28 protein-coding genes and 4 pseudogenes are annotated in these 44707 nt (G+C 58.5%); 19 read left to right on the top strand and 13 right to left on the bottom strand.

From position 1 onward, the window contains the following. Window positions 1-533 (top strand): right-handed parallel beta-helix repeat-containing protein (locus J6524_RS35295; RefSeq protein WP_225678499.1); only part of this gene is annotated, 533 nt, incomplete at its 5' end. Window positions 534-1902: 1369 nt separating this feature from the next. On the opposite strand, the gene J6524_RS35290 is transcribed toward J6524_RS35295, so the two are convergent. Both J6524_RS35290 and asnB read right to left on the bottom strand, forming a co-directional pair. Then, complete coding sequence (locus J6524_RS35290) at window positions 1903-2802, bottom strand: glycosyltransferase family 2 protein (protein ID WP_225678498.1); 900 nt, start codon at window positions 2800-2802, stop codon at window positions 1903-1905. An 11-nt stretch (window positions 2803-2813) separates the two neighbouring features. Beyond that, entirely contained in the window at window positions 2814-4685 is a 1872-nt protein-coding gene (gene asnB, locus J6524_RS35285; RefSeq protein ID WP_225678497.1) for an asparagine synthase (glutamine-hydrolyzing), read from the bottom strand. Window positions 4686-4755: 70 nt separating this feature from the next. Here asnB and J6524_RS35280 point away from each other — a divergent pair, with 70 nt between their 5' ends. Beyond that, complete coding sequence (locus tag J6524_RS35280; protein WP_225678496.1) at window positions 4756-5829, top strand: glycosyltransferase family 2 protein; 1074 nt, start codon at window positions 4756-4758, stop codon at window positions 5827-5829. A 379-nt stretch (window positions 5830-6208) separates the two neighbouring features. On the opposite strand, the gene J6524_RS35275 is transcribed toward J6524_RS35280, so the two are convergent. Next, window positions 6209-6382, bottom strand: coding sequence for a hypothetical protein (locus J6524_RS35275; protein ID WP_225678495.1), 174 nt, complete (start codon window positions 6380-6382; stop codon window positions 6209-6211). Window positions 6383-6927: 545 nt separating this feature from the next. Between J6524_RS35275 and J6524_RS35270 the strand changes: the two genes are divergently transcribed. The 8 genes and pseudogenes from J6524_RS35270 (at window position 6928) to J6524_RS35235 (ending at window position 14749) form a co-directional block, all read left to right on the top strand. Next, a complete protein-coding gene (locus tag J6524_RS35270) occupies window positions 6928-7434 on the top strand; it encodes a glycosyltransferase family protein (protein WP_225678494.1) in 507 nt (168 codons plus the stop codon). Further along, window positions 7431-8069: a glycosyltransferase gene (locus J6524_RS35265; protein ID WP_225678493.1), complete on the top strand. Its 639-nt coding sequence runs from the start codon at window positions 7431-7433 to the stop codon at window positions 8067-8069. Before J6524_RS35270 ends, J6524_RS35265 begins: the two co-directional genes overlap by 4 nt. Before the next feature lie 77 nt (window positions 8070-8146). Further along, on the top strand, window positions 8147-9196 hold the full coding sequence (locus J6524_RS35260; RefSeq protein WP_225678492.1) for a Gfo/Idh/MocA family protein: 1050 nt from the start codon (window positions 8147-8149) through the stop codon (window positions 9194-9196). Between the two features lie 53 nt (window positions 9197-9249). Beyond that, complete coding sequence (locus J6524_RS35255) at window positions 9250-10752, top strand: oligosaccharide flippase family protein (RefSeq protein ID WP_225678491.1); 1503 nt, start codon at window positions 9250-9252, stop codon at window positions 10750-10752. 28 nt (window positions 10753-10780) lie between these two features. Continuing rightward, window positions 10781-11233: pseudogene (locus tag J6524_RS35250) on the top strand (acyltransferase); the annotation flags it as partial. 205 nt (window positions 11234-11438) lie between these two features. Beyond that, a complete protein-coding gene (locus J6524_RS35245) occupies window positions 11439-12548 on the top strand; it encodes a DegT/DnrJ/EryC1/StrS family aminotransferase (RefSeq protein ID WP_225678489.1) in 1110 nt (369 codons plus the stop codon). Between the two features lie 60 nt (window positions 12549-12608). Continuing rightward, window positions 12609-13613, top strand: coding sequence for an NAD-dependent epimerase/dehydratase family protein (locus tag J6524_RS35240; protein ID WP_225678488.1), 1005 nt, complete (start codon window positions 12609-12611; stop codon window positions 13611-13613). Beyond that, the gene (locus J6524_RS35235; RefSeq protein WP_225678487.1) at window positions 13610-14749 is read left to right on the top strand and encodes a DegT/DnrJ/EryC1/StrS family aminotransferase; all 1140 of its coding nucleotides are present in this window, start codon (window positions 13610-13612) and stop codon (window positions 14747-14749) included. Before J6524_RS35240 ends, J6524_RS35235 begins: the two co-directional genes overlap by 4 nt. On the opposite strand, the gene J6524_RS35230 is transcribed toward J6524_RS35235, so the two are convergent. After that, window positions 14746-16116 (bottom strand): glycosyltransferase family 4 protein, encoded by a 1371-nt coding sequence (locus J6524_RS35230; RefSeq protein WP_225678486.1) that lies wholly within the window; start codon window positions 16114-16116, stop codon window positions 14746-14748. The genes J6524_RS35235 and J6524_RS35230 overlap by 4 nt on opposite strands. Window positions 16117-16344: 228 nt before the next feature. Between J6524_RS35230 and J6524_RS35225 the strand changes: the two genes are divergently transcribed. From J6524_RS35225 to J6524_RS35210, 4 genes and pseudogenes are all read left to right on the top strand, one after another. Beyond that, window positions 16345-17913 carry a class I SAM-dependent methyltransferase gene (locus J6524_RS35225; protein ID WP_225678485.1) on the top strand — a complete coding sequence of 523 codons (1569 nt, stop codon included), beginning with the start codon at window positions 16345-16347 and terminating at the stop codon, window positions 17911-17913. A 518-nt stretch (window positions 17914-18431) separates the two neighbouring features. Further along, window positions 18432-18699: pseudogene (locus tag J6524_RS35220) on the top strand (IS66 family transposase); the annotation flags it as partial. Window positions 18700-19213: 514 nt separating this feature from the next. After that, entirely contained in the window at window positions 19214-20953 is a 1740-nt protein-coding gene (locus tag J6524_RS35215) for a sugar nucleotide-binding protein (protein WP_225678484.1), read from the top strand. Then, window positions 20937-22775, top strand: coding sequence for a glycosyltransferase family 2 protein (locus J6524_RS35210; protein WP_225678483.1), 1839 nt, complete (start codon window positions 20937-20939; stop codon window positions 22773-22775). The genes J6524_RS35215 and J6524_RS35210 overlap by 17 nt, the downstream gene beginning before the upstream one ends. Before the next feature lie 299 nt (window positions 22776-23074). On the opposite strand, the pseudogene J6524_RS35205 reads toward J6524_RS35210, so the two are convergent. The 5 genes and pseudogenes from J6524_RS35205 to J6524_RS35185 all read right to left on the bottom strand — a co-directional run. Next, window positions 23075-23548 (bottom strand): annotated as a pseudogene (locus J6524_RS35205) (IS66 family transposase); the annotation flags it as partial. A gap of 14 nt (window positions 23549-23562) precedes the next feature. After that, window positions 23563-23763 (bottom strand): annotated as a pseudogene (locus J6524_RS35200) (IS630 family transposase); the annotation flags it as partial. A gap of 136 nt (window positions 23764-23899) precedes the next feature. Next, window positions 23900-25324 (bottom strand): HlyD family type I secretion periplasmic adaptor subunit, encoded by a 1425-nt coding sequence (locus J6524_RS35195; protein WP_225678482.1) that lies wholly within the window; start codon window positions 25322-25324, stop codon window positions 23900-23902. Then, window positions 25321-27537, bottom strand: coding sequence for a peptidase domain-containing ABC transporter (locus J6524_RS35190; RefSeq protein WP_225678481.1), 2217 nt, complete (start codon window positions 27535-27537; stop codon window positions 25321-25323). The genes J6524_RS35195 and J6524_RS35190 overlap by 4 nt, the downstream gene beginning before the upstream one ends. Further along, window positions 27515-27826, bottom strand: a complete 312-nt coding sequence (locus J6524_RS35185) for a hypothetical protein (protein WP_225678480.1) — start codon at window positions 27824-27826, stop codon at window positions 27515-27517. Before J6524_RS35185 ends, J6524_RS35190 begins: the two co-directional genes overlap by 23 nt. A gap of 1044 nt (window positions 27827-28870) precedes the next feature. Between J6524_RS35185 and J6524_RS35180 the strand changes: the two genes are divergently transcribed. The 3 genes from J6524_RS35180 to J6524_RS35165 all read left to right on the top strand — a co-directional run bounded on the left by J6524_RS35180 (window position 28871) and on the right by J6524_RS35165 (window position 35681). Continuing rightward, window positions 28871-31207 (top strand): AAA family ATPase, encoded by a 2337-nt coding sequence (locus tag J6524_RS35180; protein ID WP_225678479.1) that lies wholly within the window; start codon window positions 28871-28873, stop codon window positions 31205-31207. Window positions 31208-31430: 223 nt separating this feature from the next. Then, window positions 31431-32627, top strand: coding sequence for a polysaccharide biosynthesis/export family protein (locus tag J6524_RS35175; protein ID WP_225678478.1), 1197 nt, complete (start codon window positions 31431-31433; stop codon window positions 32625-32627). A gap of 2700 nt (window positions 32628-35327) precedes the next feature. After that, complete coding sequence (locus tag J6524_RS35165; RefSeq protein WP_225678477.1) at window positions 35328-35681, top strand: hypothetical protein; 354 nt, start codon at window positions 35328-35330, stop codon at window positions 35679-35681. 672 nt (window positions 35682-36353) lie between these two features. Here the strand turns inward: J6524_RS35165 and J6524_RS35160 are convergent. Further along, entirely contained in the window at window positions 36354-37193 is an 840-nt protein-coding gene (locus tag J6524_RS35160) for a 2OG-Fe(II) oxygenase (protein ID WP_225678476.1), read from the bottom strand. 905 nt (window positions 37194-38098) lie between these two features. Between J6524_RS35160 and J6524_RS35155 the strand changes: the two genes are divergently transcribed. Beyond that, window positions 38099-39577 carry an exopolysaccharide biosynthesis polyprenyl glycosylphosphotransferase gene (locus tag J6524_RS35155; RefSeq protein WP_225678475.1) on the top strand — a complete coding sequence of 493 codons (1479 nt, stop codon included), beginning with the start codon at window positions 38099-38101 and terminating at the stop codon, window positions 39575-39577. 381 nt (window positions 39578-39958) lie between these two features. Here the strand turns inward: J6524_RS35155 and J6524_RS35150 are convergent, their stop codons facing one another. After that, window positions 39959-40321: an H-NS histone family protein gene (locus J6524_RS35150; RefSeq protein ID WP_225678474.1), complete on the bottom strand. Its 363-nt coding sequence runs from the start codon at window positions 40319-40321 to the stop codon at window positions 39959-39961. A gap of 770 nt (window positions 40322-41091) precedes the next feature. On the opposite strand from J6524_RS35150, the gene J6524_RS35145 reads away from it, so the two are divergent. Then, the gene (locus J6524_RS35145) at window positions 41092-41439 is read left to right on the top strand and encodes an H-NS histone family protein (protein WP_376712118.1); all 348 of its coding nucleotides are present in this window, start codon (window positions 41092-41094) and stop codon (window positions 41437-41439) included. Here J6524_RS35145 and J6524_RS35140 read toward each other — a convergent pair. Both J6524_RS35140 and J6524_RS35135 read right to left on the bottom strand, forming a co-directional pair. Further along, on the bottom strand, window positions 41418-41699 hold the full coding sequence (locus J6524_RS35140; protein WP_225678473.1) for a hypothetical protein: 282 nt from the start codon (window positions 41697-41699) through the stop codon (window positions 41418-41420). The two genes, J6524_RS35145 and J6524_RS35140, sit on opposite strands and share 22 nt — an antisense overlap. A gap of 897 nt (window positions 41700-42596) precedes the next feature. Beyond that, window positions 42597-44707 (bottom strand): Ig-like domain-containing protein (locus tag J6524_RS35135; protein WP_312002532.1); only part of this gene is annotated, 2111 nt, incomplete at its 5' end.

Genomic DNA, 44707 nt, shown 5'->3' with positions numbered 1-44707 from the left:
ACTGCGACATCGATGGCAGCGGCTCAACCCGCACATCTGGTCTCGGTATCGGGGGCGGCACCAACTCTGCGATCATCGGCTGCGATATCAAAGGCATGGTGATCGGCATCCAGCTGTTCGGCCGCGCCGAGGTCAAGGACAACTATATCCACGACTTGGCTGACACGTCGAGCAACCCGGATGCCCGTCACTTCGATGGCATCACCTTGTTTGGTGGCCAAAACGGTTCGGTGATCGAGCACAACACGATCTCCATGCCCACCGGCGCCGGCGGCACTGCCGCCGTCTTCATCAAGACTGAGTTCGGTGCTATTGATGATATTCTGGTTAAAGATAACCTGATGTACGGCGACCCGTCGTTCACGATCTATGTGGAATCCACGACGCGCCCCATCACCAACGTCACGGTCGAAAACAACTACGTTGAGCGCGGGATTTACGGCTACTTCAATGTCGTGAATTCGACCCCGATTATCAGAAACAACGTCCAATGGGATAACCAAAAAAACCCCATCCCGTACCCAAAAAGATGATGGCCCTTTGGGCCTGGCGCGTCTGCGGATACGGATTCCGGGCCCCCTTTTCGCGCGGTGATCGGCAAATCGCTTAACCTGGTCAAATGCCTACCAGAACATTCAGCGAGCCTTTGAGCCGGCTGTTCGCGTCCATCCTCGACCGCTCTCAACTACAGCACTGCTTGCATGAGCATGCCCGCGATCAGGATCTCGACAGGAGTGGTACCACCGCGCACCAGAGAGCCGTAGCCGAGACAGTCAAGCTGCGGCTGAGGATGCCGAAGCTTCCTGGCCGACCCTGAGATGACATTGTTGAGCGCTATCTGCAACGCCAGCTCGGTCGAGGAGGCCTACCGAGATCTGTCGGCGAACTGTCGGTGCAAGCGGCCGACCGAAGTCGAGCATTCCTACGTTTGTTTCCGTGGCAGTCCGACTGTCTATGCTGGCTGCACATAACTCAAAAAAACAACTGCGACGCTCGGCGGTGGTCGCACGCCCTCGATCGCCTTGTCTTCGCACCGCGGGGACGAAGCGTATTCTCGCAAGATCGCACCGGGCCTGAGATCGGATATTACAGAAGGAAGGAGCGGTGGAGATGCCGCACGCACCAACTGACCCTAAACTTTTCGGTCAGTCTCCTGCGATGCTCAGCTTAGGCGTGCCCGTATGGAGATTGTTGGTCGCCACGTCCGCCGGATTCGGCGCTCAACGATTTCTGGACCGGTTGCAGCGCTCCTGACGAACCGCCTGCCACCAGTGACGCCTCTTGCCGTGCGGCCGTCCAACGTACTCACTTGTGGCCTAACCGTGCGAGACGCGGTGCCGCTCTGCTTGGGGAGAGATGAGTGCCTCATTGTCAACCGGGTCACCCCTGCGGCGGGTTCTGATGGCCGCACAACAATGTTACGCCTTATAGAGTACTTGGAGCGGTCGGGACATCTTTCTCACGTTTATCGCTACGACGTTTAGGGCGGTGACGCCCGCCTATTATGTTATGCCTCCAGATCGGGTGATCTTACTTGTGCACGTTGGCGGCATGACTGCGATATAGCTAGCCTACCCCAGCCAAATAAGAACTCGACAACATGATCAGGGACGGCCGCTCGCTTCCGGCCCCACGCCGTGCCGGCAAGGTGACGCAGCTTGCGCGGCGCCGCACCGACCAGCAGCGGCACTGGCTCGATGCAGTCGCCGGTCCCCGGACCGACGCTGCCAATCGCAGTGGCCATCATAGCTCAATTGAAACCAGCAATCGTTCAATTATGACACACTCGCAGTGGCTGCCTGATTGGCGATGGACCCGCGGGTGGCGTTCCTCCGTCACGAACCCAATCAAGACCTGATGGCAGGTGGCAATTGTCCGATCTTGCAGCAGTGCGTCCGTCTTCTATTTCCGATTCCATGCTGCCGAGATTTTTAGGCCGTCGTCCCGGAGTAGCACTCCGATCATGCGGCCACTGCGATAGAGCCTGATCGCGGTCAGACAGAGAAATGCCAAGATGCGCTCCCGCGAACCTGAGACACGGGGCGAGAAGAGTAGTGTCCGAAATTCCACGACTGGAGATCCGGCAACTGCGATCGCCCTGCCCAACCAACGCAGCGCACCAAGGCGTCGGGGCCGGATGCGCTCGTAGTCATGAGCAATGTGCCTGTCCCATTTCCCTGTCAGCTCGGCGAAGCTTTTCCGAGCGGGATGAAACACGATCATTTCCGGTACATACCGTATCGCATAGCCTTTTGCGCAGGCGCGCAGCCCCCAATCGCGGTCCTCGGCAACCTCGATCCCCGCAAACGGTCCGACCTCGGCGACGACCGACGGCAACGTTGCAAGGTTGCCAGTTCCCGAAAACCCTTCCGCGATGTGTTCGCTGTTGCGGTAGGAATAGATGCTTTCATATGGTTCGAGAAATGTAGGCCGCGAGGGATTTTCATAACTGACCTGAACATCGCCACCGATGATCCGAGTACTTCGGTCGGCAAAGGCGGCCTCAATCGCAGCGAGCCAACCGGGATCGGCCCGGCAATCGGCATCGATGAATGCTAGGATGTCACCGCGCGCCTCGCGGATTCCGCGGTTGCGAGCCGGCCCCGGGCCGGGAATGGATTCTGAGACGAGTCGGACATCAGGCCAAGCAGAACAGACCGTGCTGGGCAACCTCGCCGACCCGTTGTCGACGACGATGATCTCGATCTTGCTAGTGATGGCACGCTGGGCGTGCAGGGCTTCCAAACCAAGCTTGAGGTAGGCTTCCTGGTTGAGGTGCGGAATAATGACTGAGATCAGCATTGCCGGTCCGATCAGAAGAACTCGCGCAGGAATGTCTCCAGCGCGAACAGAGCCCAGAGCGTCTTGTCGTGATTCTGCTGTCCTTTTGCATGCTCGTCCAGGTAGAGTCTAACCGTCGCGCGATCGAGGTAGGGACCGCTAATGCTATCGGACCCGAGCAGGAGTTCCCGCGCCGGATCGCGCAGCGGGCCGCGAAACCATTCCGTCACCGGCATTCTGAAACCGTTCTTCCGCCGGGTTAAAACCGATTCCGACAGGCGCGGGCCCAAAGCCTCCCGTACGATCCGTTTTGTAACACCCCACTTGATGCGTTGGCTGTCCGGCAAGGTGCTGGCGAACTCCGCGAGCCGAACGTCCATGAACGGTGCGCGCGCCTCGATCGAGGCAGCCATTGTCATCATGTCCATCCGCTCGAGCAGGTTGTCAGGCAGCCAAGACGTCTGATCGAAATGCAGTACACGGCGCAACGGGGTACTTCCCGCCGCCGCATTGAAGGGGCGCGCATCGGGCTGACGGCAGACCGCGGGGCCGGTCCACAATGTCTTGCGTTCTGCCGGGGTAAGGGCGCCGAACCAGGAGACCATTCGCTCATCGAACCGGCGCGTGCTCATTGCTCTTGCGGCAATTCTCAATCTCCGGCCCACCGCAGGAGCCGGAGATGTCGCCGCGAGTAGAGCATGTCCCGCGACCGAGAGCAGTCCCGGTCCGGCAAGGCGGCCAAGATGCCTCTCCACAAGATGCTTCGGATAGCCACCGAACATCTCGTCAGAACCCTCACCCGACAGGATGACCTTCACGTGTTTCGCAGCCTCCACCGACATCATGTAGATCGGCAGATCGGCGGTCTCCGCAATTGGCGCGGCACGATGACGGCTGAGCATTGGTAGCAGCGCGGTCAGGTCATCCGGCACGAGCTCCAGCGACGTATGGATCGTGCCGATCTGGCGCGCGGTTTCGGCGGCGAAGCCCAGTTCCGAAGCTGGATCATCCCGGAAACCGACCGAAAAGGTTCTTATTTCGGGGGCGCCGAGATGGGCCAGCGTCGCCACGATCGACGTGGAGTCGAGCCCGCCCGACAGAAACGCCCCGAGCGGCACATCGGCTCTCAGGCGCAGCTTCACCGCCTCATCGAAGACAGCAAGAAACCCGGCGACAGGGTCAGCGGGTGGCGTACGGTGTAGCGCTGTCTCTTCCGGAGCGGTCCAGTAGCGCCGCGTCGTCATCTCTCCGTTCCGCCATATCAGACAGCTTCCCGGTGGCAGCTTGCGGATATTGCGGAAAAAGGTGAAGGGGCCGGGGGCGTAGCGCCAGCAGAGGTATTGGTAAAGCGTGTCGACGTCGAGTTCGGCACGCACTTCCGGATGAGTCAGCAAGGCAGCTATTTCGGAGCCGAACACCAGCACCGGTCCGGAAACCGTCTGCCGCTCGGCGAGGAACAGCGGCTTCTTGCCGAACTGATCCCGGGCCAGCACAACGGTCCGCGTCACGTCGTCATGCAGCGCAAAGGCGAACATGCCCCTGAAGCGGGGCAGACACTCGGCCCCCCAGGTGCGCCACGCTTCGAGGATAACCTCGGTATCCGAGCAGGTCGTGAATCGCGCGCCACGCGCCAGGAGCTCGTTCCGGATCTCGATGTAGTTGTATATTTCGCCGTTGAACACGACGGTGAAGCGTCCGTCGTGGCTGGCCATTGGCTGGCTGCCGCCCGCGAGATCGATGATCGAAAGGCGCCGGTGCCCCAGTGCGGCCACGGCGCCTCCGGAAAGGGGCAGAATCGTCTGTCCTTCGCCATCCGGTCCCCGATGCCTAAGCGCGTCCGTCATGTTTCGAAGGCGTCCGGCATCCGCCGGCGGCGGTCCTATCCATCCCGCAATGCCACACAAGGTCTATGTCCTTCCGTCAGAAAATATCTGTAGTGAATAGAGCTTCATCACAATTGGTGTCCGGTCGTGGTTGAAGAACCTCGCCGCAAGATTGCACGGAGATGGCTTCCATAATACAGAATTTCGAAGTTTTTGGCATTGTCTGCAACCGGCAAAACAGGGATCACCGCGCATGACGAAAATAACTGGGCAGTCTGCGCCCCTCGTTTCCATTATCGTCGTCAGCTACAACACGCGCGAGATGACGCTCGAATGCCTGCGGTCGGTCTTTGCGCAGACACGCCAGTCCTTCGAACTGATTGTGGTGGACAATGCCTCGTCCGACGGATCCGCCGCTGCGATTGCGGCAGAGTTTCCGGACGTCCGCCTGATGGCGGAAATCGAGAACCACGGCTTCGCCAAGGCCAACAACATAGCTGCGTCCCATGCCCGCGGGGAGTATCTTCTGTTGCTCAACCCCGATACCGTCGTGCTTGAGCGAGCCATCGACCGGCTTCTTGATTTCGCGCGTCGTGTGCCCGAAGCAGAAATCTGGGGCGGCCGGACGCTTCACGGTGACCGCAGCCTCAACCCGACCAACTGCTGGCGGCGCATGACGCTCTGGAGCGTGGCGAGCCAGGTCGTGGGGCTATCGAGCCTGTTCCGCCGCAGCACGCTCTTCAATCCCGAAGGTTACGGCGGTTGGCCGCGCGACAGCGAGCGCGGGGTCGATATCGTCACCGGGTGTTTCCTACTGATCCGACGAGAATTCTGGCAGGAACTCGGAGGTTTTGACCCGAGCTACGTGATGTATGGCGAAGAAGCCGATCTCTGCCTGCGCGCTCAGGCGAAGGGGGCGCGGCCGATGATCACGCCCGAAGCTCAAATCATCCATTATGCCGGTGCTTCCGAAACAGTGCGGTCCGAAAAAATGGTGCGGCTGCTGCGTGCCAAGGTGCTGCTGATCCGACGGCATTTTCCTCGTTGGCAGCGACCGGCCGGCCTGATGCTCTTCCGGCTTTGGCCGCTCAGCCGATACTGGGCAACGCGCGCGCTAGGACGGCGTATGGCTGCCCAAACTTGGGGCGAGATCTGGCGGCGACGGCCCGAATGGTGGAATGGCTGGCCGGACACTGGGAACGGGCCGTCTTCCAGTCCCCGCTGATCGGAATGTCAATCGCGCTTGCGCTGTCGAGCTGATCTACACCCAATTTTTGCTTCTTTACCAGCAGCTGGGTAACAGCGGTCGTCTCGTCGGGCGGGATTGCGCAGACGGAACGAACGTGAGATGCCCGCGCGGCTGCCATCCAAATGGGCCAGACTCACGCCATAGGCGCGATCCGAAATTTTTCCGAACGGCCATAAGCGATTTGGTAATCCCGAAACTTTTCCGGGATAATAGTAGCGTCGGGGAAAAGCGCAGAAAAGACCGCTCTATCAGGCAAAGATGAATCTTGTATGGTCTTCATCGCCTCATCGACGGTTTCGGCTTTGGACCGATTCTGTTCTCTAATTCCGGGTCTGGGTGTCAAGCTCTCCAACGATCATCCTTGCGCCAGGCCACTGTTCTCTCCGCGGTAGGTTAAGCCCTCCAGCATGATGGCGTAAGGTGACGCTGGCGGTTTAATGTTGAAATCGCGGTCGGCCTTTCGGACACTCGCAAAATCGGTCGAACTCACCATCGCCATCGTCCCGGCATACAACGAAAGCTCGATCATTGCTCGGACGCTGGAGCAATGGGTCAGCCGCGAAGGTGTCGATGAAATAGACTAGTCGTCGTTTGCAACGGACGTACTGACGATACGGCAAGCGTTGCTCGGCGGATTCGGCCAAGCGGTCCGCGTCGTCGAATCCAGCGTCGCCAGTAAGACGCACGCGCTGGATCTGGGTGATCAGGTCGCCCGCTCCTTTCCGCGGGTTTACGTCGACACTGATATCGTCATTCCTTCTCATGCATTCGAGCGCTAGCGGCCCGGCTCGAATGGGGCGACGTGTTGGCGGTCGCGCCCACACCAGATTTAGATACAACGGGTTGTTCCTGGCCAACCGTCTATCCAGCCTGACCCTAGCCAGAATTAACCGAGCGCCACTTTAAATACAGCGTAAAATATTTAAATTGACTCAGGTCGATCATTTAATATATAAATCAGCTTGAAATTTAAATAATGCGTTACATGAGAGGGACCCTCACCAGAGGTACGAAACTGGCCACACCTTAGTGTCGCAACGCTCATTTTTCAAAATTTCAAACAGGTGCCAGCTGATGCTTCAGACCAAGGTGCGTCAAAACGACGAAGCGTTGTCGTCGCAATCGCGGGCCAACAGTCCAAAACTGTTGGCGGTCGCCTCGGGCGGAGGGCACTGGATTCAACTTATGCGGATCACGCAGGCATTTGCCGATTGCTCGGTCACCTTCGTCACGGTGCATGATTCTTATCGCAATCAGGTTGCAGGCCATAACTTCTACGTCGTCAACGATGCGAACCGTTGGAGGAAAATTGCGCTATTGAAAGCGGCGGCCAAGCTTGCCTGGATCGTCTGGAGCGAGAAGCCTGATATCGTGATCTCCACCGGTGCGGCTCCAGGATATCTCGCACTTCGGTTGGGGCGAATGATTGGCGCGCGAACCATCTGGCTCGACAGCATCGCCAACGTCGAGCAGCTCTCAATGTCCGGATCGAGAATCGGTCGTTTCGCTGACCTCTGGTTAACTCAGTGGCCCCACCTGACGCGGCCAGGAGGCCCCTATTATGCGGGATCTGTCCTATGATCTTTGTGACAGTGGGTACTCAGGGACATTTCGACCGCTTGGTCCGGACCGTCGACGAATGGGCCGGGAAACACGGACGAACCGACGTGTTCGCCCAGACGGGCCCGTCCGATGCAAGCTACAGGCATATTCGGTCCGAGCAGTTTGTCGATCCGGCGAAATTCCGGGAGTACGTTGAATCAGCCAGCTTGGTTATAGCCCATGCAGGCATGGGCTCGATCATTACTGCGCTCGAATTGGGAAAGCGAATTATTGTCATGCCCCGCCGAGCGAGCATGGGAGAGCAGCGAAACGATCATCAGATGGCCACCGCAAAACGGTTCGCCCAACAGGGACGTATCGAAGTTGCGTTCGACGAACGTGAGTTGCTGGACAAGCTGGATCACCTGGATGTCATCGACGAAACCGAGCCGCTAAGCCCGCAGGCGTCACAAGATCTGATTGCATCCATCCGCACGTTCATCAGAACGGGACACGTTGATGTCGAAGCGCATAGGCTTAGGTACGATCAGATGGCGTTACAGAACTGCCGATCATCTGTGCCTTCTGCGCGACGCGAAGACACCGGGCTCGACTTTGTCCGCAGCTCGGTGGTCGTGCAGATCCCGGGCGCAGTCGGAAGCGAACCAAAATGATTGCAGAAAGATCTTTCTGCCGAGACCTGCCGCTATACGCTGAAAGTTCCACTAATTAAAGAATATAGGTGCTTGAAATGATCGGAATTGGCATTGTCGGATATGGATACTGGGGTCCGAACCTCGTCCGCAATTTCGCGGGCAACGACGCGTCGCGAGTTATCGGAGTTAGTGATCTGGATGCGGCAAAGCTATCCGCTTGCAAGCGTCGCCACCCCGAAATATCGACGACTTCCAATTTCACCGAACTTCTGCGCAATCCGCGCGTAGATGCCATCGCGATCGCAACGCCTGTTCACACACATTTTGAGCTAGCTCTCGCTGCACTGAACGCAGGAAAGCATGTGCTTGTAGAGAAGCCACTTGCTCAAACGTCCGATCAGGTGCGCCGTCTCGTCGACGAAGCCGATCGACGCGGGTTGACGCTGATGGTAGATCACACCTTCCTGTATACGCCGGCGGTGCAGAAGATACGCGAACTCATCCTTCAGGACCAACTTGGCGAGATTTTTTATTACGACAGCACGCGATCCAGCCTCGGTCTATTCCAAAGCGATGTGAATGTGATCTGGGACTTGGCTGTCCACGACCTTTCTATCATCCAGTATCTCCTTGACGAGGACCCTATTGCGGTTTCGGCGACGGGATCGAGCCATGTCACCGGTTCGCCGGAGAACATGGCGCATATCACGTTGTTTTTCGAGAGCAAGTGCGTCGCTCACGTCAGCGTCAATTGGCTCTCTCCTATAAAGGTGCGCCAGACGTTTGTTGGCGGCAGTAAGAAGATGATCGTTTATGACGACCTTGAGCCCACCGAAAAGATCAAGGTCTATGACAAGGGCATCACTCTAAATGCGCAGGCCGAGAATGCCCATCAATTCCGGATCGGATATCGAGCTGGCGACATGTGGGCGCCCCATATCTCGACGAAGGAGGCACTGCAATCCGAGGTCGAACATTTCGTCGAATGCGTGAGCACCGGCGCATCGCCGATTTCCAATGGTCTATCCGGCCTACGGGTGATCGAGGTGCTGGAGGCGGCATCTCGTTCGATCGCCGATCACGGCGCGCCGGTCAGGCTGAAGCAGCAGCGCCCTGTTTCAGAGCGCGTCAGGGCGATTGCTTGAGCTACGACGGCCGGAGACGCTCCTGATCGGGCAAAAGCTATGACAGACTCGCAATGAACTCTGTGCAACGCTCAATCTTCTTCTCCGCGGTCGAGCGATACGCGAGTTTGGTCCTGTTCTTTGTCTCGACCGCAGCCCTGGCGAGACTGCTGACGCCCAAGGAGTTCGGCATCTATGCGGTCGTTCTCGCAGTGACGTCGGTATTTTCGGCGTCGTCCCAGGAGTTCGGCGGGCCCAATTATCTCATTCAGAAGGCTTCTCTCTCGGAAGAGAACATCAGGGCCGCATTTACGATTACGTTTGGCCTGTCGGTCGTGATCGGAATTCTCCTTTATCTGATCGGCGGCGCTCTCGGCGCGGTACTCGGCGCCGACGGTGTCGAAGCGGGCATTGGCGTTGCCGTTCTCAATTTCGGCATCACTCCGTTCTCGATGACGATTATCGCGCTGCTTCGCCGCAACATGCAGTTCGGCATCATAGCGGCCAGCAACCTCGCGTGCAGTTTCACGGTGGTAGTCGTGTCGATTGGGCTCGCGGTGATGGGCTACAGCTATCTTGCGCCGATCTGGGGAATGATTGCCGGAAGCGCCGTTCAGGCAATCTACCTGATCGGAACGCGCGGGGATCTACGGATCTTCCGCCCCTCGCTCGAAGGTTACCCGGACGTCGTCCGTTTTGGCCTATATTCGAGCGGCGTGGTCCTCATCAACGTGTTCTACAATTCGGCGCCCCAGCTCTTCCTCGCGCGGATACTGGATTTCGCGGCCGTCGGCCTCTACAGCCGTGCCAGCAACGTAACGCAGGCGTTCGACAGGCTCATCATTCAGGTGATCAGTCCGGTCATTATGCCGGCTATCTTTGCACAGACGAGCGCCGGCGGGGATCTCAAGCGCATCTATCTCCAAGCGATCTCGCTGCTCACGGTCTTGCAGTGGCCTTTTCTGATCTTCGTGGCGGTGATGGCAAAGCCGATTATCCTGATCTGGCTTGGCCCGACCTGGCTCGAGGTGGTTCCGTTGGTCCGTTTGTTGTGTATTGCCCACCTTTCACTGTTCGCCGCCTGCCTCACCTACCCTGTGCTGGTCGCAGCCGGGAGCGTGCGGGACACGTTGCTCTCGTCACTGATCTCGTTGCCCCCCTCCCTCCTCATCATGTTCGCTGCGTCCTTCTTCGGCGTGGAGGCCGTGGCGGCATCGGCGTTGCTGACGTTGCCGTTCCAGGCAGTAGTGGCGATCTACTATGTGGGCCAGCATCTCAACCTGCGGCTGGCCGATCTCATTCACGCGACACGAAAGAGCGGTATCGTCGCTCTCTGCAGCGGCGCAACGGTCGCCATCTGTGCAGCGTTGGTGGAACGCGGCACGATCGGGCCTGTGGCCGGTGTTCTGATCGCCTGCGGGTCTGCTGCAGGCGTATGGATCGCTGCGTTGTTTGCGGTGCAGCATCCGCTGCTGCCGGAGCTCAAGGCTCCAGTAGCCCGCGTCGTTTACCTAGCCTCGCGCTTGATCGGCCATGTCCCGGTTGTAGCCGCCAGGACGGACCGCGACGTTTGCTGAAGTCCCTCGTACGGTGAGAGAAGTCTCCATGCCTATCGCAGATAACGTCCAGCTCGGTTATGACGTGCGGATATTCCATCCGGATCTCGTCAATCTGTACGGTTGCTCGGTCGGCGACGAGTCGAGGATCGGGACATTTGTTGAAATCCAGTCCGGCGCGACCGTCGGCGCTCGCTGCAAGATCTCGTCGCACAGCTTCATCTGCGAGGGCGTGAGCATCGAGGACGAGGTGTTCATCGGGCATGGCGTCATGTTCACCAATGACAAATATCCGAGGGCGACCGCGGCGGATGGACGACCCCAGGGCCCTGCCGACTGGACGGTGGAACCGACCCGTGTCTGCAAGGGCGCATCAATCGGGTCGAACGCAACCATTCTGTGCGGCATCACCATTGGTGCCAGGGCGATTGTCGGTGCCGGCGCCGTGGTGACGAAGGACGTCCCTCCGGGCGCGGTCGTCGCGGGGGTGCCTGCCCGTGTTGTACCAACGTCCGAGGCCAAGCCTCAGCCGCCAACCGCGGCAGCTACCATCTGAACGAAAGGCTTTACCAAGCGCTCGATTAAATTATTATGATTATAGTTATTTTGTTTAATTTATTTGCCAATGTCATGCGATTTAAATTAAACAGATAGCGTAGATTATAATTGAGCGGCCGATCGGACGCCGATGCGCAGGGATCAGAACATTGATACCTTTTCTGGATTTGAAAGCTCAGTACCATCAGATCAAGCCGGAAGTCGATGCCGCGATCTTGCGTGCAGTCGAAAGCACGCAATTCGTGTTGGGACCGGAGGTCGCGGCATTCGAGAAGCGTTTCGCGACCTATTGCGACGTCGGCCATTGCTATGCCGTCAATAGCGGCACTTCCGCGCTGCACTTGGCACTGCTTGCGGCAGGCGTTGGTCCCGGTGATGAGGTCATCACCGTATCGATGACCTTCGTCGCGACCACAGCCGCGGTGCTTTACAGCGGCGCAAAACCAGTCTTCGTCGACGTCGATCCTGTCACCTGGACGATGGATCCCGCCCTGATCGAAGCGGCGATCACGCCGCGGACGAAGGCGATTTTGCCCGTCCATTTGCACGGCCTGATCGCAGATATGGATCCGATCATGGAGATCGCCCGTCGACACGGGCTTGTCGTGATCGAGGACGCCGCGCAAGCGCACGGCGCCGAATACAAGGGGCGGCGCGCTGGCTCGATCGGCGATTTCGGCTGCTTCAGCTTTTACCCCGGCAAGAACCTCGGCGCTTATGGCGAAGGCGGCGCGGTGGTCACCAATCAACCCGAGTTCGGCAGACGGATTGCCCTGCTTCGCGATTGGGGACAGGAAACCAAGTACAATCACGTCGTCGCTGGTTACAATTATCGGATGGACGGCGTTCAGGGCGCGGTCCTCAATGTGAAGATGAACTACATCGAAGCGTGGACCGAGGGTCGCCGATCAGTGGCCGAACAGTATGATCGCCTGCTGGCGAGGCATTCCGTTGTACGGCCACATCCGCCCGTCCATAGCCGGCACGTCTACCACGTCTATGCGCTCTGCCTTCCGCGCCGCGACGAGGTGTTGAGCGCGTTTCAGGAAGCCGGCATCGGCGTGGGTATTCACTATCCTGTTCCCGTCCATATGCAGAAGGCTTACGCCAATCTTGGCTATCGCGCCGGCGACTTCCCAGTCACCGAAAAGCTGGCTCGCCAGTTTCTCTCGCTTCCAATTTATCCAGAACTGCGCCCGGAGCAGGTGAACGAGGTCGTGACAAAACTTGAGCAGGTCGAATTCGTCGAGACCGCTTGAGGCTTCGAGAGCCAGCTTTCACGAATTGATAGCGGCAACGCTCACTAATAGGAGAGTATCATGGCTGATCTGAAGGGAAAACGAATTCTGGTCACCGGCGGAGCCGGCTTCATCGGCTCGCATATCGTCGATCTCCTGTGCAACGAGGGCTGCGCCGAAATCGTCGCGCTCGACAACATGATCAGAGGACGACCGGAAAACCTCCGAAAGGCGATGACCCGCGGGCCCGTTCGTATGGTCCAGGGCGACATCCGCGACGGCAAGCTGATGGCATCTCTCGTTCAGGCTGCCGATATCGTCTTCCACCAGGCCGCGCTACGCATCACCCATTGCGCAGCCGAACCACGCCTTGCCAAAGAAGTCATGGTCGACGCGACCTTTGATCTGCTCGAATTGTGCGTCAAGCGCGGCATCGAGAAAGTCATCGCCGCATCCTCCGCGTCTGTATACGGCATGGCAGAAGAGTTTCCGACCAGCGAGCGGCAGAACCCTTACGACAACCGCACGCTCTACGGCGCCGCTAAGGCCTTCAACGAGGGGCTGCTTCGCTCATACAAGGACATGTATGGGCTCGATTACGTCGCCTTCCGATACTTCAACGTCTACGGCGACCGCATGGATATCCACGGTCGCTACACCGAGGTGTTGATCCGCTGGATGGAGCGGCTCGAAGCCGGATTGCCACCGATCATCTTTGGTGACGGTCAGCAGACCATGGACTTCGTTCATGTTCGTGACGTCGCGCGCGCGAACATCCTTGCGGCCCGATCAAGGGTGACCGACGATGTGTTCAACGTTGCGAGCGGAACCGAAACCAGCCTGGTACAGCTCGCACGGGCGCTTGCTTCGGTTATGGGCCATCGTAACTTGACGCCGGAGTTCGCGCCGGAGCGTTCGATCAATCCGGTGCCACGCCGGCTGGCGTCGACAGAGAAGGCGGAGCGACGGCTCGGCTTCCGTGCTACCGTCCCACTCGAGCAGGGCCTGGCCGATCTCGTGAAATGGTGGCGGGTCGAACGCGGATCGCTCTCGGCGGCCCGCCAGCAAGAGGCGGCTGCCTCGTGATCCCGATTGCGCTGCCACTTCTCGGCGACGATGAGGCCGAAGCGGCTCGGGAAGCCGTGCTCTCCGGCTGGGTTTCGCAAGGGCCGCAGGTGGCCGCCTTCGAGCGTGACTTTGCGGCTCTGGTCGGCGCGCCCTATGCGTGCGCCGTTTCTAACTGCACTACGGCATTGCACCTTGCCCTAGCCGCACTCGACATCGGTCCGGGTGACGAAGTGATCACGGCCAGCCATTCCTTTATCGCGACCGCCAATTGTGTTCGATACTGCGGCGCGACCCCCATATTCGTCGACATCGATCCGGACACCTACAATATCGATCCTAACCGCGTGGCCGAAGCGATCACATCCCGCACGCGCGCGATCATAGTGGTCCACCAGATGGGGATGCCCTGCGATCTTGCTGCGCTCGTTACGATCGCGGATCGCCACGGTATTGCCCTGATCGAGGATGCCGCCTGTGCCGCCGGAAGCCAGATCCGCATGAACGGCGGCTGGGACCGGATCGGCAAACCCCACGGCCGGATCGCTTGCTTCTCCTTTCATCCCCGCAAGGTGATCACGACCGGCGAAGGCGGGATGCTGACTACCTCGGACCCCGAACTCGATCGTAAATTCAGGTTGCTGCGTCAGCACGGCATGAGCGTTCCTGACACGGTGAGGCACGGTTCTCCGCAGGTGATCTTCGAAGACTACCTGGCTGTCGGCTTCAATTATCGCATGACCGACATCCAGGCCGCGGTTGGGCGCAAGCAGCTAGCGAAATTGCCCGACATCGTGGGACGCCGTCGGGCCATTGCCTCGCGCTATGCGGAGCTGCTGGGCAACATTGAGGGGCTGAGTCTGCCATTCGAGCCGGAGTGGGCCCGTTCCAATTGGCAGAGCTATTGTGTGCGTCTGCCAAGCCGGGCCGACCAGCGAACGGTGATGCAGAAGATGCTCGATCAGGGCATCGCGACACGCCGCGGCATCATGTGTTCGCATCGGGAGCCTCCCTATGCGGATGGCAAGCATCGTCACGATCTTCGTCGTTCCGAACTGGCGCAGGATCAATCAATTCTGCTGCCGATTTACGCACAAATGACCGAGGGCGATCAGGTTCGCGTCGCGACCTCACTGCGCGCCTATCTTGGCCGCTAGCGGTCGGATTGCCGCGAGATCCGCACAGCAGGCCGGGCACCATAGTGGGCACCTGCAGCGGAAGAGCCGTCCCCCGCAATATTCGATCGATCGCCGCGACCCGCAGCTTGGCCGCTCTGCCCGGACGACAGAATAGCGGCGATCCGGGACCGGTCATTGGCATCGTCGGTCGAGGCCTTGCCAACCCATCGTCGATATTTCCGGTGCAGCTTATAGCCGACGAGGCGCGCGACGGAGTGGGTGGCTTCAGCAAGGCGTCGCCGGGTCGAGACGCGGTCGCGGATGGCGCACAGGTACAAATCCTCGACCGTCTTTGCTGCGTGGGCCAAGCTGAAGCGTTGCTCCACCAGCCGCCGCCCGAACAACCCGAGCTCATGACGCAGCTGCCGAGATGCAACCGCACTCTGGAGGGCCAAGCGCAGCGCCGGAGGGCCAGCGCCGCGCGAACCGGGCCCGAGGCCATACCAGCCTTGTTGAAGGAAAGTCGGAGCACTCTCCCGTGTCAGCAGCTCGCTGAAGCCGTTCTCGCCGACTACAACAAGTGGCTTGGCAAACGCCAAACCGCGCAGGGCGGAACCGCCCTGACCAATGACAATGTCGGCGGCAGCGTACCCGGGACGGGGATCGGCCATCTCGCCCGTTAGCACTACGACCTCGCGGCCGACGGCGGCGTTGACCTTCGCGGAACGGGCTGCGACCTCCGCGTGCGCCGGTCCGTCGCCAATAATCATCAGACGCACGGGCTCACGCATGAGCGCCATCTCGCCGACCGCTTCACAGGCCGATAGCAGCCCCTCCAGCTTAAGATCCGGCACGAGCCGACAAATCATGACAATCAAGACTTCGTCGGGCCTGATACCATGGGCGATACGAAAATCCTCGCCATTTGCTGAAGGATGGTCCGCTTGCGCATCGACGGGTGGCTCGAGCAACGTTACGTGCCTATGCCCAGCCGCCATGGCCGCCCTGCGTATCATTTCCGTGCCAACGGTCAGAGGAACTGTGTGCGGCAGGAACGGTGCCACGCTCATGGACATCACTGTTCCGACTACGGCAGCCCTTTCAGGAAGATTCACGCCAAGAAAGGCTTCGATGATGGGTGGCCACTCATGACTGTGCACGACGTCCACGGAGCGGCGCTGAACGACCTCACCGAGCATGCGGCTTACTGCCAGTGACGGCCGTCTTCGTTCCGCCGAGATTTCGATATGTTCGAGCCCCATGGCTCTAACCCGCGCGACCAGTGGGCCGGGATCAGAAATGACGATCACCTCATGACCTCGATCGCGAACAGCGGCGGCAATCTGCACGGCATTGAGTTGCGATCCGCCGATTTCCATGGAATGCGGGTAGACAAGCACTTTCATGCCAGGAGAGCCCTCCATCAGCGCCTTGGCTGAAGCGCTACAACGACGATGCGCTGAACGACACTGCCTAGAGCAAGGCAGAAGCGCTCGCCATTTAATTAACATGGATACAATAACATATTATTGGAATTTCAATTTGAAGCAAATCGAAATTAATGTAATAATTAATTTAGGATCACACCGGATTAATTTTAGGACCACACCGGGCCAAAGGAAACGTTTTTGCGAATGGGTATGATGGACAGGGACGATGGTCCGACACAGACTCGCATATTGGTGGCGATTGCGAGCTATGGAACGTCGAATGACCACTACCTCGAGCGGATCGTCCGCGAATACAGGTCGATGTCATTCGCCGTCGACATTGTCGTACTCTCGAACATCGACAAGAAGCTTGACCCTGGGATCGACTGCCTCGTCGGCCTGCCCAACAAGAATCCATGGTCGCTACCTTTCGCGCACAAGAAGTTGTTCGCGGACCGTTGTGATCGCTATGACTTATTCATCTATTCAGAAGACGATATCCTAATCACCGAACGTAGCCTCCGCGCCTGGATGGAAGTGAACACGCTGCTGGCCAGCAACGAAGTGGCGGGCTTTCTAAGGGTCGAGTACGGGAGCGATGGCGGGCGGAGCTATCCCGATGCTCACGCTAACTTTCATTGGGATCCATCCTCGGTGAGGCGCCGGGGCAACTATACGCTGGCCCATTTTACCAACGAGCACGCTGCCTGCTACGTACTCACTCGCTCGCAGCTTCACAGGGCGTTGAGTTCAGGTGGCTTCGATGTTCCCCCGCACGAAGGAAAATACGACCTGCTGTGTACCGCAGCGACCGATCCCTACACCCAATGCGGGCTGACAAAGCTGATTCCCGTGTCCCACCTGGATGCATTCACGGTCCACCACATGTCCAACCGTTACGTCGGAACGATGGGCGTGACAGCCGAGGAATTCGGCAAGCAGACGGATGCGCTTATGCGCGTCGCTCTGAATGATTCCTCGACCGAGTCGCTGCTTCCGGCCAGAAGTTGGCACTGGCGCTTCGCTTATGCCAAAGACTACTACGAACCGGTGACGCGGGAGGTCACATCGCTCATTCCAAAGAGGGCGCGCAATGTGCTTTCCATCGGCTGTGGTTCGGGGGCCATTGAGCGATGGCTGGTGAAACAAGGTCTGCGCGTCGTGGCAGTGCCGTTGGATCCCATCATTGCAAGCGGCGCGGCGGTCGACGGAGTCGAGATAGTACCTGCAAGCGCGGTCAGCCAAATAGAGTCGAAGTATAAAGAGCATTTCGATTGCGTGCTGTGCTTGAACGTCCTGCACCTAGCGCCCGCTCCCCAAAAGTTGCTCTCGCAGTCACGTGCGTTCATGCATCCGAAGTCCACCCTCATCGTGCAAAGCCCGAACATGATGTCCCTGAGAGCGCTTCGGCCACTTTTCACTACGACTCCACGTCTGACATCCTTCAGTGACTACGAATCCACGGGAGCGCATTTCAGTTCAGCCCGGACGGTCAGACGATGGTGCACCGATTCGGGCTTCAGCGTTGAGAGGACACTGGGAGTTGTTGCGGTCCGCGGCAACGGAATGGTCGGCAAGACTTCGGCCATTGGAGACTATCTGCCCGGGCTTCTCTCACACCTGCTTGCGCCGTCCATAATTGTCACAGCTACAAAGGTGCAGATGGACTCGAATCCCAATGGCGAGCGAACAATCGATAACGCTGCAAGGACCCGTCCATCCGGCATCGCAGCCACATCCAAAGCAGATGAATTGATATCGGCCCCGCCATAGAGCAAGGTCGGGGAATACAATAAGGCGCGGATCTGGCCCCGGCGCCGGCATAGGTGTCGGCGTAAGCGCCCCGCCCGGGCGTTTCGATATCGTGTTCGCCAGGGGTTTCTCAACCCGCGGGCGCTTCTAGACTAGTCACGTGAATCTAAAGTTCGCCACATAAAGTCTGCTAGGCTTGTGGCAGAAGCGTTTGATGGAAGCCAAAATCTGGTCTGCGGACTTGTTCCACTTGAACGGCTTCGGGTTTCTGCGTCTCCCTCCGGTGACAGCCGCTGGCGTTGATGTGACCGTGTTGTCTCGAGTGTTGGACCTTCTGGAGCGATGATCCCGATCGCAGCATGCGCAAGAATCTGGATCGCGACCGGTCACACTGACATGTGCAAGGCATGCAGGGCCTGGCGTTGCTGGTGCAGGAGGGCCTCGGGCGAGATCCTTTTGCCGGCGCCTTTCTTTGTGTTCCGTGCTCGCGCTGGCACGCTGATCAAGGCGCTTTGGCGGGGTTGGACTGTCGCTCTACGCAGGCGACGGCGCCGTTCCGCGTCATCGCTCGCGGGTGGGCCGGTCCCAGCCTTTTGGCGATGGTGCTGTTCGAGCACCAGCCCCTGATTCGGCAAGCCGAAAATACTAAGGAAGGCGTGCCGATCAGCCTGTCGACCCTGGTCGATCAGGTCCGGCGGCTGTACGGTCGCGCTGACGCCGTTGTTCCAGCGCCTCGAGGCCCATGTGCTGAGTGCCGAGCGACTGTACAGCGACGACACCAAGGTGCCGGTTCTGGCTGCCGAGGCTGCTTCGACCAAGTCGCCGGTTACGCTGATCATGGTCACGAACTTCTTCATCCTTTGGATGCAGATCATTCAGCGCGTTGTGAAACAGAAAGACAGAGGTGTCCTGTTCGCCGTCAGTCGCTGTGATCAATTCGCCCTTAGGCCTCGCTGTCCAACAGCGGGAGCGCGAAACAGCTCTCCAGACCCTTGCCAGACTCAGGAAAGAGGCGCGGGCCGAAATTGAGCGCCTGATCCAGTTTCTGAGCCAATCCAACGAATACGTGATGACGGAGTTGGAGGACGAGGGGGACCTGGAAGGAAGTGGGAGACGACGAGCCATCCTTAGGCTCGCGTGATCTCCACTCTGGGACTATTGGCCGTCCCGCTGACAGAAGTAATTTTATTTCAATCTCTAGAGCTTCTCAACGGCATCTTGGCACCGCTGGCTAACCATTCCCATTGCGACCGCAGGACGCGTCTCCTACAATTGCGACCATTGATAGAGACCTTCCTGAGGTACGTCGCGAGAGTGCGCGATGCAGCGTTGGTTGATCACAGGCGCATCCGGGCAGTTAGGCGGCTATGTCCTCCGTGCCCTCTCGGATCGTCATTCTGGCGACTACGTTCATGCGCTTGGCCGTGCACCAATGCCGGGCGCGCACGTCATCGAATGGATCGATCTCCGAGATGGCGCCGCGCTGACGGAATTATTGCGACGCGTGGCACCTACACGCATTCTGCACCTTGCCGCAATTTCGCCCGTGGTGGCCGAGTCCGATCCCGCCTCCTCCCATGCATTGCATGTGGACGCCGCCATGCAGATGGCGGCCTACGCCGCCTCCACGGGCGGGTGGATGCTGTATGCCTCATCGGATTTCGTGTGGGACGGAAACTGCGAGCTTCATAAAGAAGGCGATGTGCCACTTCCAGCGAACGTCTACGGCAGAACCAAGCTCGCCGGGGAGAGAGTCGTCGCAGAGCACGGCTGCGGACTCATCGCCCGCTACTCGCTGTTGTTCGGCCTCCCGGTCGATGAGCGCCAGACATCATGGACCGCGATCGCCGCACGCTTGGAACGCAATGAGCCGGTCATCGCGATCGATGACGAATGGCGATCGCCGATCAACCTTGAAGACGCAGCTTCGGTAACAATAGAGTTGGCAACGCAGTGCCATCGTGGACTCGTACACATTTCGGGCTCATCCGCGATGACGCCGTACGAAATCATAACCATGATGCGCCGGGAGCTTAATTCGGAATCAGAGGTCCAGCGTGTCTCGCGTGCCTCGTTCAGCCCGAACGTGATCCGGCCGAGCAATGTCACCCAGTCCAATAGCCTCCTCCGGCGTCTTCTCCCCGAATTCGAACCCGCGCCTCTGCGATCGGGCTTGCGCATTGAAAGGACCTCGCCGCCGCGCTTTTCCGTGATCATTCCGGTGTATCATGGAGCAGATACCCTGGGTCGGAGTCTGAACGCACTTGCCGATCAGCGATTCGGTCATGGTAGCGGACTGCAAGTTAGTGACGTCGAGGTGTTGCTGGCACTGAACGATGGCCAGAAAGATAGCGAGGTGGTGGCGAAAGCGCATGTGGCAAGCCTGCGCGCCCGGAACTTTCAGGTGCGATTGCTACGGACCCCTCAGACCCGCCGCGCCGCTATTACGGCGGCCGAGGAGGTGGCCGCTATGGGTACGCATCGCCTCTATCTGGACCAGGACGCCAGATTATCCCCGCACGCGCTTTCCGCTATGTTTGCAGCACTCGCGCCCGGCACCGGCATTCACTTCGCCGCACCTCGCGGACTATTCGACCCGTCCCCTTCCCTCGTGGTCCGCGCGTTCTGCCGCTACTGGTGCTCCTTGCCTTATTGTGCGGCTTCACCTGTCACCATGGGCGCCTATGCCGTGTCGGCCGAGGGCCGGCGGCGGTGGGGGAAGCTACCGCACCTCGCTTCGGACGACAAATTTGTCCGGTTGCTGTTCGCACCCGAGGAGCGGCGGCTGCTTGAATCGGAGAGCTATCATGTGGTGGCGCCGCGAAGCTGGGGCGAGCTGATCCAGGCCCGGCGCCGCTATCTGCGTGGCAATCGCGAACTGGCGCGGGCGACCCATCTTGCGCCTGTGGACCCGATTCCGCGCTATAGGGGCGTTCTCAGGCCGCTTCTGCGACCGTCGACTTGGTTCGACTTCGCCGTATTCGTGGCGGCCTGTGGGGCTGCCTGGCTGACGGAAACGGTCACGGCGCGAACGCGAGACCATCGTGAACTCCACGCTTGATGTCGTCATCCCCGCTGGTGGTGATGCTGGGCTACTTCAGCGGTGTCTTGTTGCACTGCTGTGCGATAGCGTCGGCGTCGACCTTTGCGTGATCGTGGTGGCAAATGGGCCTGCGCAAAGTCAAAACCAGGCAAGTGCTCAGTCATTGTTAACGGCGTTCGAGGATGAACGCCAAAAGTTGATCATCGTGACAAACCCCTGTCCGGGCAAGGCAGCGGCGCTCAATCGAGGCGATCGCGAACGTCGCAAAGGAGCGGTACTCTACCTTGACGCAGACACCATCATTCTCCCTGGGACCGTGCCTGCTATCGTCGCGAGTCTGGCCTCGGAAGAACCGCTCCTTGTCGCACCTCCGATGGTGCTGGTTCGGCCGGAAGGAAGGCTAGCACGCGGGTTCGCTTCGGTATGGCCGGGTCTATCCGGGATGGAAAATGATGTCGTCGGAGCCGGCCTCTATGCCACGAACGCGGCGGGCCGCAGCAGGTGGAGCGAGTTTCCCGCTATCGCGGCCGATGACCTGTTCGTCCGCTCGCGCTTCGCAAAAAGCGAGCGAAAACTCCTCACGATGGGCGGCTTCCTTTTCAACCTGCCACGCGGATCGGATCTGCTCCGGGCTAAGCGCCGATGGGACCACGGCAATCGTACCCTTGCACAGCGCCACTATGTCCAACCAGGCAACCTGCCCAGTAGATCAGTATGGCACCGCTTGGGCGATGTCGTGCGTCATTGGCGAGAGAGCCCTGCTCTCGCTTGCTTCATCTTGCTTGCGCTAGCGGCGTGGATTACCCGAGACGAGAAGGATGGTGCCGTAGTGTGGGTCGGACCAAAGCCGCAGCCGATTGCCGCCATCGCACCACGCCGACCTCGCGTTGGCATATGCATTGTTACGCACAACAACGATAGCGAAATCGAAGCGTGCCTTGCTTCGCTCAAATCACGGTGGTCCGATCTTTCGATCCGAATTGAAGACAACGCGTCGCTGGACGGCACGGTAGATATCGTTCGAGGAACCGAACACCGCACGAATATCAGAACGAATTCCATCAACCGCGGTTTCGCAGCTTCAGTTAACCGACTTGCCGCCGATTTCGGTGCGGAAATTGACCATCTTCTGCTGATTAATCCAGACGTGGAGCTAGCGCCCGACGCGATCGATCAATTGATCGCCGCCTCGCTTGCGAGCGAGAACGAAGCGATTGTCGGCGGGCGAATGATGCGAGTTGACGGCAGCATCGACCCCAGCAACTGCCTTGCCGAACCATCGCTCCGACAATCGATTGCCTTCGCACTGGGGCTGCGGCGCTGGCCTGGTTGCAGATGGATCGATCCTGATACACTTGGCGGGTGGCATCGCACGGGCATCCGAGCAGTTCCCGTGCTCACGGGAGCGGCGCTCCTGATCAATCGCGTATTGTGGGATCGCTTGGGAGGATTCGATGAGCAATACTTCCTGTATGGAGAGGACGTTGACCTCTGCATCAGGGCAAAAAGACTGGCGAGCACCACGCTTTTCACTGCTCTCGCCCAATATGTCCACAGAGGCGGCACGAGTTCAGCAAGCGACTTTCATCGATGGATCGCCATCCTGCGAGGCAAGGTGAGCCTTTATCGTCAGCACTTGCCTTCGCTCCGAGGTAGATCGGCGCGATGGCTGTTGCTGGGCGGCGTAGCCCTTCGCTCGATGGCCGAAACATCGGGGCTTGCTGGCACAAAAATGTGGCGAGACCTGTGGCGGCAACGCGATCTGTGGCTTTGCGGATGGCCACAGCCTGACGGGAATCAGTTGGCGCGCGAAGTCCGAAAAACAGCGCGTAAGCGTTGAGGGTGCGTCCGTTCCGACAATACTGATAAATCTACCAAAACCGTCCTAACGAGCAGTGCTGGCGACTAGGCCTGCTGGCGACCAGAGGCCGTACACTGCAAAGACAGGCGACAGTAGGACCGCGCTAAGGCGGCCGAGGATTCGCTCGCGGCGATGATCGTGCGTCATTCCACCCTCACCTTGCCGTGCCGGCCATGCCGATCGCGGTACGCATCGGCGACGGCCCTGGTCGGGTCGCCTTGGACGGATAGCTGATTGCGCTCAGGCGGCGTGAGCGACATTCTGGGGGCGCCAGTTCCAGGCAGGAGTTCGTGGATGCGCTTGGCGGGATGATCTGGCAGGCGGGCCAGCACGTCGGCGAACCAAGCCTCTGGATCGATGTCGTTGAGCTTGGCGGTGGCGATTAGGCTATAGATCGCAGCGGCGCGCCGGCCGCCCTCATCGGAGCCGGCTAAGGTCCAATTTCTTCTTCCCACGGCGACGGCCCGTAGCTCGCGTTCGGCGGCGCTGTTCGACATGCAAAGCCGTCCGTCGTCAAGGAAGCGTGTGAAGGCATCCCAGCGGTTGAGGCTGTAGTTTATCGCCTTGGCCGTGTCGTTGCTCCTGGAGAGCTTGGCGCGCTGTTCACGCAGCCAGGCCTCCAGCTCGACGATCAGAGGACGCCCAAGCTCGTGCCGCACGCGCAAACGCTTCTGCGGCGCAAGAGCGTTGATCTCACGTTCGATGGCGAACAGGACATCGATGCGCTTAACCGCCTCGGCCGCAAAGGCCGACGGTACGTACCTAACAGCGGATCGCTCGACCACCTGAATGTCTGGCTTCGGTGGTGCGGCTGCAAGCCGAACGCCGCCCACATTCGGCGGATCGTGGTGTGGGAAAAGCCAGTGTCCGCAGCCATCGAGCGGATCGACCAGTGCGTCGCGTCGACCGGCGTCGTGCGCAACGTCCGTTCGATCACGGCAGCAACCTGATCGTCGTTGATGGTTCGACGGCAAGCAACACTTGCCGCCGAAAAATGCCGGATTCCACCGTCTTTTGACTTTCGCGACAGAAACTAGTCTAGAGTTTCAGGAAGCTTCGGCAGATATTGAACGAACACTTCGGGACCGAACACAGACGCTCGATCAATACTCCCGGATGCTTTCGTCCAACCCGCGAAGTAGCGGATAGAGGAAATACGATATCACGCTCCGTTGCCCGACTTTCATTTCGGCCGTAACGGCCATGCCTGGGATCAACTGCGTACGGGCGGAGGGCAGCCGAAGTTGCACGTCGGACAAATCGATCAGTACGCGATAATAGGGAACTGTCGTGCGACGCGCAGCTTCGGCTTTAGGATCTGGCGCAAATGAGTCCTGGCTGATGACGCGGACCGTTCCTGTTCCCGTCCCGTATTTCTGGAAGGGGAAAGGCTCGAACTTGATCCGCACCGCCTGGCCTACTGATATTTGCCCGACATCCTTGCCCTCGACGTTGACCTCCGCCTGAAGCGGTACATCCCGCGGGACAAGCACAAAAAGCGTTTCCGCCTCGCGCACGACCGAACCGATCGTACGGCTGGCGATCTCGAGCACGATAGAGTCTGCCGGGGCCCTTAACACAATCAGTTGTCGGCGCAGTTCGACTTTCTTCAACTCTTCCGCTGCGCTGTCTCGCTTTGTCAGCGTCTCGACAAGGTCCTGGTACGCCGTGCGGCGAAAATCCTCGGCGAACACTTTCTGATCGGCTCGTGCTTTGTCCACCCGATGCGTGTAATCGGCAATATTGCCGCGTACACGAGCCAGATTGCTCTCGACTTCGAGGCGGGCATCGCGGGAAAGCAGGAAGTTCAGCTTTGATCCAACTTCCTTGGCCATCAACGTGCTGCGCATTGACTCGATCGACTGCATGTTATCAAGCCGCTGCACCAGGACCGCTTCTTCGTTCTGCGCTGTTTTCAGATTGGCCTGAGCGGAAGCGATCTGCGCATCAAAATTCTGCATCTGCGCGTCGCGAGCCGACTTCCTTTGAAGAAACATCTTTCGCTGCAAAACGGCATCGGCGTCACCGAGGTCAGTTACGATATAATCGGTGCCAGCCAACTCAGCTCTTAGACGAGCAATCGACGCATCGAAACCGGCAACTCTGTTTCGCAACTGGTCGTGGTCCGCCTGCGAGAACGTCGGATCGAGCGTCGCCAGCAGGTCACCGCGGTTTACCCGATCGCCGGCCTTGACGTGAATGTCCCGGATAACCGAGGTCTCCAGCGGCTGCACCACGAGGTTCGGGCGCATGGTAACCAGCTTGCCTTGGGCAGTTACAATCATGTCGACCTGTGACACCGTGGCCCAGGTAACCGCAGCTACGATCAGTGCAAGGATGCAATAGAGCGTTAGCCGTGCGAAACGCGGCGGCGACCGTTCCTCTACTTCGATTGCATCGGACTGAAATTCGGCGATCAGGCGCGGTTGCCGGGAGGCCCTGAACAGCCTTCCCCGACGCCGCTCAACCTTTCGGGGCTGCGCCAACTTATCCGTCTTCGCGATGGCTCGCGGTTTCTCCGTCTTCATGCGATTTGCTTCGTCTGCTGGGTCCAGAGATGCCGGTAGATGGTGCACTTCGAAAGCAAACGATCGTGACGATCCACGTCAACGATCTGACCGCGGTCGATCACCAGGATCTCGTTGGCGTCCGCGAGCATCGACAGTCGGTGGGAAACGACGATAACGGTCCGCCCTTCGGCGATCCGCCGTAAGTTGCGGCGGATGATCATTTCGCTCTCGGAATCCAGCGCACTGGTTGCCTCATCGAGAATGAGAATACGGGGGTCGGTGATGAGTGCCCGGGCGATCGCAAGACGTTGCTTCTGACCGCCCGACAGGTTCGAACCGTTCTCTTCAATCATCGTATCGAAGCCACGCGGCAAGCGCTCGATGAATTCGTCGGCGCCGGCGAGTTGCGCGGCCCTTACTACTTCGGCAAACGTCGCATCGCGCTTCACGCAGGCTATGTTGTCCCGAACCGTACCTCGAAACAGAAAACTATCCTGCAGAACTACGCCGAGGTTCCGGCGCAGATGCTCGAGCTCGAGCTCCCGGGAATCGTAGCCGTCGATCCGCAGCAAGCCCTGCTGCACCGGATACATTCCAGCAATCAGGCGCGTGAGCGTTGTCTTGCCCGAACCGCTTCGGCCGACTATTCCGAATACCGATCCAGGCGCAATCGAAAACGACACGTCATTCAGCGCCGGCGCACCTTCCGCACCGTAGCGAAAGGAGACGTTCTCAAACTCAATTTTCCCGGTCAGATCCGGCCGCAATCCGTCGCGGTTGCCGTCCCTTTCCGGCTTTTGGTTCATCACCTCGCCTAGCATTTTAACGGCCAAGGCGACTTCCTGATATTCGTGAACCATGGTGACCATTTGAACCAGCGGCCCGGAAACCCGCCCCGCTAGCATATTGAAGGCTACCAGGGCGCCGATGGTCAGTTCGCCGCTAAAGACGTCGAGCGCACCCAGGCCAATGATCCCAAGCGTCATCATCTTCTCGAGAAATCCGGTGACTGCCTGGGCGGCCGCTGAAATCTTCTCGACTCCGAAACGCATGGTCACCGCTTGTGCACAGCGGTCGTCCCAAGTCTTGCCCTGCAATGGCTCCATGGCCAGTGACTTCACGGTGCGCATGCCGTGTACGGTCTCGACCAGCAGCGCCTGCCGCGCACCCTCCGCTTGGTACAAGTCATACAGTCGCCGGCGGAATGGTCCCATCAACAAGGCGACAACGAGACCGCTGACAGCCGTGAACGCCAGAACGACAGAGGTCAGCTTCAAGCTGTAAAGCGCCAGTACCGGAATGAAAACCAATAGCGACAGCGCGTCGAGCGTTGTCAGAAAGAGCCGGCCCGTCAGGAATTCACGAATTCGCCCAGCCTGCTGCATATGCTTCACGAGAACGCCGGCCGAAATGTGCTCGAAGAACGTTACAGGCAGGCCGAGCAGATGGCCGAATGTCTTGGTCGCTATGCGGATATCGACTTTGTTCGTCGCATAGAGCAGCAGGTAGCGGCGCAGGAACCCGAATATCGCATCGAAAGCCAGCGCAGCGGCGGCGCCGGCCGCCAACACGTAAAGCGTGGTGAAGCTCTCATGCACCAGGACTTTGTCGATGACCAGCTGAAAAAAGATGGGAAGCGCGAGACCGAGTGCGTAAAGCAGCACGGCACAAATGGCGACATCGGTGAGCAGCCGCCACTGACGCAGCAGTTCGGGGACGAACCAGCGAAGCCCAAATTTCTTTCGGCCATCCGATAGCATGTTTTCGCGCTTTATCAGAATGGCATCTCCCCGCCATCGCGCGCAAAATTGGTCTTGGCCAACGACGAGCGGCTCATTCTGACGCTCGGCAAGCGGGTCAAAAACAACAACTGCCGCAGTGCCATCAGACATCTCCGCAGCGCGAAGAACGACGACCCAATTGCCGTTCGAGAGACGGAGCATAACCGGATATGCCTGCCCCATTCGCAAGAGAACGCCCCAATCAAGCTGCGCGGCCTGCGCGCGCAGGCCCGCCTCCTTCGCCATTCGCAGCACGAGGTCCACTGAAGTCGGAGCACCGTCGACGGCATAGGCGTGTCGCAGGCGCTCGACTGGTAAATCGATGCCGTGGTGAACCGCCATCCTGGCGAGACAGTCTAGTGCGGTTTGCGGATGCGCACCTTTCGATGTCAAAATGGGCGTTCCCGCCGCAGCGGAATCGCCGATTTCAGCGGAAATTGCTTGAGACATTCGGCGACCGCGGGCTGTTGGGGGTGGGTTGGCCGGCAGGTGAAGCAGCGTGTGACGGATCGGTGCGCCGAACTGCGCCAGCATCGACCAGGCCCTGAAGTGCCTTTTGCATCACCTCAACTGAGTTCGCGAACGACTCCACCGAGAAGATCAGCCTTTGACGGAACACCCGTTTCGGCGCGTTGTTGGCGTCCCGTTCCGTCGGTGAAAGACTGAACAGGTCGACGCGTACGATCGAGCCGCCGACAGTGATTTCACCTATGCCGTCCGTAAAGATTTCCGTGTCCATTTCCGTCACTCCTATGCTGCCAATTATGGCTTGAAGATCAACGCCGTAGCTCGTCTTAATTGACGTCGGTCGGACACAGACTCGAACCGCCGCAAGCACAGCCGCCCGCGTGCACGGCTGAACCGGAACGAAAATTGGCAAGCGGTTGAATCGGCAGCATGACAACCAGAAACCAAAACGGCCGACGAAAATAATGACACATTTAATCTGCATTTAATAAGCACGTCAATTCGATTCTCAAATTAAATGAGAAGAACCTGTTCCTGTTTCGACTACTTCAAAACGCTCGCGACATTGTCGGCGCTGCCAAGCCCCCGCCTGAAAACCAGAGACGATCATCCTGGGCCTGTTTTAGAAATCCGCTCCAAACCTGCAGGCTCGGACGGAACTGGTCGCCGGTGCTTCCACGTGCTCATAGCCTTGGTCACAATCGCCCTGCAGGGGACAATCGCTCCCCTCGGGAAGCGGGATTGACTTCTCAGCGGCAGTGTCAGTTCCGGAATTAACCCCTTGAGCGCCTATCAAGCTTAATCCCGGAGTTTTGTTGCAGGTGGTTGCGCGCTCGCTAAGTTGCGGCATGCCAAAGCGCACCAGGCCCCCCATGAAAGACGACCTGACAGTCCGCTACGAGGAAATTCTTCGCCTCCGAGAAGAACTCGAGAGGCTGCTTGCCCGTTCAAAACAATCGCATTCTCGAAAAAAATCGGCTGCCCGGAAAAAGGCGAGTCTATCGCGCGATTAAAACTCCTCCTCGCGTTACCGCAGAACCAATAGGAGGCACCTCGCAGCCCGAAGATTATCTCCCAGCCTGACGTTGTAGCGGTAGGGGCCGCGGCGGATGGTCATGCCAACTAGCCACCTCTTGACTGCCGCGCTTTGAGGGCGCCTCGGAAAATTAACTACTATCATTTAATTTGGACAACAGATTTTTCCCCTGTTATATTTAAATGCCTCCATCCTCGACCGGAGGCGTCAAATCTGGCCCAACACGATCACTGTTGCGGCCGTCGGACGGCGATCACAGGCCGCGCAGCGAGCACCAAAATGCTTCAAACCAACATGTTAAACGCCGAGCAGACCCGCAATCCTCAGACCGGCCCGGCGTACAGCGACGATGCCGGATCTGGGGGCGGTATAAGCGAGCTTATTAATTTCGCACTCGGGCTGCTGCGACGCCAATACCTTGTGATCATCCTTACTGCGGTGTTCGCATTAACATCATGCATAATCTACCTACGGATCACCCCACCCACCTATACTGCGCGTGTGCAGGTCCTTCTGGCAAACCCCAGGGCGCAGTTCGTACAGCAGCAGTCGATACTTTCGGAGCCAGCCTTCGACCACAACCAGATCGAGACCCAAATCCAGCTGCTCAAGTCGAGCGCGCTGGCAACCTCAGTGATCACTCAGCTTAACCTCGTCAATGACCCCGATTTCAGCGGTTCCGGACCGTCACTGTCTTCATTATGGCGCGCGGCATCGACGTGGAACTCGACCCTGCCGGAGCAATCCAAAGCTGGCACTCCGGCAGGACTGTCCGATGCCATCACGGCATTCCAGGACCGGCTCTCAGCAAACCGGATCGGCATGAGCAGCATTCTGGAGATCAGCTTCAGTTCGAGCAACCCCGAACGAGCCGCGGAAATCGCAAACGCAGTAGCAGGCGCATACATCACGGAACAACTGAATGCGAAATTCGAGGCCAATCGAAGTGCAACCAGCTGGCTTCAGGACAGGCTGCGCGATCTTGGCGACCAGGCGCTCAATGCTGAGCGCGCTGTTAATCAATACAAGTCTCAGAACAACATCGTGTCCCCGGAAGGAAAGTCGATCGACGAGCAGCAGGTCACAGAGCTCAACAATCGGCTGATGGCGGCTCGCGCGCAGCTGACCGAAGCCTCAGCGAGGTTAAATCAGTACGACGCTATATTGCGCAGCAACCCAGCTAATTTGTCTTCGATGGGCACCCTGGATGCTGTTGGCTCCGACGTCACCAGCAATCCGATCATAAACGGCCTCCGACAGCAGTATCTTGAACTGACGAGACGCGAAAGCGAGTATTCGGCCAGATTCGGACCTAACCATCAGGCTGTTGCCACTCTCCGCAATCGTATGCGCGATCTACGCTCTTCGATTTTCGATGAGGTCAGAAGACTTGCCGAAAACACCCGAAATGACCTCGAAGTTGCTAAGCAGCGACAGCAACAGATCGAGAAGCAGCTGGCCGAAGCGGTGGCCCAATCGCGCACAACGAATGCGGCTGAACTGACCATACGGGAGCTGGAAAATCGTGCGAAGGGTTTGCGCAGCCTGTCTGACATGTTCCAGCAGCGCTACATCGGCTCCAAGCAACAGGAGAGTTTTCCCATCTCCGAGACAAGGGTAGTCCAGCCTGCGTCGCCGCCGCTGAGCAAGAGCAAACCGAAAAGCAGGGTAATTCTCGCGCTGGGCTTGATTGGCGGCATCGGCTTCGGGATCATGCTGGGCTTGTTCCGAGAGCTAATGGATCGCGTCTTTCGCACCTCCGCGCAGATCGAAGCCGAACTGGGACTGCCATGCCTCGCGTTGGTGCCGGAGCTCGTCGTGCCGCAGACACCGATGCGCAGAGCCAAATCGCGTTCGAGCGAGGGGGATCTGGGCCAGCGAACCATTTCGAGGGATTCTGCTATCCACCGTGCCGTCATCGACAGACCGCTATCGAGGTTCGCCGAGGCGATACGTTCGATCAAGCTGGCAATCGATCTCAATGCGACCAAGACCTCGAATCAGGTTATTGGCATCACCTCAGCTTTGCCCAATGAAGGCAAGACCACGATTGCAGCTTCCCTGGCGCAGCTCGTTGGGCACGGTGGCAAAAGCGTCATCATCGTCGACTGCGACCTGAGGAATCCTTCACTGTCCTCCAGTCTCGCACCAAATGCAGCCGCCGGCATAATCGAGGTCACCAATGGCAGCCAGTCGATAGAAGAGACAGTTTGGCGGGACCCAACGACGAACCTGGCATTCTTGCCGGCCGTTCGTCGGAACGACCTGCTGCACAGCAGCGAACTCCTTTCGACGGACTCAATGCACAAGCTCTTCGACCGGTTACGGGCGAGTTATGACTACGTCATCGTCGATCTTCCCCCCCTGACACCATTGGTCGATGTTCGCGCCACAACACAGCTCGTCGACCACTTTATCCTTGTTGTCGAATGGGGACAGACAAAGATCGACGTCGTCAAGCACGCCCTGCACACCGCCCCTACCATCCACGATAGCTTGATCGGCACTGTCCTCAACAAGACCGACATCAAGGCAATGGCTCGCTACGACAGCTATTTGCGCGATTACTACAGTGAGGACCACTGCGCCCGCTACGGCATATCCAATTCCGGCTAAGCAGGGATTTGTTATTCTATATCGGTGATCATTAGTTGTTTGCGCCGGCCCGCAACTGTTGCAGGCCCGCAACACACGGGGACTGCTTTTCAGTTAGATAGACGAACGGGCTGGTTCGATTCGCCAGGCAGTGCCAACGTGCCGCCATTGGTCTCAGTTGATAGTTGGGGGAACGGTTCTGATCCGGACGCTGCAAATCGGGGCGAGAATCGCGGTCGGCATTATGACCCTGTTCTGTGCCGGATGTATCATCACGCCTGGTAGCGGCCCCTTGGGCGCAGACGTGCAGAGGGCCAAGGAAGGCAGCGAGCCGGCCGCCCTCCCCTATGCGCTGGTCAAGCTGACCCCGGAAGTCGTCAACATTCTTGGCCAACACATACCCAGGCTATCCACGGCGTTTGCCGCTCAAACCCCGCCGAAGGCATTTCGCTTTGGGATCGGCGACATTGTCAGTGTCACTATTTTTGAGGCCGCAGCCGGCGGTCTTTTCACGTCCGAAGCAGGTGTCCGCGCTGGCAACTTTGTCACCATTCCCAACCAAGCGGTCGACGAACAAGGCAATATCTCGGTTCCATACGCGGGTTCTATTCGGGCCAAGGGCCGCACGCCCTTCGAGATCAGCAACGAGATCACGGACAAACTCAAGGCTCGCGCCCTTGAACCGCAAGTCGTGGTCAATCTCGCGACGCAAAACACTTCCTTGATCACCGTCCTAGGGGACGTGCGAACCGCCGGTCGTTTTCCAGCCAGCCCCTCTGGCGAACGCGTCCTTGATGCGATCGCACGTGCAGGCGGCCCATCCGCGCAAGGATACGACACTTGGGTCTCACTCAAACGGATGGGGCATCGTGCCAGCGTGCCATTTGGCGCGCTGATGTATGAGCCCGCCAATGACATTTATGTGCTCCCCAACGATGTCATCTACCTATTCAATATGCCGCAGACCTTCGTCGCGTTTGGCGCCGGTGGAACGCAAGGCCAATTCAAGTTCGACGCGTGGCGCCTGTCGCTGGCCGAAGCAATCGGAAAACAAGGTGGACTGAACGACGCTCAAGCCGATCCTGCGGCGGTGTATCTCTACCGCGGTGAAACGCGGGCCGTTGCCAAAGAGATCGGCGTCGACGTCAGGCCATTTCAGGGCGACATCATTCCGATCATTTTTCACGTAAACCTTCGGGATCCATCGGGCTATTTCCTGGCCCAGTCATTCCAGATGCGTAACAAGGACGTCATCTACACATCTAACTCGGTTAGCGTGGAAACCACCAAGTTCCTGGTCTTCCTGAGAACCATCATGGCGACCGTAAACGACCCGATCATCTACGCAACCAACTTCTTTGCCCTCAAAGCAGCTGCTTCGGGCACCGGAACGACGACGATTATCACAACGCCGCCGCCGATTACGACTGCGACCCCCTAAGCATGATCCGGAATAGTGCGTAGCGGCCTTCCGGATCATGATCGACCACGATTCTAAGAAGCATCACGCTTTTAGTCGGTCACCTCCGGCCGGAATCAGAGCACCGATGCGGCTGGGAATCTGGACCCCGGCAAAGGTCGGCAGTCGATCGCCGCGATCCGCCGCCTTTCTGGCTGCGCATCAACAATCATCCCAGTCGCCCATAGCCTTGCGACGGCACCGGCGCCGCCCTACCAGGCGCCCGCCACGAGCTGCCACGTGGATCACGCCATGTGCAAAACTCCGCAAGGCGCACAATTGCACACTCGAAGGCGGCTCCGCGAGGGATAGGGTGTCATGGGACGGAACACCCAAGATCATTGCCCGAGTAGATCTTATTGCCCGGGTCCGCCTCGTTTGAGGATCCAATCCCGCTTCCAAATGGCTGCCGGCTCCTCACGTTGGGGATGCCGCCAGCTAAATCACGAAGCTGCCGAAAGCCGAGCACTCCCGCGCCGGAATGGCAAGCGGTCACGGAGGCGCTAATTCTCGTTGCAGAGCATGGCGGCCCGACGATGCTCGCCCGGATCGGCATCATGCGGGCGTTGAATCGTCACATCGAACGGGACTTTAATCCCGAGCGCAAAGGTCATCATTGGGCAAGCGCAAGCTGAAGAGACCAATGACCGTTTTCGTCCACGTCGATACGAGCAAGCGGTCGGGGACCCTGATCACCTCAAGATCTTCGCGAATGCCGACGCCGCGGAAACCTGGCTAGAGACAAACGATCCTGAAGGCGTTGTCTTCGAGTATCCGGTAATCGAATGAACCGGATTGGCCGCAGGACCGCCTAGCCATGCTGGTGATACTGGTGCTGGCAATCATCTGGCAGGTGCTGGGGTCGTTGTAAGCCCGCCGCGTAAACAGGCGGGGCTCTTAGCGTGTCCGCCGGGAAGTGTCCCAAGAGCGTCGCTTACCGGGCAGACGTGCGAGGGTCGCGACAATACGTTTGAGAAAGACCTCGGCTTCCGGGACCTGCCCCCAAGCCCTAACCCGGAAGACGGCCCCAGTCTTCGAGCAGGCTGGGGCCGTTTCTCATTTCGAGATGCGTGGCAAGGTCTAAGGGCGCCGTTGAGACTCTCCCGCATGGGCACCTAGTGTACGTTCCAGGATCTCCAAAAAGATCCACGAAGGAGCCACGTCGGGAAAAACAGGTAACAGGAACTTCTCAGCACGCCGCGGTAGTCCCGTTTTATGAGCAGGCTTTGTAAGCTTTCGCACCGACTTCCACCTAGCCACTCGATAATATCGAGGGTTGCTGCACGGTGTACGGTAGGGAGGCTGTGATGAAGGCGACACTCCAAAGTGCAAGCGACCGCTTTTATCAATTAGAGAAAGATAACGCTGATCTAGTTGGAAGCCTTGAGGAACTTGCAAATCTGCAGGAGCTGGTTCGACAAAAAGAAGCACCTTTTCGAGCGAAGCGAGCGTATCGCGAAAGGTCGAGGACTAGATTGCCAACTAAGACCGCCGATCTTTCCCGAGGACAATATCCGACGGCGGGTTAAGCCTAAGCAAGCGATCTTCTAGCAACTCTTTTTTAGCGATCAGTTTGTCGCGAAGTACTGACTGCATCTGTTGGTGCAGTTCGAACAGCTCACTGATCGACATTGACTCCCAGTCAGCCACCATGACGCGCCCCCCGCGAATCATGAAAGTAATCGCTCATTCTATAGGAGACCGGGAACTTCTGGCAATGTTTACTGGTGGACCATTATCTAGCTTGATGGAAAGCTATCATCCTGGGCGGGCCCGCAGAGCGCTGCGGCGAGCGACTTTGCGTAGCTAGCCAATGCAAAAAGCGGCCCCAGCAGCAGGGGCTGAGGAGCCGTCGGGGCCGCCCATTTCAACCGCCAGCACGCGAAACAAGCGGCCAACGGTCAACCAGATTACCGCTAGCTCGAGCAAATGAGAGGCGTCGCCGCATCCAGCACGAGAAAAGTTTTGAAGAACGGCTAGCGGAAGAAGTTCAGCGCCACAGAGAAGCGGCTCGGGCACTTCCTCCCGGCACCGCTCAGGAACAGTTCCTGAGACGTGCCCGCCAAACCGAAACCGCAGCGCACCTAGACGAGTGGCTGAAGTCGCCTGGTCTGCGACTTCCGACATGAGGAGGGTAAGGTGCGCAGCGTCGCGGAATATCTGGAGAGAGCCGCCGAATTCGAAGCGCTGGCTGAGACATCGATCAGGCCGCTAAAGAAACGATACGCCGACATAGCTGCTTGCTACCGGCTTTTGGCAAAGGGTCGAGAATGGTTGGCCAGCACAGGCGCGATCCAGGGCGAACAACCGAGCGCCGTGCAGGCGGCGCGCTGAGGCTGCTAGATCATGGGCCTCGCCCTTCGCCAATTGATCCATATCAACATGATTACCAGACCCCATCTCCACTCTATTTCAATGGCGCGCGAATCGATCGGAGTTATGCCGTTACTCTTGCCGCTACGCTGGCTCTTTCGGCTGGCGCGATCTGCATCTTTTTACTGTTCATAGCAAAGGGTCCCGGCGGCGGCGCCGAGACCCTCTCGTGCTGAGTGTCGCACCAGGGGGGAAGATGCGACGCGGATCAACCCACTTTCCCTCACGCGCGTTCCTAACTGTCGATGGTTTAGCTGGAACTTAGCGCACGTTCTCAAAGTAGGGGGAGCAACATATAGGCGGGAAACTATGAAATGGATGCTTGTGGTCTTGGTAGGCGGCGTCATGCCGGTCAATACTGACCTGGTGTTTGATAAGTTTGCCGATTGTCTCGCTGCCGAAGAGCAGATGCGCCAGCACTATGCTGATGCGTTTGACGCTTGGGACCGGGGAGCTGCGATCAAATTCGACCGGCGGCGAGATTACGCCAGAGCTCGCGAATTGCAGGCCAAACGGCTGCTGAGCAACATTGGCACCTGCGTGCCCCATGGTGGCGGCGATCAGCAGCTTGTCGCCACACCTCAACAGCAGCCTACAAGCACACCCCAGCAGCCCGCAACATCACAAGCTTCGCCCGCGCCGCAGCCCAGCCCCCGAAATTGACCGGCAGGCGCATTTGCCTCGCACCAGGGGCCTCAGTTTCGTGGCGTGAAGCTGAGGCCCTGGAGGCCAGCCCTTCACCCAAAGGCCCACGCCGAAATCCAGCACCCGGCAGCCCACCCTCGCTACACCAAAAGTAGCCGTGCAGCTGTCGACCATGTCGGAACGCCAACTACTGCGCCGACATTGGTTTCCTTTACTAGCGGGCGGAATTCGATGCGGTACTGTCCTCAGTCCGACAACACTCGGTGGGTTTGTGAAAATCACCTCGATCGGCCATTCTTGGGTGAACGGGCGTGTGGCTGCCGTGGCGCCGGCGCACCTTGCCCGGGCTGCAATAGAAATCCGGCCGATCCTGAGGACGTCCCTGCAATGCCGGCGGGCTTCAGGCCCGATCTTAGTTAGGACCCTTACCAACTACGCAAGGGCAGACATCGCTGTTGTATTGAACCGGCCGACGGGCCCCTGAACGCGAGAAAGGGCCTAGCGCGGCAGGTTCTAGGCCGTTCTTCTCGGGCTGAGGTGTCGCAGCGAGGGATGCGACGCGGATCAACCCACTTCCCTCCTCCGCGTTCCTAACGTCCGAGACGTTCGATTTCCGGGGTGTCCTCGCCTCGTAGCGAACTTCGGGTGAATCTTTGGCTCTCCCAGTTCGCGCATGGGCGAAGGATCGCTTTAGCTTGGCGGCGAAGCCCGTCGGAAAATGCTGTCGCGCGTCGTTCGCACGAGATTGCGCAGAGGCTCGGGCGTCAGTTCGCGCAAGCGGTCCCGCCAGTTGAGGCGCTCAATTGCGCGATCCTCGCCTGGACGGGCTGCCCAGTAGCGAACGCGCCGCTCGCCTGGAGCCGCAACACGGGGTGCTTTCGTGTAGTAATAGCAGGCAACCGAAAGGCGCATCCGATCCGAGGGGCACTTAACGGGGTCAGGCAGGCCGTGCAGTGTCGCGCCGTGAGTTTCCCATAACACCATCGTGTTAAATCGCGGAAAAATCCGACGCCCGATGGCCGACATATCTGGTGGCCATAATTCAAGGCTACCGCCGTAGGAATCGGCCCAGTCGCGGTTGACATAAACGAGCAGGTTGACCCGGTGAAACAGGCCCGAGGTTGGGTGCACTTCGAAATCTTGATGGATTTTGGTGAAGCCACCGGGAGGTGTCCGGTGCGCTCCGGCATATCTGTGCGTGGGATCAGTCAGAAGGTCGGCGACGCCGGTTACGGTAGAAATAAATTCGAGGAAGGTTTCACCTTCGACTAGATCGAGGAAACGCGTGGTGGCCGGGCCGAGGCCGTCCCACGCTTCCTGCTTGATCTGACGATAGTCGTTGCTCACGATGAGACGCGCTGGATCAAGGCTCGCGCACTCGGCAGCAACGGAATCCAATAGCTCTTCTGGAAAAATACCTTCGAGCACGATATGGGGCCAAGGCTTGGCGTTTAGATACTCGCGACGCAACGACTGCGCGAGGGCTGGCAAGCGTAAGAAATGATCGAGATTAACGGCCGGCTCTGCCATCCTATGATACCTCCTATCGGCGACAAACAACGCGTCATGGTGGTCCGGGTTCCTTACCGAATTGCCAATTTTCCCGAATGCGCGAGCCTGCGCTTGAACCTTGTATTCACCATGGTGCCATGGCTCCGACTGGCCACGTCTGGCGGGATCAAAACCCGTCGCTGGCGACAATTGACCGGGACGATGTGTGCTGGGGTGGGACCACCGAGCACCAGAAGGTGGCCACGGCCGACCCAACGCGTGTTTGTTCGGTCAATGCTGTGACGCTGACGAATCTACTCCTCTGAGCTGGCGCTTCTGCTGAGGCGTCAGGGACACCTTCCATGCGAGCCAAGCGGCCTTGGCCGCCTTCCCGAGCCTGTCTCGAGGGAAGCGGGTGTTAGCGGGTTGCGTGGGTTTGCGCTTGTCCGCGCGCGCCCATTTCATGCCGGCGCCGCTCATTGCAGCACCGTGCTTGTCAGACCGATACGTTAACGTATCTTGTGAAGGCTGAAGCATCCCAGACCAAACGATCGCGCCCTGCCGTTCCCGCGGCGGGGCGTCGTCTTTTGTCGGCGGGTCTCCGGTTGCTTTGAAAGCAACCGCCTCTGCGACTTGTCGCGTCTTAAAGGGCCCGAGCGGCTCGGCGAGGCCGACCTCAAAGAGGCCCATCGTCTCGTTGCACAATTGGTCCCGGGCATGAGCCAACGCCGAATAAAGCCTTTTGCAGCCAATTGACGCGTTTAGGCCGGTGAGCGAGCCTACTGCATTGATCTGTAGCTATGTGCCTGTTCTGGCGCTGAGATAATCCACCGCAAAAAATAATCCGACTCATTTAATTCATCGCCGTTTTTGCTTGATTTATTTAAAGCGTTAATAATAAATTAATCCTGATTGCAAAAGCCTCGAACGACACTGGTTCTGGCATGAACTTTATTAACCGACATATTGCAGCCGGCCTCCACGAGGAAATTGCCCTCGAAGAATACAGCTATCCGTTGGGTGCCCAACGGAAATGGCCGATTCGCTATAGGTCAATCGAGTTGGTTGCGATCTGCGCCGATCTTGCCATCATTGTTCTCGCAAGCGTCATCTCGGTCTTCTTGTGCCGGATCTACAGTAGTTGGGCAGCGGCAGACCTCGCAAACGCGATCGGCTCGGCCATCGTCGTATCGGCGATGTTTGTGTCGTTGCTGAAGATGCGGGGTATGTATAGGCCAAGCGAACTGCTGGTCCTGCGCAATCAGATCCGCGCCGTTTGCGGCGCTTTGCTATATGCATTTATCCTTCTCGCCGCTGCGGCCGGGTTGCTCAACTTCGGTGAGGATTTCTCTCGCGGCGCCGGAATAGCCTTTGCGCTTACGAGTCTTGCATTGCTTTTTGTCGGACGAGCTCTCATGAAGAGCTTGCTCATGAGGGGCCTCAGCGGAAGAAAGTTCGCCGGCGGCAATATCATTCTGATTTCGGACCAACCACAATCTAGTGATGTGGGACTGGTGCCTGCGCTGACCATGCTCGGTTTTTGTGTGACCAAACATTTCAGCTTGCCTCCGCCCCGTTCCGGCTCTGATCACCGCAAGCGGCTCAGCGCCCGCGTCATAGAGAATGCGCGTGGCTCCAATGTCGAGGAGATCATCGTCGAGGCGGATCCCAACCGATGGGGAGAATTACGCGCATTTGTCGCCGAACTGCGAGTTCTGCCGACTCCGGTCGCCTTTGTTCCTGTCGGAGCGCTTTCGGAGATGTTCCGGCGGCCCACCCGGGACCTCGGTAGCGCCCTATGCGTGGAAATTCAGCGAGGGCCGCTTACGTTTCTCGAGCGCGCCATCAAGCGGTTCATGGATTTGATCGGCGCCGGCCTTGCCTTGCTTATTCTGTCGCCCCTGTTTGCTGTAGTTGTCATAGCGATCAAGCTGGATTCATCTGGTCCGGTCCTTTTCAGACAGCAACGCTGTGGCTTCAACGGTCGGAGCTTCTCGATCTACAAATTCCGCACTATGCGCGTCTTGGAGGACGGGCCGTCGGTCGTCCAGGCGCGAGCGGTCGACAGCCGTGTCACCCGCATTGGAAAATGGTTGCGTCGCACAAGCATCGACGAACTGCCGCAGTTGCTCAACGTGATCGACGGAAGTATGTCGCTTGTCGGACCGCGCCCGCACGCCATCTCGCAGGATAGCCAGTTTGATAAGGTTGTCCGCAATTACGCCTTCCGGCGGCGTGTGAAGCCCGGGTTAACAGGGTGGGCGCAAATACACGGGTGCCGAGGACCCACACCCACCACCGCCTCTATTGAACGACGGGTAGAGTACGATCTTTGGTATATCGACAATTGGAGCGTTCGGCTGGATTTGGTTATCCTGATCCAGACGCCAATTGAGGTACTTCGCGCTCGCAACGCCTATTAGACGCCAGAATGGACGTCGATAGTCGTGCCCCTCAGTGAAGCGGCACGTCGCAGGGTGAGCGTAACCGGCGCGGTGCCAATTCGAGCCCGAATTTAGGAATTAGTATTGCTGCTCTTGAACCAGAGCATCAGCGATGTGCGCCAAGAGCGCCCGTTCGTCCGTTTGGATCGTCCGGCGAACGTTGTGATTTCGCGACGTTGTCTTCTCGCCTTGCGGAAGGCCGGGCACTAGCCCGTTCAGCTCATTTTCGATTTCTGCCCAATCCCGATTGGTCACCGCTTGCCTCTGCCGCACATCTAATTTCTGACGGCAGGTTATCTCAGTTCGCCGGCTCCACCCTTAATTATTGATTTCGTGGTTAATAATACCCGCTCGGTCAGTTCACGCTCGCTGACGAACCTTCGTACCAGTCTCGCTAATCCGGAACTCTTCAATCTTGCGTCCCGACTTGACTGCTGCAACCAGCCACCTCGGCCGCTTGCCGCGGCCCGACCAGGTTTCGGAGGTCTGAGGATTCCGGTATTTTGGCAAAACCCGGGGATACTTGCGGCGGGGCTTGCCGTTCGGTTGCAAATCCCCCAAATCATCCGCGATGATTGTGCCACGGCTAAGCACGGCCAAGCGCTTCTCAAGTTCGCCTTTCTCGGCCCTGATCCGCGCTGATAAAATTCCGCTGATCTCTCCGTGAAGCGCCCAAAGCTCATCCAGAGACCAGGACTCGAAATCGATCTTCTTTGGAGCCATGCCGCCGCTCTTGATTCTGCTTAGAACATAAGGCGATGTCACACCCCTAAATAATAATCAAGGGGGGCTACAAGAGTTCCATGGGAAAAATGGATTATTCTGGCTTTCTTCGCGTTGGTTTGACACAGAAATCTGGCCGCGCGAAGCTTGCAACCTGGGCGGACTTTTGAACTGCACCTCGATCAAAAGCTGCAGCTAGAGACGAGAGGTTCGGCAGCCGGGATTCTGGCGCGCGGCAAGGCTCGGTTGCCGCCGCCGGTACTGCGGCTTCCTGCGCGCCCCCGTGCCTCTGTGGCGAAAGAAAAGCGACAGCCGGCATCTAATGACTTCGATATCCTTCAGGACACGCTGCCGAAGTTCAATCTGCTGCCTAAGTTGGCTAAGGTCACTCGATGCGGCGGTGGGTACTATGCAACGATCAACCGCATCCTGAAGGCGACAAAGAGACGAACCAATAAAATGATCCATTTGGGCACCTACGCAAAAACTATGGCAACGACCCTACCCTAATCCTGTTCTCATTAACAGCATGCCGCCCTCCCCGGCGCATTGGCTCTGTTCAAAATACCAAATAACGCTCTTGCTTTTAACTAAATTAAATTATTAAATTTGCAACCAAATAATGTTTGAAAAAACCTAACGCTATCAATTCAAACTTCGCACGTAATGGGCATCACCGCCAGCGATATTTCGAGGATTGGATGCTTCCGGAAAGACCGCAATCTGTTAGCCTTAACGGACCCGCGATGCGCAGGACAGATTTGGAGACAATGGATTTTGACGAGCTTTGGCTCTTGCATGAGCAGCTCACCAAACTCCTGTCCGAAAAGATCACCGCGGAAAAACTTCAATTGGAGCGGCGTCTGGCGCAATTGAACCGCGTAGAGCAGATGGGCGACGTTGAGGGACCGCCCGCCAACCGCCCGCGACGCAAATATCCAAAAGTAGAGCCAAAATACTGGAACCCCGCCCAGCCGACGCAGAAGTGGTCTGGACGCGGAAAACAGCCGAGATGGCTGGTCGCCGCCTTAAGCGCCGGAGGGAAGTTGGAAGACTTTATAATAGACAAAAGCGCTCGTCATGCAGACGACGATAGTCACAACGACGAGACCTCTTGACGCGGGTCGCGGTCAACACATTCCATCTGCATAGGAATTTCGCCCTCCCCGCGCGTGTATTCGAGATAGGCCACTAGATTGCTGCGAATACCTGCGACCTCCCCAAGCAATACCCCGTAAAGTTCCATACGTGACATGAGGGCTGTCTGTGTTGCCTTGGCCTTGGTCACAACGCGAAGCTGTTTGTGGGCGTGCTTTATTGTTTTGAACGAATCCTGAAGAGCTCTATTGTAGGCTTCGCTTGTGACACCATTACCCATCGAATCCCCCGTGTGCTAGGCAGCAAGGATTTCCGAGAATGTTAGACGATGGTGGCGGGAGGCAGGTTCAACGTTTTAGAGAATTTTATGCGCTGCAATGAGGGGGCCGCCGGACAGGAGCCGGACGATGATTTGATCGATGCTACAGTGGCTGGTCGGCTCCCGCCAAAGCGCTGGCCCAGGGTACCTAGCGGGAGCATTTCACGGCAGCTCGAGCCTCAGCATGGAATTGGCGAGAATCGGACACCGGAGCGGATCTCCCCTGTTGATCGGGCTAGGGCATGTTCGAACTCGAGGTTAGCCTTGGGACACACACCAACAAGAGGGACCATAATGTCGACTGCGCATCGAATTCTCACTTGGTCGGTCTTGTTGACCGCGATCCTCGCTATTTCCACGGGCTCAATTGAAGCGGCGGATCGGGCTGTCGAGGCAGTTTCCATCGCCAAAGCGGATCCTGGGGCGCCCCGCTGGAGCGCAAGACCGGGGCGATCAGTCGGACTTCGCCACGCTCGGTGCGAGTTTGTAGAAGGCGTGCGGGGGGCTACCCCTCTGACCGTGCCATTTTTCGGGTCCGGCTGGTATCCTGGACCTGCGCACTACGGACCATGCTGGCGCTATCGAGCAGGCGCGGTCATTTCAGTCAGGTATTAGATGGCTAGTGGCTGAGTACGTTGACAGTTGCTGGCCGGGGCGCCAACGTTCAAAGATCCTATAAAACATCACCTTACGTTACCTTCGCCACCTGGTTCGTCGGTGATCATCAATGCCTGCGAGCTGTTCGCGAGCCAGGGTTGTTGCCTTTCCTGCGATCCTCCGCGACCAACGCTTCTGCTGATAATTCGGACGCGCTCATAAATGGGCTAAGCGCGTCCGAATTCGTCTTAGGCTGAACGACTACGAGAACTGGAAGTCATACTTATCGAGGGCGCTCAGCTTGGTGTTCTTTAGCGTCACCGAGTTGTCCGCACCAGCCGAAATGACAACATCTTGGCCTACCTGCGCTGCATGGGCGAGAACGCTCGCGAAACTGTCGAAGACGTTCTTGCTGAACTGAACCACATCGTGGGACCGTCCGTATGCATCGAAACCCTTGACGACGTCCTTCCCGAAGTTGGGCGCAAAGACGAAAGTGTCAGCGCCTCCGTTCCCAGCGAAAAGGTCGTCGCCGGAGGTGCCGTTCAGTGTATCGCTCCTTGTCGAGCCGAGGATCGCATTACCCGAAGTACCAACAACCTGACCGGTGCTATCGATCTGCTTGGCAGTATAGGTATGCACCGTGTCGGATACGGCCGACGATGTCTTGAAGGACCAGCTGCCGTCGGCAGCCGTATTCACCGTTCCCAACGATACGTTGCCGTCGTACAGCTTGATCTGACTGTTGGCATCGGCGACGCCTTTGATCGTGACGATATCGCTCCAGTTCTTGTACATGGTGGTGAAAGCGACGGACGAAGTCGGCGCAGTTGGACTGGAAGCACCGATCTGTCCGTCACCATTGAGGTCCTGATGGAAGCTCGTCTCTAGCAATTTAAGGCCATAGTCCGTACCCGACACCTGGCCGCCCGACGTGGAGCCGGTCAGGGCGCTGACATGGGAAACGTAGTTGCCGTTGTTGTCGGTGTTCCAGGCCGTGTACTGACCGGTGCTAGCCTCCTTCCAGGCAACCTGATAGCCCGTGGCCGTCTTCTCCGCACCGATCGGCGTCCAGGTGCCATCTTGCCCGTCCACAAAATCCGCACCGCCATATTTCAACGTCGGGCCGGATCCGCTGCTGCTGTTGAGGTAATATTTGCCGCCGCTCTCAACGAGACTTGTCGCACCAGCCGACTCGACTGTCTCACCCGGAGTTGGCGTTGGCGAAGTTGGTGGAGCTGTGGGAGCCGAGGTGCCGGTGCTGGCCGTGACCACGGCAGATGCCGCGCTGGTGTTGCCTGCCGCGTCCGTTGCCTTTGCGGTGAGGCTGTGCGAACCGGCCGCAAGGACGCCGGTGCTGTAGCTCCAAGCCCCACTGCTGTTGGCCGTCGCGGTCCCGATCTGGGTCGTGCCGTCGAACACCTTCACGACGCTGCTCGCTTCCGCCGTACCGGCTAGATTAAGCCCGCCATTGGCGTTGTTGGTTGGCGTCGCCATCGTCGGGGCCGACGGCGCCGCGGTGTCAATTTTCACGGCAAGTACCGATGACGTCGAACTGGTGCCGGACGTCGTGGTGGCTGTGGCCTTGAGGCTATGGTTGCCGTCCGACAGCGCAGCGGTCGTGTAGGTCCACGCGCCACTGCTGTTGGCCGTGGTGGTCCCAATCTGGGTCGTACCGTCGAGCACCTTCACGGTGCTGTTGGCGGCTGCGGTGCCCTGGAGCTGAAGGGTGTTGTCGCTGGTGATGCCGTCGCCGGTCACCCCACTATCGTTCGAGAACGACGCGATCGTCGGTGCGGACGGCGCGGTAGGCGTCGAGGGTGTGGAAGGCTGGGTCGGCGCCGAGGTTGGGTAAGGCGTCGCGTCGGTGTTGTTGTTCCATTGGACATTGTTGCGGATAATCGGGGTCGAATTCACGACGTTGAAGTAACCGTAAATCCCGCGCTCAACGTAGTTGTTTTCGACCGTGACGTTGGTGATGGGGTGCGTCGTGGATTCCACATAGAGTGTGAACGACGGGTCGCCGGCCATCAGGTTATTTCTAACCTGAACACCGTCAATGGCACCGAACTCGGTCTTGATGAAGACGGCGGCAGTGCCGCCGGCGCCGGTGGGCATGGAGATCGTGTTGTGCTCGATCACCGAACCGTTTTGGCCACCAAACAAGGTGATGCCATCGAAGTGACGGGCATCCGGGTTGCTCGACGTGTCAGCCAAGTCGTGGATATAGTTGTCCTTGACCTCGGCGCGGCCGAACAGCTGGATGCCGATCACCATGCCTTTGATATCGCAGCCGATGATCGCAGAGTTGGTGCCGCCCCCGATACCGAGACCAGATGTGCGGGTTGAGCCGCTGCCATCGATGTCGCAGT

It is taken from the genome of Bradyrhizobium hereditatis (assembly GCF_020329435.1).
GTDB lineage: Bacteria > Pseudomonadota > Alphaproteobacteria > Rhizobiales > Xanthobacteraceae > Bradyrhizobium > Bradyrhizobium hereditatis.
This window is presented reverse-complemented; position numbering and strand designations above follow the sequence as displayed.

Bases quoted from the DNA above. Each gene is read 5' to 3' on its own strand.
- J6524_RS35275 (WP_225678495.1), bottom strand. From the start codon at position 6,382: ATGATCGAGCTTTCGTTGTATGCCGGGACGATGGCGATGGTGAGTTCG.
- J6524_RS35215 (WP_225678484.1), top strand. From the start codon at position 19,214: ATGCAGCGTTGGTTGATCACAGGCGCATCCGGGCAGTTAGGCGGCTAT.
- J6524_RS35225 (WP_225678485.1), top strand. From the start codon at position 16,345: ATGGGTATGATGGACAGGGACGATGGTCCGACACAGACTCGCATATTG.
- J6524_RS35260 (WP_225678492.1), top strand. From the start codon at position 8,147: ATGATCGGAATTGGCATTGTCGGATATGGATACTGGGGTCCGAACCTC.
- J6524_RS35185 (WP_225678480.1), bottom strand. From the start codon at position 27,826: ATGGACACGGAAATCTTTACGGACGGCATAGGTGAAATCACTGTCGGC.
- J6524_RS35180 (WP_225678479.1), top strand. From the start codon at position 28,871: ATGCTTCAAACCAACATGTTAAACGCCGAGCAGACCCGCAATCCTCAG.
- J6524_RS35255 (WP_225678491.1), top strand. From the start codon at position 9,250: ATGAACTCTGTGCAACGCTCAATCTTCTTCTCCGCGGTCGAGCGATAC.
- J6524_RS35290 (WP_225678498.1), bottom strand. From the start codon at position 2,802: ATGCTGATCTCAGTCATTATTCCGCACCTCAACCAGGAAGCCTACCTC.
- J6524_RS35145 (WP_376712118.1), top strand. From the start codon at position 41,092: ATGGATTTTGACGAGCTTTGGCTCTTGCATGAGCAGCTCACCAAACTC.
- J6524_RS35150 (WP_225678474.1), bottom strand. From the start codon at position 40,321: ATGGCTCCAAAGAAGATCGATTTCGAGTCCTGGTCTCTGGATGAGCTT.
- J6524_RS35165 (WP_225678477.1), top strand. From the start codon at position 35,328: ATGAAATGGATGCTTGTGGTCTTGGTAGGCGGCGTCATGCCGGTCAAT.
- J6524_RS35160 (WP_225678476.1), bottom strand. From the start codon at position 37,193: ATGGCAGAGCCGGCCGTTAATCTCGATCATTTCTTACGCTTGCCAGCC.
- J6524_RS35175 (WP_225678478.1), top strand. From the start codon at position 31,431: ATGACCCTGTTCTGTGCCGGATGTATCATCACGCCTGGTAGCGGCCCC.
- J6524_RS35155 (WP_225678475.1), top strand. From the start codon at position 38,099: ATGAACTTTATTAACCGACATATTGCAGCCGGCCTCCACGAGGAAATT.
- J6524_RS35190 (WP_225678481.1), bottom strand. From the start codon at position 27,537: ATGTCTCAAGCAATTTCCGCTGAAATCGGCGATTCCGCTGCGGCGGGA.
- J6524_RS35240 (WP_225678488.1), top strand. From the start codon at position 12,609: ATGGCTGATCTGAAGGGAAAACGAATTCTGGTCACCGGCGGAGCCGGC.
- J6524_RS35195 (WP_225678482.1), bottom strand. From the start codon at position 25,324: ATGAAGACGGAGAAACCGCGAGCCATCGCGAAGACGGATAAGTTGGCG.
- J6524_RS35230 (WP_225678486.1), bottom strand. From the start codon at position 16,116: ATGAAAGTGCTTGTCTACCCGCATTCCATGGAAATCGGCGGATCGCAA.
- J6524_RS35270 (WP_225678494.1), top strand. From the start codon at position 6,928: ATGCTTCAGACCAAGGTGCGTCAAAACGACGAAGCGTTGTCGTCGCAA.
- J6524_RS35265 (WP_225678493.1), top strand. From the start codon at position 7,431: ATGATCTTTGTGACAGTGGGTACTCAGGGACATTTCGACCGCTTGGTC.
- J6524_RS35140 (WP_225678473.1), bottom strand. From the start codon at position 41,699: ATGGGTAATGGTGTCACAAGCGAAGCCTACAATAGAGCTCTTCAGGAT.